This window comes from Bradyrhizobium sp. Ken64, from assembly GCF_055807555.1.
Window position 1 is genome coordinate 1 of record NZ_JBVVPA010000035.1, and the last position, 42,803, is coordinate 42,803.

Here is a 42,803-nt window from a genome sequence, read left to right on the forward strand (position 1 = left end):
TTGTTCACCCCGCGCCAAACGGCGTAACATCCGCCGAGACTCTAATCGCCAATGGATGAAAGTTCAGCGGCAGGTCATGCGCGACAAACGAGATCCCGTGGTCGGTGGACCAGGCGCAGGTGACCGCGCTCGTATGGGGTTGGCCCTCGTCCAACGGTTGCCTTATCGCGACACGCGCCGAGTACGTCAGAAGCTTTATGCTGCGCGTGGTGGCCGCGTAACATTCGCCGGCCGATCTCTGTCACATCGTGTAGATAGAATTCGGGAAGTCCTCGAAAAGGCGCGGATCTCCATAGGTGCCGCTCCATAAGCGGATCGTGCTCTCGATGAGATCGGGAGCGCCATGGTCTAGTGGCCGGGGATACAGGCGGACGAGGAATGAAATCGGGATTCGAATCGAAGCGGCATGCTCCCACGTGTTCATTTTCTTGAAGAAGCGTTCTAGGCGTTCGTCGGCGACCGTTGCCCGCGTCCCCTCGTTATACGCCAGATAGATGATGCCGAATTCTCCGGGCGTGATCTGATTGGTGGCGTCGCCAAATAGGTCGGTCGGACTCCACGCCCGCTTTTGCACTGCCTTTCGCGTTGTATTGCGCCACACGAGGCCGATGGGATGGCTCACACGATCAATGTCAAATCCGCCTCCGCCATTCACGCGGCAAATGAGGCCATCCCATTCCGGCAGGTCGGTGTTCCAATCGAATACGGCCCGCAGCATGTGCGGGCTGTAAATCCGTGTCGGCGGCAGGTCGATACGCTTCGGCAGTGAAACAAAAGCAACCCGGCCCCATGCATACTCCGTATGTCGCTCGGGATGGGCCGCTAGACGCTGACTTATCAGGCGGGCCACGATTTCCCAAGCCGGCATAAGATTGGCCTCGACCGACAGGAGGAGTTCAAAGCGGCCGGTTAAGCCCTTGGCCTTGGCTTCGACCTCAAGCGCAAGAAATAATTCCCTCATCAGCCGTTCTTCGGCGATCTCATAATCCGATAGCGAACGCTTGCGTTTGCATTCGATCTGCAAAGGATAGGGGTCGTGGCATCGGATGTCTGGACTCTTCTCGCCGCCCTCGTTGATGAACTCGACGCGCCGTCCTTTTTCGACACAACGCGCCGCGACGAGCAACTCGAATATCGTCGCGTCTACACTTAATCCTCCCTGTTCCCAAAGGCGGCTGACTCGCGTGCCCGGCGACCCGCCGACTTGCCTCAAATTGTCGTACTGAACGCCGAACTGCGCCAACTGCGGAACGAGCATGGCGCCGGCAAACTGGTCATAAGCCGGGTTATTCTCCAGATAGTTCGTTCCAACGCGAATCATCTGGCGGAGCCGGTGAAGACCTGAAAGCTCGCTTTCCGGACGCAGCCCTCTGACAAGGGACAGGCATTCCCGCCCGCTCGCAAGGCCGCCGAGCCCGCAAGACAGGTCTGATTGCTCATCCAGCCAGCCCTTGGGAACGATACGATTCACAGTGTCGATCGCGTCGGAGAGATAGTCGTCGACATCCCCTGTCGTTGGGATGTTCTCTCGGACCAGACTCTCCCGCGATCGACGATCGACACCATCATCCGGCAGGTGAGGGCGATCGATGGCCTCCAGCACCTCATCAGGCAGGCCGCTGAGCCGCTTCAACTCGACGTAAAGTCGCGTGTGGTCCTGGCTGAGTTCGTTAGCCATCGTCTCATGTAGTCGCGGCGGCTCTTCACCAAGGCCGGCAACAGCGTGTCTAGCTCAAGGCCGATGCGCTTGATCTCCGATGCAACCCGCTCAAACTCGCTTGATCCCGCGTCGGTCATCAGGAAAATCCACCGAAAAGCAACATTGTCGTTTTCATCGTTCATTCCGCCGAAATAAACGCTCGTGATAATAATGCGGTCTAGTAAATAAAGACTGGTTGTAGTCTTGCGCCACGCACGCTCGTGGTCAAAGCAAGTGTTTGCGTACAGCACCACCATTCGAGCGCAGGTGACCGGGCTCATATGAGGTTGGCCCTCTTCGATGGGCTGCCATATCTCGACACGCGCCGAGTACGTCAGAAGCTTTCGGTTGCGCGTGCTGGCCGCGTGACATTCGCCAATCAATCTCTCATCGGCGTTGGCCAGAGCGTTTCAGTCCGGCATGGTTTCCGGCGTGAAGGGCACGTCGAACCCTACGGCGCCGCCTTCGCGGCGGTAAATTTGGAGCCCGCCATCGGCGACAAGCTCGTCCGCAAGGTCGCCGAGCGCCTCGAAGCATTTGGTGTCGGTCCACTTGCCGTAGTCGTCGGCTATGCATTTGCAGCACGTGGCGAGCCGGTCAAAGTAGGGCGCGAACCAATGACCGTCGAGCGCCGCTTTGGTTGCCGGCAAAGCGTCGGGCGACAGGCCGCGTCCCGCCATGTTGCCAAGATGGTACGCGGCTGATTTGAGCAACTCGCCATATGCGCCGTACACTTCACTCAGGATCCGCCCGTGATCCGCATGCAGGCGGTAGGCCTTGACCAGATTATTTGCCTTTGGGCGCGTCTCTTTCAGAAAGACAAGGAATCCTTGCTCGTACCAATCCGTCGGGTCATGGCCAAAAGGCGCGCTGATTTGGGTCGCGGCATACTCATCCCAGCAGGCCAGGATAACCTGCCACCTCATGCTATCGTGCGGATTGTCGTAGGCCTTGCGGAGAAGAACGCCGGGGAACGCCGTGTCGAACCGCCGGGTAATCTCGACATGGGCGCACTCGTGGGCGAGCGTGTGCACGGCGACCGCGAATTGCTCGCCCTCAGGGTTCTCAAGTTCGAGGACAGATCCGGCGCTGAAGAGGATATGGCTTTTCAGTACGCCATCGCGCAGGACCGAAGGCGTCATCGCGACGCCAAGGACAAACTCTTCCGACGGCGTCAGCCGGAACGATGTCGCGTAACCCCGGTCGAGATCGAGCAACGCCTGGTTATAGTCATACGCTACGGTGACGCCGTCGAGGCCGGACAGGTCGATCTGACGGCTCAGCTCCTGGGTGTAGCCGAAAATGAGATTGGCAAACTCCCGCGCATGCTCCTCGGTGTCGAAGCCCCGGATGCTTACGGGAAAGCTTCCTGGCGCCGTCACCGGCTTTTCTTCCTGTTCCATGATCCTCCGGGCGTCGCAATCAGCAGACCATTATAACTTATTGGCAAAGACACTCATCATGACACGCGTGGCGGCTGCCATCCCAGGACGGGGCCGACGTGAACAGGAATGCCGTAGGCGTATGATTCCTGCTGGTATGGCGGCCCGCGATAGAGGATCGCTTCGCATTTTTCGGCGAGCATCCGATAGAGGCTGTTGTCGGTCCCGCAACTGAATAACAACGCCACCCCGAAACGCGCTTCTCCGTGAGAAGCGACAACGGTCATATAAAGAGCTTTCTCATCGGGTTCGCTGACTTCGACGCTCCATCCGGCGTCGCGCAACGGCCGGACAAGATCCCGCATGCAATCTTCCGACAGTATGGCTTTACGAAGTGTCACCCCATTGTCCGTGGGCATCTCCGGAACGAGCCGGCCATGCTTCTGGTAACGATCCTGTTCGAGCAGCTTCAGTTTCATCTGCGCGTCGGCCTGGAACAGCGCTTGCTGCCAGAGGAGAGTACTGTCTTCATTCATCTCGGGGAGCATGAACGATACGTTATGGCTTTCATCGTACCAGGATTCGATCGCGGCCAGCGTCGTCAGCGCAACGATCAAGCGGTTGAAGTTGGTCGGCTTCTGCCAGGAGGACGCCGTTCCATGCGCAAACATATGCCGGTTCAGCCAGGTGAGCCCCTGATAATCCTCGGTGTTGCAGAAGAAGTAATTTCTCAGCCAGCGGCGGAACGTCTCGAAGGCGAAGACACGCTCGTCCTGCGCAAAAAGATAGCCCGTCGCTTTATATTCGTCCGGCACCCACATTCGTTCATAATGAAGTTTGGCGGCGGTTCGAACGGCCCGGTTAATCGCGTGGTCAATCTTGTCGGGCGTGGTGGCACCGGGCGCCATATCCGACACAATTCGGGTGAGGCTTCCCTCGATCGCCGGAATGAGCGCGGCGATGCTGGACGCCCGGTAGCCGCTGTAGACGCCAAGATAGGCCTCGCGCGCCAAAGGAACGATCTCCTTTAGGCTCCGGGCCTGCGGCATGATCTGGGCGATGCACACTGCCTGAAAGGCAAGCGTATAAAGTGTCGACGTATGATAATCGAAAAGCTCGATCGCCCGTTCTTTCGTGCAGTGTTTGACGGCAGCCACCATTTCGCTGATCTTGCCCCTCGGCAGCCACAGAGGCGCGAACCACTCCATCTTCTCCCACAGCAGTGCTTCGTCATCCCGCGCTTTTCGTCTGACGTTCAATAATGCATCCCCTTCGGAAGGGATTCTTGGGAAGCACGCTTTCTGACCGCCGGCTTCCAGCACAATGCCCGGCGTCGGATTGAAAGCGCCAACATCACGCGCGGTCGCGGCGGGATCGGCCAGCCCCTTGTCGCGGGCCCATCCCGCGATGAGTTCAGGCGTCAGCCCCTCGAGCGACGGCTCGTTTTGCGCTCGCCACCAGATGCCTTTGAAGATGTTCTCAAGATCGAGGGAAGACATTGGGCCAATCGAAACGGGTGGGGTACGGGTCTGGTCGGTGCCTTTTGCGACAGATTCGCTTGTCCGAACAATGTACCATTCTTCGGACATCGGGAGTCCGCCCTTAAGGTGCCTTTACCGTTCGCTATGGGCGCCATCTTTGAAGCCCAGGAACAGATCCAGCTTGTCGAGATCGTGGATGCTGGAGACATGATGCAGGAAGGCGATGTTGGCATCTTCCGAAGCAGCAAGGAGATCGCGAAGCAGCTCCGAATTCTGAAGGGCGGTGCCGGTCAGATTCGCGCGATCCGCGGCCACCTCGTCCTGCGGTGTTTCGGTGAAATAGCTATGCATCTTGCCTAACACCCCAACGACGATGTCAGCGAGCTGGATGCCGGGCTCCGCCTTGGAGTCCGCAAAGCGAAAATGCGTGACCGGTACGCCGACGCTGGTAAGGGGAGTCTTCAGAAAGTGGTCCTGAATTGACTCCTCCATATCCAGGACATGTGTGGAATGTTTGAATATGGCAATGCGGGCTAAATAGAAGGTGCTGAAGTCGTCAATCAGCATATTGGGCGGATAGCCTTCAATGAAGTCGAGGGAGGCGAGACCTCGTCCGGCCTTGAGCACTTGTTTCAGCATGAATGAATTCCGGGCCGGCAGCACGGCGCTATAATGCTCCAGCAAGGCGATGAGGTCATTCAGGAACGGCTTACGACTTTCGGGAGCTAGGCCAGGATAGCCGTAGCGATAAAGTAACCCGATCGTGGCCGGTAGATTACTCCTCAGCACGGCAGCCAGATCGCTTTTCAGCAGTGCGTGTTGCTGGAACAATATGGGATCGCGGAGCTCGGGTAGAATTGAATCGATGATGTCAACAATCGACCAATAGAGCGGGTCAAGTTCATGATAGTGAACCATCAACCCGTTGTCGGTGATCCAGCGCAGGAACGTGGTCAGCTTGGATGAACGCAATAGCTCCAGAAAGTCGCCTTTCGCGACATGCTCAAGTTTGATTTCGGGGGCTGTCTTTTGAATACGCATGGCCGCCCGCAAAGGCTGAATGTCTAAGGGGCGTGGCACACCATCATGCACCACGCCGCCCAGGATGAAGACCTTCAGCTCGGCGACATTCAAGCCATGAGCGCCAACATGCAGCTTGCGGGTATTGTTGGTCTCATCGTGATAAAATGTGTAGCTGTTGTTGGCTTTGGTTAGCCCGTTCAGACGTATCTGAGGCTCCCGTAGCTCATCGATATCAACCAAATAGACCCCCCGAGTGTCAGTCACTCCCTAGTACGTTGAACGAACTGGAATTAGGCCAGGCCCGGTCATCGAGCGCTATATTCAGGAGGTGGTGAGCGGCGAAGAAATGACGATAATCCGACGTCGCGCTACCCCGCACGGTTATCCCGACAAAGCCCGCAAAGTAACCCCCGGTGATTTTCCGACATAAAAGATCGGTCCTCCGCTGAGACCATCGGCGCCAAAGGGCTTGTCACGTTGCATTTTGATCCGGTGCAAATGCGGCGAACTGGTCCCGCCATCGTAGATGCCCGGAACCTCCAACGAATTCGCCTGGATGCGCGACACTTCGTAGTCAACGACCTGACGCTCCGACGGATAGCCAAAGATCATAAAGGGAAGTTTGATGCTGCCCGTGGGCCAGATACGTTCCTCGTCAAGCGGAAAGAACTCGCTTGTCAGGTTCGGCACGGGATAGTTCTCAGGAAAGTATTCAAACACGACGAAATCAGCGCTATCTTCGTCCTGGTCGCCATCAGCGACTTGAGGCCACCGCATCGTCGAGGCGGAGATGATCTGCTTCTCAAATGAGATACGGATCGCGATTTGATCCGGCGTGCAGTCGCCAATCTGGTGGCGGCAGCAGAAGAGGAAATGGCGGCCAGCGATCCTCACCGCTGTACCGCTGCCCCGGAAACTGTACTGCTCGTCGCCCGTGACCGCGAAAATGTGCTTGCAGAATTTGTGGAGCGCGTGTTCGAGCATCATCGAGTCGTGCCATAGCGCTCCGACCTGGACGCTCAGCGCGCTGGTCAATCCGAGAAGTTTGCGAACGACTGCTATGACCTTCCTGGTGGCCAGTGACGGCAATGTCGGCTGCACCGGCAAGCCTCAATACGTCAAATTGAGATGGTCCGCGAGGGTTTTCACGACGCAATCAGTTCTACGGCGCAACGCACGTTAATCGTCAGCACCCGCTTCCTCCATCCCCACCACACCGACCCGCCTTTTTCTTCGGCCATTTGGCACCGTTGGCCGGCTGCATGGCTGCAAGTGCTTTGCACTCTTCCTCTTCGTTCCAGTCGCAGGCGATGCACCCGCCGTCTCCGGTGCAGGGCCTCCGTCAGAAGGCCACGATTGGCGCGGTCGAAACGATGGAGGAAACAATGCGAGTACTGACACTGAACGAACTGATGCGCCTGACGCGAACCGAGCTCTGCGGTCTCGCGGCGCAGATCACCGCGGCTCTGCCGACCTTCCGCGAAGGATCGCCTCAACGCTCGGCGGCTTACATCAACCTGCGCAATATCCGTGCTGTCCACGTGACTTCTCGCCATAGTCAACGGGGATCTTGGCGATAAAACACCAGCATTCGAGTTCACCGTCGGAGTCGATACCGACCAGCGTTTGAGAAATCCGGATGTCAATGCTACCGTAAAGGGGCGGCTGGTTGGGATTTGCGTTTTATGCACCAAGTCGAGTATTTGGCCCGATGGGGCGACAACGGTGTCTTCAATTATTGCATTGACCGGTAGTGCGCGACCTTTCGGTCAGGGAGTTATCAAATTGAAACGAACTATGGCGGCGTTGGTATTCGGTAATTCCGCATACCCGGACGATGACGACCTCGATAACCCCGTCAACGACGCAACCGATCTGGGCGCAAAGCTCAAGAGCTTCGGCTTTAACGTCATCGTGGCCAAGGATCGAAATGTTAAACAGATGGATAAGGACCTCAAGGCATTCGGAAAGCTACTTGAGACACACGAAGTCGGGCTCTTCTTTTTTGCCGGGCACGGGATGCAGATCGAGGGGCGGAATTTTCTGATAGCGCTCGATACCGACATGGAATCTGGAACAGACGCTAAGCACAGTTCGCTTTCGCTGGATAAGGTCGTCGATGTCATGGCCAACTCGAAGGCTAGCACCAAGATTATCATTCTCGATGCTTGTCGCACGAACCCGTGGGAACGAGCGTGGCATCGTGGGCCGGGATTTCGAGGACTGGCGGCGGTCTATGCACCCAAGGGCACGATCATCGGATTTGCGACCTCGCCAGGAGAGGTTGCCTACGATGGAAAAGGGAGGAACGGCACCTACACGGCGGCGCTGTTGCAGCACATCGAAACCCCGGACTGCTCGATTGAAACCATGTTCAAGCGCGTCCGAAACACGGTCGCCGCCGACAGCAAGGGCAAGCAGACGAGTTGGGAGCATACGTCCCTCTCGGGTGAGTTTTATTTCAACCTAAGCCTCGGAAATATGATCGACGAGTATGACGGCACAGCGCTTGCCGATAAGCTATTTCTGCTCGATCCCGCAAAGAAGTCTCACAAGATCATCGGGGGCCTTAAAACGCATAATTGGTATAGCCAAAATCCGGCGTTGGATTTACTCGATGCTGCCGCAGCAAACCGCATGCCGAAAGACAATCTGTTCGTCATTGGCCGAAACATTTATCAGGCGGCGGAAGGCAATGCGGGCACCGCCATCGGTTTCGTAACCAACTTCTTGGCAAAGACTGGTGGCTTTGGTGCTGACAAGCGGAAGGCGCTTTTGGATGGAATGCTGTTCGAAGTCTTCTTTGACGCGAATGGCGAATTGCGAGAATTTATCAAGGACCGGCACTTCAACGAGCTGTTCGAGCTACAACGCCATCAGGAACTAAAAAGCAGTTTTGATTTCATCGCCGAAGCCCTTACGGCGGCTCGCGGTGATTATTTTACGGTGCCCGGCAAGAATCATGAGCTGGCTGTGACCGTTGCGACTACAAAGAAAAAGGGCAGTGTGTTTGTTGACGCAATTTATGTCGACGGGGTCAATGTCCTTAGAGACGAAGAAGATCCATGGATCGATGCTGAAGGTAAACTGGTCCATTCCACGGTGACTCGCGGTAAACTCGAACGTCAATTGTCGGAGCAGATGGTTGTTCCATCTCGCTTGCTGAAGATCACTTACACGCCCAGCGAATTGAAGGAGGAAGACGAATTGCGGATTCCGAGGGGCTGGACCACTCGAAAAGAGTGAACCGCTCATGAGTTAGTCCGAGCTGCTCGTATAACCACAACCCGCCTGAGCTCAGAATAGTGCGCCATCGTGCAACTAAATAATGGAATCGCTCTGCCGCCATGATGACCGAGCGCTTGCGTGGGGTTAGTTAACTGATCCTCAATCTTGGTTAACGGCTCCTCAGCCACCGAGCATCCCGGCAGCAATCGCGTCCATGGCTTTCTTCTGGTAGTCCGACTTGAACACAGGTGACCATGGATAGCTTATCCACGGTCTGAAAGAACCTCTTCAAGCCGTGCGACGAGGATGGTGCGTTTGTTCGCTGAGAGCTTGTCGAGATTTTGCTGCCGCCAGCGCACCGCAGGAAGTTCGGCCGCATTGGGCACACCCAACAAATCCCAGTCGGGCTCGCCGCGCTCGAACGAGATAAGAAATTTGCGATGATCGGCCGGCATGTCGCCCACGATGGACTTTATCAACGTAGCTCTAGCGGCGAGCAGGTCGGCAAGCTCCACGGGATCGCGTGTCATTCCTGAGAAGCCATGCTTGAACGCCGACTCAATATTCTTGAGGGTCGGCGCCAGCACCTCCGACATCGGGCGGTCGTGGCTGAGCAGATAAACAATAAAGGCCTTACGCAACGTGTCGCTGATACCTTCGTTTGCGATCAGGTCACGCACGTCAAAGAGATCACGGGGATGCTGGCGGTCTAGGGCAGCGACGATCTTCCCGGCGTAGAGGTCTTCGAAGGATACGGTCCGTGCCTCCGCAAAGCCGAATTCTTCTTCGACCACGGGCTTTACGGACACAAGCTTGGGTTCGAAGACGCAACCGCGTAGAACGGGTGTTACCTCAATCTTGATCTGGACGCCTTGGGAGCGAATAGTCAGTTTGACGACGGCGCTTTCGATCTTGGCCTCGATGATTTGCGCGTCGGGAATGAGGGCTTTGATCTTACCGGCGATCCGCTTCATTGCGGCATCGATAGCGAGGAGAGATTCTGGGCGCGGTGCTACCGGCAAGTAGGTGAGATCAATATCGACGGAGAGGCGCGGAAGGTCGCGAATAAACAGATTGATCGCCGTCCCCCCCTTGAGGGCAAAACATGCCTCCTCGGTGACCAGAGGAAGAACGCGGATGAGCAGGGCGACTTGCCGTTGGTAGATGTCAGCGAACGCCATTCAGATCCTCAGGAACCGTTATGTGGTAGGTGGGGTCGAGGACACCGCCTTTGACGAGCATACGCTTGCCGCTGCCCAGATCGACTGTTTCCTTGTCGAGTCGCTTGCGCCAGGGGTGCTGGTGTCGGTCGGCAAAATAGAAGAACAGGCGCTTCACTTTAACGCTGGAGCAATCCTTCAAGAGCTTTTGCAAACGAACGGGGCGCAAATTGGCGAGGCCGCCGAACAGGGCATCGACCTGCTCGAACGTCTCGTGATTGGGTAATTCATCGAGCAACTCGAATAATGCCCGCTCAGGCGTTGACAGCGTCAAGGGCCAATCCCACTGACCCCAGTTCAACGTGGTTATGTCGCCACCATGCAAGCCCGACACATCACGCGCCTCACCGGTATCGACATTCCATTTGAGACTGCCGAGGCCTTTGGTGACGGGGGCGTTTTTGAAGAGCCGTCGGTCGTTGTGGTAGATGAACTTGACCTGCAAAGGCAGCTTTTGGACCCATGGTGGTGGCGCTTTAGGACCGTAGAGATGAACCGTCGTGGTCGATTGCGCGAGGTAGTGGGCGTATCCCTGCAATTCGAGTGCGGTGCGTCCACCGACGACCAGCGGCGAGTAATTGAGGATCGTTTGAAGCGATATGACGACCTGCTGCCAGCTCAAAACTCCACGAGGCCGACGAAACACACTGCGCGCGGGCTGTTCGAGCCAGCCGGATTTTACGTACCGGTGCTGGAGTTGGGTTGAGTAGCCCTGAGCCTTTAGCCACGCGGCATCGACCAGCATTCCTTCGGGAAGTTTGCCGGCGAGCTGGTTTATAAGTCCGCCACTTACTCTACTCATAATTGATAGTATAGCATATATTCAAACCAATAGCCAGTTTAAAAATATCGTCATAGATCAATCTTCTATTGATAAATTACCATAAAAACAAACTCTTAGCGCTCCTGCCCGTCGCGGCGATGCCGACCCTGCGATTTCAGGTCACTTCCAATCATTCCAAAGTTTCACGGTGGCTTTCAGAAACTCCTCGAAATGCGCAGGCGGCCACATCACCGGAGATCCATCGCGCAGCAAGAAAAACATCCCGTTCGCACAAACGAGATCGTCCCGGGTGGCGGTCCATAGCCAGTTGATGCAGTTCGAGACGCTGTCGGCATAGCTCTTGCCAAACCTGTCGTTCGGCACATTGTAGAGCATGCCTTCAAGATAATAGGACGGAGCCAGCCCATCCTTGATCATCTTGTCTTGTATCATACGGTTGCGCATGTTCTTGAAGATGCGAACCGTGGGCTTGAACCACTGGTTGGTGTCCTGATGTTTGATCGTGCAATTGGCCGAGTGTTGCTTGGGAAAATTCTCGATCTGCGTTCCGTCCGGAGTGAAGAAGCAGATGCCCTCGGCGTAGTTTTCATTCGCGAAGCTTTCGAACTTGTAGTACCGACGAAAATACGCACATACGACAACGTCAGCATCTCTCCGGCTGCCATTTGCTTTGACCAACACAGCCTTCTTTCCGGACGTATCCACGTCCGGATCGAATTTCTTTTTGAGCACGGCAATCACGTCCCGACGAAAATCCTGGAAGCTGTAGTCCGTATTGCTCCGCGCGGAATTGAACGCGGCCTGTTCCGGCACGCTGAGACGTGAAAGGTCATAGTAATAGATTGAACCGACCTTCATGACGACGTCGACATCGCTATCCGCATAGACGTTGGTATCATTGCCATACGATCCCTGCAAAAACGACGTACAGTTCCGCCCCGCATACGCCGCATCGGTTGCTTCGAGTGCGCCCTTGATTGTGGCGTAGGTATTTTTGGATTGTGTCTGCGATCCGGGCTTGGACCACGTGTCGAGCTGTGTTTCGGGGATCGCCATCAATGAACTCCGAGATATTCTTTTAGTGTCGCTTCGTGCTTCGCAAAGGACTCGCTGCCACGCTGGTGGAGAATATTGAGCTTGGTCATATTGTGTTCGAACAGGTCGGTCGCCATTTCCGGCTGTTCGAACGTGTCGCTGATGCGAACGGTTGGAATGTTACGGAACAAGATGTGTCGAAGCTGGTCCATCGACTGCGTGTTGATTTCCAGTGTCTTCTGAAGAAGCTGCACGCTCATCAGCTTTTGCGCCCACCTTGTGGTGCTGAACCACGACGGCTTGGGCGACGGGTACACGCCCACCCCTACACTCACGACCCGGATGTGCTCCGGCGGAAGTTTGAGCGCCATGATCGCGTCGGCGATAGCGTAAAGCGTCGGGTTGTTTGCGCAGTAGCCACCGTCAATCAGCTCGACGATGTCCCCGTGCTCAGTCTTTACGGTCTTGCGATCAAAGAAGGGGAAAGCAGAACACGACGCTTGTACGGCGTCGGAGACGGTCACACCGAAGCCGGGGAAAAATGTGCCCATTCGGCCATGGGCCTGCTCGATACTTGTCTTGAAAATCATTGGCCGCTCAATCACCCACTTTGTGGTGACGATTCTGACGGCAGTTTTCATTTTGTCGAACTTGTCGTCTCCGAAGACTGTATCGGCTAATTTCGCGAGTGCCCGCGATTTTTCATGTCGACCATTCTTCGACATTACTGTCGGGACGTGCTCTTCATAGAGAGCACTGATTTCCTTGACCGTCTTGCCCAGTCCGAGCAGCGCCGCAATGATTGCGCCAGTACTGGTCCCGAAAATCAGATCAAATCGGTCGTGAAGAGGGCACCCAATCAGACCCTCGATCTCGCGCAACACACCGAGCGTGTAAAAGCCTTTGGCGCCCCCACCGTCCAGGCTCAGAATGCGGCACGGTCTGTCCGCTGAAAAATCAACCATAAGCCCCCCGTTTAGCGCTTCGTTCTACCCCTGTTGATCCATGTAGGTGCGCGGCACTTTGAATACAACCTGACCTGCACCTGGCTTGCACGGCAGGAGGACTCATGAGAGAGCCAATCTCTTGCTTTCGACGAAACCCAAACCCGCGGCGTCCGACGGCGTATAGTCGCCGTTCCGGGTGGCAAATCGCTTGTTTGGATTTCCGAGACTCACTCTGAAATCGTGGTATGCGGGACCGTCGTGGAGGAGCCGGACTGCCTCTGCGATCACGAGGCTGGCGGCGGTTGTGCCAACGAAGGGAACGGCGACCGACTTGTCGGCAAGGCTACGTCGGCCGCAAACGTCACGACCCAATTTCTGATAGCCGGGATTTTCCCGAGCAACACGTTCTTGTTCGGCAGCAATCTTGTCGGCTTCCCCCATACTCAAGTCGGGCCATAGATCTTCTACCTTGCGTGGGTTCGGGAGGGTGTGGAAGCTGATAGTATCGAAGTTGGCGGCCGTGCCGCCCAAACCGCTCTCGATCGTGCGGGCGAATCCGGCGTTGAGCATGTCGCGCCGCGCGGGATTACTATCGAAGCCGCAGAGCGCAAGTACGGGCTCACCATCCTGGCGCCGAAACGTCGCATCGAAGCGCCTTTCAATCATTCGCGTCTGGTGGAATCCGTGACGACCGAGCCACACATCGCAGGCGTGGGCCTTAAAGCGATTGATAAACTCTGTCGCGAACAGAAGGCCGGTTTCGACGTTGTCCTTTACGACCTTGTCGAAGTCGAACAAAGCAAACTCTGCATCTTCGGGCCTGTGATATGGCAGGGTCGCGAGTGCCCATAAATAGGCGTTACCGAGATGACCCAGCCCTAGGACCCAAAAGCTCTGCGGCAGATACGCAACCGGAATCCCCAGCGCCTCAGGCTGGCCGATGTCCAGATCGGGCCGCCAGAGCGACATGCCTATCGGACGACGGGTTGCCTCAAGGCTGATTTCGGCGAAAGCGGCGAACAGCTCGGACAGCGCCAGTGAGGCCGCCAGGATGCCGACGATCGGAAAATATTCGCGTTCCGGCAGCCGTGCCACGGTATGAGCTGGCCCTACTTTCGCGATCCATCCGTCGAACGTGACGCGCAGCGCCCCTTTCGTCACAGGGACGTCGCCGAAAATCAGTGTGCGCGAGGAAGGAGCGGTACCGTCGACCTCATTGTGCCTCTCGAGGATTTGGGCGAGCGCCTGACCGAGGGTAAGACCGAGCCATGGCCAGATGAGAAGGGGCGCGCCGGCGAGCCTTGACGACATAACGGGACGCACTGCGCCTGGAAAGCATCGGCTGGCGATGGAGGCCGCCGTCAAAACGGCAAGCTGAAGCGTGTATGACCCAGCGACATCTTCACCGCAGCAGAGCGCTACCGCGTGGGCCTGCCGTCGTGCAAGAATGGTGTCGGCCTCCGCCTGATCCTGATCAATGAGTAGCTTTGAGATCCTCGAGATTTCGCTATCGAAGGCGCCCATGCTTGTTCACCAGAGTGACAGTTTGACACGCCGGTTTCGTGCCGATGCCGGATGGGTGCGCCATTGAAAGCCACCCAAATATTCATAGACGCCAGTGGCCTTTAACGACCACCACGGCGTGTCGGCGTAGCGAGGAACGATCATCGCGGTGTGGCCAACGACGGGCAGCGTGGGATGACGGACATCGATGGAGCTCTGGCGCACATCGCTCGAAGGATGCGTATGGACGTCAATGAGCAATCTCACCTTGTGTTCGCGACAATGTTTCCAGAGCGCTGCGCATCCAGACGCATGAAAGGCGATCGCGCCGAACTGGTAAGCGTCTGGATCGACATCGTCATAGCAAAGATAGGACGTGACGCGAGGGTAAGGGTTGTCGAGCGCCCCAAGCAGAAACACGCCGCTTTCGCGCACTCCGGCACCGCGCTTGCGCAAGTCGCGGACTGCGTTGGCCCACAGCCGAACCGGCAGTTTAATACTGTTGATATCGGCGTCAATTACCAACGTAGTCTCCACTAGTCAGCAACGACTGAAACTCTTCAAGGTAATCAACGATCGTGTGCGAACCCGTCCAGACCGGCGGGAGCGGTTCGGTCTTCCACTGCGGATGGTCTGACAGCGGCGAGCGGTCATAGGGATGGTAGAGGGCCTTTCCGGCAAAGGTGAAGCCATCCGTCCTGAACACGATGCCGAATCTACTGTTGGGCTTGCCCTTCGGCCAGCTTTTTAGATCGAGCGTTTGCCTGGTTGCCGGGTCCCACAAGGGACCGGTCGGCGGTTGCGTGCCGTAACCGCTCAGGTTTAGCGCAACATGATAGCGATCGGGCGCGCCGTCCCGCGGCGCCGCCGCCATCCAGAACACAACACTGGGCCAGACCATTCCTGAGGGCAGGCCGTCGCCAACAACTTGTCCCCAGAGTCCTTTGGCGACACCGTCACGGTACTCCGGCAGGAGCAGATGGGATTCGAATAGGCGTTGATCGGGCGGCATCATGACGTCAACCCTTCGGCGTCACTTCCTTGACCAGATCGAAGCAAACCGAGCAGGTATCACCGTGAGCAACATCGCCAAGATGCTCGGTCGAACGCGGCTGCGTGGTGGTACCCGAGATTTGCAGCACGTACTCACCGGCAACGGCGGGGTCCAAGTTGAATTTCTTCCGCGCCCAATCGGTGACGGTACCGACCGTGGTGTTGGGTTTGAACTTGTGATCGTTGGTATCAGCGCTGAAGTTCACCGCCACCAGGATTCGCTTGCACTTGTGCACATGGACGTGGCGATGGGAGCCCAGGTCAAGAACGTCGAGCTTCAAGTCGATGTCGACCGTGGCGTGCTCGTGGACCCCCTCCTCGAGGTCGACGATCTCGGTCAGCGTTTCACCAACAAAAATATGGTAACCGTGACCATCGGGCAGCTGCAGGTCAGTGCGTTCCAACGCCTGGCGCAACGTGTCTTCGGCTTCCGCCAGCACGACCTGAGGCTTGCGGCCCGACACATGGACGAAGAGTTCGATTTCCTGGCGCGCCTGAGGCAGAATAGCTTCGATGGTGCTCAGGGCGCCCGCTTCATTGGGCGGCTGATCCTGGTTTTCGTGGGACATTTGAATTTTCCTTTCGTTACGCGTTATCTGATGGGCAACGCGCGAAATATCACGCGCCGCTTGCATGATATAACACGCGCTGCCTGATGCTGTCAAATTATAGTTGGCGGCGCCTGATTTTTCAGGCAAGATGAGCGAAATCAATCACCTACCAAGAGGGAAACGTGAGTCTGCCCAAAGAGCTTCGCGATATTCGGAAGCTGCGTGGCTACAGCCTGCGAGATGTGGAGGATGCCACCGGGATTTCGAATGCCTATCTGTCGCAGTTGGAGCGTGGCGATGCGCTGAAGCCATCGCCCGACAAATTGCAGTTACTCGCCCAGTTCTACAAGGTGCCGTATACGGATTTGATGCGTGCCGCGGGCTATCTGCATAAGAACGAAAAGACAGACGGCACAGGTAAAGACACGAGCGCGGTTCAAGCTGCGCTGATGAGCGCAAATCTTACGCCCGAGGAAGAAGACGCCGTTGTAAAATACATTCAGTTCCTCCGGTTCGATAAGAAGAAGTGAGGATCAATTATGGCCTTGCCCAAGCAGAAGATAGAGGTAAGGCCAGAATCCGAGACGAGGATTTCGGATCTTGTCCGGAAACTCATTCGCGAAGCCGATGCCGAAGGCATTCTCCCGACACCGATCGACCATTTATTCAAAATCGCCAAAGTTACCAACGTTGAGCAATTGCCGGACGAGACGTTCTTGCAAACGCTCTCGGATCAAGCCAAGGGCTTTTTCAAGAGCGCGATGCAAAAGCTTCGCGGAATTGCGGACCTCCGGACCAAGACGACTTATATTCCACCTGATTCAAAGAACGGCCGGGAGCTTTTCGTGAAGGCACATGAGCTAGGGCATCAAGTCATGCCCTGGCATGCGATTGACCCGGCCTATCTGGACGACACGGAGTCTTTGTCGCCGAACGCAAAGGCGACCTTTGAGCAAGAGGCTAACTTCTTCGGCGCGGAAACTATCTTTCAAGGACAGCGCTTTCGTACGCGAGCGCGGGATTTTCACCCAAGTTTCGACGCGGTGTTTACCCTTGCCGATCAGCATGGGGCCTCAAAGCAATCGACTGCCTGGCGATTTGTCGAAGAACAAGACGAAGCGTTGGCGCTGCTCCAGTATTATCCGAGTTCAGCGATCGATGAACACGGCAACCGCGTATTGACGATATGGCGTTCGGTTGGGTCACCGGCATTTAACCAGCGCTATCCGGACATTGACCCTCCGCAGGCTCTTCGGACCGGCCATCCATGGGTGGCGGCAAGAGACCTCAACAGGATATGCAACGGCGCCGACGGCCTTCCCGTAAACGGTGCCGACGTCGTGTTCGAGTGGCATTCATGGTGGAACACTCACGCCTTGCTCGTCCTCGTCCGGCGTAAACCAATGCTGAGTTTGGTCGGCGCACTTCTGAAGAAGTAAACAGATGCAATGGCGCGCTTCGCTTAATGGTGAGGAATACTAATGCTATTCAGTAGCCGGCAACGGCCCGCCTTGAAGGGCCATGATATTCGGTATATCTGACGCTGATGAGATAATAAGACCATGCTGCGTCCAGACGCGGCTCTGGTGCTCTGGATACCTACGGCGAACGCGCGGGCGTCAAGGTAGACGAAATTCTTAATGAGAGATTTCTGAGACCGCTCCGGTCGAATTCGACAATCAATGCCGCTTAGCGCGACATCGCAAATGTCCCCAAATTAGCAGCTCAACGAAGCCGCTCGCGTTCCGAATTTTTGTGCCGTTTTGTGCCAGTTTTGTGCCGTGGAATTTTTGGTAGAGCTTGGGAATCCGAGCCGGAATTCCTCTAACCCATTGCGAAACAATGGTTTCTTTTTGGATAGCCTGATAGCGTCTCGTAAGGAATGAAAAAGCCCGCCAGAGGCGGGCTAATTCTTTGATATTGCTATCAAATCTTGGTTGCGGGGATAGGATTTGAACCTATGACCTTCAGGTTATGAGGCCGAAGGGCGTAGTGATTTCCATAAGTGCTCCCGGCCGCGTCCCAAGGCAATCAAACCCATTCGTCCCATTTGTACGCCAGAGCTACCCGACAGCCATACTCGCGCGCTCGATTTCTTTCTTGCTGCGGTATCCTACGATTTGGTTGCCTCAGACCGATCATAGTTCGGGGTGGAGGCATGGGTGGCGAGGATGAAAAGACCCAGACCGAGGCATCAGGGTCGCCTGATAGTACCGAAATGCCGGCCGCCACGAAGCGCCATCGCAAGAACCGTCGCATGCCGCCGCCCGCGACGTTCGATATCGATACGCTGCCGGCCAGCTCTAATTTGACGGCATTAGAGGCAGCTGCGGTCATCCGGCGCACGCCCGGAGCGCTGGAGCAGTGGCGGCGCGATCCGAACCACTCGCTGAAATGGCGCTATGTTGATGGCCGCCCCCTCTATCGTGTCGATGCGGTGCGTGACTATCTGGCCAAGTGCGATAAGACCACTAAGAGGCCTCAGCCGCATAATGCTCACGGAGACGGCCGAGGAGCTCGGCCTTGATCGGGTCAAGCGGATTCGTCCGCTGAAGGCGCACGATTTTGCCGACCCGTTTCGCGCCGACCAATTCCGCAATGTAGTCGTGGGCCGCTTCGAACGCCATCTTGCGGATGATCCACTGTTCGTCGTGATTGTAGACCTGATCAATTCCACCCGGCTTTTGCCCAACACACAGCCGCTGGATTTCGTTGTCGTAGCCGCAGCGCGACATGATCGTGCGCAAGCTGCGCCTTAAGTCATGCATGGTGAACTTGGCGACGCTCGCTTCCTTGACCAAGCGGTTGACCATTTTGGTGAAGCCGGACATCTGGCCGCCGGTCTTTGGTGATGGGAAGACATAGTCGGAGGTTGCCCGCTGAAAATGTTTCGCGGCCGTGAGCACCTCGTCAACTAGGTGAGTGCGCGGCACATCGTGGTGCAACCCCATCTTGGTCCACGCCGCATCGAAGGTGATCCGACCGTCCATGATGTGCTTTTGCCACTCGATCATGGTAGGCTCGCTGCGGCGCGGGCCGCCGAGCAGACACATGCGTGCCAGGAGACCGAAAGCCCCGAGCTTGCCGGATGCATCCCAGACCTTGATGATTTCCTCATCGGTCAGCGCGCGACCCTTCGTTCGGCGTCCGACCCTTTGCGCGCGCGTTTCCTTGGGCGCGCGATAGCCGGCGAGTACGTTGTGTTCGACATAGCCCTCGCCGACGCACCATTCGAGGAAGGTATGCACGTGCTTGCGCAAGTCCCTAGCTGCACCGCGCTTGCCGGTCTTGGCAATCTTGTCGACCGCAGCCATGATCTGCCGTCGCGTTAAGTCCCCCACACCGCTTTCGGCGTGATCCTTGAGCCCGCGCCGCAGCGCCGACATTGCTGGCTTCCAATTGACCACTTGACGTTCGGTCAGGGACGTCTGGTAGGAACCATCTTCAATAATGAGGGTCGCGAGCGTGGTGCGCTGCTTCTCGGCTGCCTGTTGCCGCCTCGCCTCGCGCTTCGCGTCGTTTGGGTCCAAGCCCTTGACGACCTCGCCTGCGGCGATGGTGGCGGCCTTGCGCGCGGCTTTCTCATTATATTTGGGCCACGCGCCGAGGGTCTTGCGCTGGGTACCCCTCACCCCCGGCTTGGTGAAGAGGTAGACCCAGGTCCGGCCGCCGGTGGCGCGCATGCGCAAGGCGAGGCCGGGCAGCTTGTCGTCGTGAAGATAATGCTGCGCCTTACCGGGCGGCAGCGTTGCGTTGCGGATCACCGTATCGGTGAGTGTAAGCTGGTTGGCCGGCTCCGTCATGATTCCTTCCCTCTCTCTGCCCAGCGTGCCCCGCAAGAAGGGCGGTCAGCCCTCGAACAGAACTGGGCCTCAGACCCTCCCTTTTGCCGTGTGCCCGCGCGGGGAGGATCCACAGACCCAAAACAAAACCGGGTCTCAGACCTCCCCCCGTTTTTGTGCCCCGAGGGAAAATCCACGGCGGGCACAACGGGGGCATACAAACTGTAGTAAGGTCACCTATGGGCTCATATGGCCGAATAGGGCTGCAACCCACATTAAATAAAGGGGGTTTTTACATTTCAACTATGGCCGGATTTGGTTGGGTCGGATCTACGGATTGTGGTTCACACGGGAGAGGTCCAAGGTTCGATCCCTTGTGCGCCCACCATCCACCTTCCTGAACCCTGCTGATCGCAGACCCATCGTCGACGCACGGTCGCGTGTGGGGACCGTCTCGATCAAAAATGTCGAAAACAACTCCATGCACAGTAGCCGACGCGTGCGAAATCAAGGGGTTACGCTTTCCCGAATGTTTTGATTCTTTGGGTGCGGCCCACATGACGTGATCAATCGCAGCGATTTAAGGCTGACCGCCCTTGCCTGAAGGGCGGCCGACTTGTCTAACTTTTGTCGTACCAAGGAGACCGCATGGCTTTGGACAAGCTGACGACGACCGTCACGACCAAGGGTCAGGTCGTCCTGCCGAAGGCGATCCGTGATGAGCGCTGCTGGCGGGCGGGTACGCAGCTCACGATCGAGAACACGCCGGAGGGAGTGCTTCTCAAACCGGCCTCGCTTTTCGCGCCGGCCAAGACCACGGATGTCTTCGCGTCGCTGCCCTATCGGGGCAAGCCAAAAAGCGTGGAAGAGATGGAGGCGGGTATCGCTGCAGAGGCGCGAAGACGTCATGCTCGCGATTGATATCAATCTTGCATGGATTTTGCCGATTTGCTCCACCTTGGGCGGGCTGCTTCCTGCGATGCCTTACTGACCTTCAATCAGCGATTCGTCAGATCGGCGAAGGCGATGGGCTTGGCGAAAGTCCGTTTGCCGTAGCCGCGCTCGCGCTGCGCGAACGCCTCACCGCGCGATGCGCCCCCTGCGAGTAACTACTCTTTTTCCGAATTCACTTGCGCCGTCGGGCAAAACACTGGCATGATGGCATCGTCGCGGGGGCTGAAGTCTGATGGCGGATCAAGCCGCCCGCGCCGGCCGCCAGGCCGCGTAGAGACCGACCAAGGTCCCGATGGCGAGCAGCGCTGCGGCCAGGAGCAGCTGCAATTCGCCATCGTCTGTCGTGCCTACGGACGACACGAGTCTGCTCACGACGACGAACAGCACGCCCACGGAGGCTGCTGCACCCACGGCGAGATAGGCGAGTTCGCGCGTCAGGTTGCGGCCGAGAAGTCCGAGTGCCGTGAAATACATCGCGCAGGCGTTGGGATGAATGAACAGGGCAATGCGCGCGTAAGGACCGTAGGCGTCGAGGAGGGACTCACAGCGGTTCAGGGCCGCCTTTGAGGCAACCCGCTGCAACAGCGGTCTGAAAAAACGAGCCTGTCCGTAGCTCAGAACGGCGCCCAGGATGATGGCCAGCCACGCCACGATGAAAACGGAGACGTCCGCAGGCTTCGGATTGAGCGCCACGGACATCAGGATGAGGGCGGTTCCGGGAAAATAGCCAAAATACGGGAAGACCGACTCCAGCAGCACGCAGACGAATATGAAGACCAAAAACCACGACGAACCGGTCGCATCCTGGACGATGGCGTTCAAGTCGAAGAGGTTTGTCCTGTACAGGACGAGGTACATGCACATGGCCAATCCGGCCAGCGCGTAGAACGGCAATGCTCCCGACAGAAACCGCCTCATCCAGCTATCGCGCCTTGTTGCGCGGACACAGCGGAAACCATCAATAAACGTCCCCTACCCGATCGACAAAATCTCGATCTCCCGCGCGCCCGACCCCACGACATCCCCGACCGCCTTCCCCATCAACGACTTCGCCACCGGAGCCACGAACGAGATCGAGCCGGCCTTGGGGTCGGCTTCGTCCTCGCCGACGATGCGATAGGTTTGCACGCGGCCATCGGCGCGGCTGAAGGTCACCGTGCTGCCGAAGGCGACGATATCGGCCGAGGCCGGGGCGGCAATGACCTGCGCCGTGCGCAGCCGTTCGGTGAGATAGCGGGCGTCACGCAACGGCACCGCCGATTGCCGGCGCTTTTCGTTGACGTCCTCGATGGCCTGCGCGGCTTCATAGGCTGCGCGTGCGTCTTGGAGCTGCACCTGCAACGCCTGCAAGCCTGCTTCCGTCACGAGGTTTGGATGCGGCGAGATCGGCCGATCCGGCAACAGCGTCTCGGCGGCGGTTTCCGCGCTCTCTTCTTTGGTAAAGGCAACGCTCAAGTCGAAAATCCTGTCGAACTGTTCGGGCTCACGGCCCGCGCCTGCGCGCCGCGAGGAAACGCGGCGGGCCGAAGCTGGCGATCATCCCGGATCATATCTCAAGTTCGACGAAACGGCGCAGCTTGAAGACGATATCCGGCATGGCCTGGCGGAACCGCGTGGCATCCCGGAACGTGGTCGAGAACGGCGCGAAGGTGATCATCGCGTTCCAGTGCCTGTAACCATAGACCGTCACGGAGGCGCCGGCCGCCGGAAAATCCTCCAGCTTGCGCAGCTCACCCAGGACGAGATCGGCGATCGCCTCGGCAGGCAGCAACTGCTTGCCATCAGGTGTGGTGGCGATCTTCGCCGGCGGCTCGGCCGGCTTCGCGGCAGCCGGCGTCGCATCGGGCGCGTTCTCGGAATTATTTTCGGGCTTGTTCTCTGGATTGGCGGGCGATGTATCGGGGGCGGGCTCGACCAGCTCAAATCCGTTCGTCGGCGCGGTCGGCGGCGGAACCTCGATGAGCGGCGGCGGCGCAACACTTTCTGAATTGCGCTTGTTGCCTCCCAGGATGCTGCTGATCATGGCCACAAGGCCAGCATCCCTCACGTCGTCACTCATTACTTCCCCCAGGCTTCGGCCTACTCTAGCACCGCTCGCGCGGACCGCCAGCCGTTACGTCTTCAGATGCCGCTTGGCCACGGCCGTCCCCGTGGGCACCCAAGGTATCGCATATGGCTCATTGGCGGGCCTGAGCGCGCGCCTCCTCCTTCGAGACGACCGCTCCGCGGTCTCCTCAGGATGAGGCTAGGCAGCACCGGTTCTGTCGAAATTGCCGCCGCGAACTTTGCCCTCATCCTGAGGAGCCCGCCAAAGCGCGCGTCTCGAAGGATGGGCTACAGGGAAGCTGCCTCTCACATGCGATAGGCTTGCCATGCAGCGGCGGCGCGACGCCCGATCACGCCGCGCCGCCGTGCGATCCGTCACTGCTTATCGAACGGAATGTATTGCTGGTACTGCTTCGGCACCGAGCTGCGGTAGCGCGCGGGCACCGTGCCGCTGTCGACCGAGTGATCGATCTCCTGCTGCCGCGTCATCTTCTTCTTCGCCGGCTTCTTCGACGCACTCTTTTTGGAGTCGGTCGGCTGGCTGGAAGCGTCATTCGTGGCGGCAGGCGCTGTGGTCGTCGCTGCCGGCGCGGCGGTTGTCGCCGCAGGCGCCGCGGTTCCGGCGGCGGCTGGTGCGCCCTGCGCCAGCGCGAGCGGTGTCTGCATGAGAAGCGCCAGCGCTGCTGTCGCAGCCAGCAAGTATGATTTCTGCATTAGAACCTCCAAAATACCTGATCCGAACAAGGCAAGCGTAGTTCTCCGGGATCGACGCGTGCAAGTCCGTTCACGATAGGCTCGAACCCCATCGTGAACTGTGGCCGAGATCACATTGCCGGCGGCAGGCTGCGACACGATGTGCCTTGTCGCGAACGCAAGGCATATTGCCAGTTCGCCAGCTACCAGCAGTGCCTTGCCACCGCGTCCGGCACGTCGTCCCATTGTGGCATCAGCCCGCGCTACGCGTTCTCGCAGCAGCGCGACTACTGACGATTCGCGGCGTGCGCGCATGCCGCGCACGCCGTCACAATTTTTTACGTGAAGACGATCCGCTTCGCCGACGCTCCGGCGAATTGATACTGCCCGAAGCCGCCTGCGTCCGTCGATGACGAGAATGTTATCCGTCATCGTCACGGAGAAATTCACGATGCGCCGCCGTGGCTTGCGGGCCAAGCACACCTTCCGAAAATTTCGATGACGGGCAATTGTGATCCATCTCGCTCGTGGCAGGCGTGATCGCGCCTAGGCTGCAAATCCCAGCGCGAGAAACTTGAGCCCGAACTGTTTCATCCGACTTTTCAGGAAGGTGTTTCAATGAGCAGCCGCCACGCAATTGTTCCGCGCGGTCTGAACGCAACGCGTTCGCCGCTTTCGCAAGGCCGCTTCGGCCGCATGTTCCGCAAGCTCGCACCGGCCAAATTCGGCCCGAACGATTCCAACACGATCGCAAACCTGTCGGCGCTCGCCGACAAGATGATCGCCGGCTTCGACGGGCCGAAGGACGGGCCGGACGCGGAAGAGAGCGGCATTCCTTCGCTCTACACTTATTTCGGCCAGTTCGTCGACCACGACATCACCTTCGATCCGGTCAGCTCGCTGACCAAGCAGCAGGATCCCGACGGCCTCGTCGATTTCCGCACGCCTTCGCTCGACATGGACAATGTCTACGGCCGCGGCCCGAACGACCAGCCCTACATGTATGACGGCAATAAGTTCCGGCTCGGCGAGAAGGTCACCGGCGCGGGCGTGCCCGATGCGGTCGACCTGCCGCGCTTCAAGGGCCGCGCGCTGATCGGCGATCCCCGCAACGACGAGAACAGCATCGTCTCGCACTTTCAGGCCCTGATGCTGCGCTTTCACAACCGCATGGTCGACGACAATGACAGCCTGTCGTTCGAAGACGTGCAGCAGCGCGTTCGATTCCACTATCAGTACGTCGTGCTGAACGACTTCCTGCCGCGCATCGTCCACGCCAGCGTGCTGGACGAGCTGAAGACCGCAGGTCAATATGACCGCAGCAAGCTCGCTTACTACCATTGGAAGACCTATCCGTTCATGCCGGTCGAATTCTCGGTCGCGGCCTACCGGCTCGGGCATTCCATGATCCGCCCCGGCTACCGGCTGAACGACGCGGCCAACATGCTGTTGCAGATCTTCCCCGATCCCAACAATCCCGACCACAACGCACTGACCGGCTTCCGCGCGATGGGACCCGGACGCGCCATGGACTGGGGCCGCTTCATCGATCTCGACACGCGTCCCTACGGCGTCGAGGACGACGACACCAATCCCGACAACAAGAGGCGGTTGCAGTTCGCCTATCGCATCGATGCCTCGCTGGTGGACCCGCTGCGCAAGCTGCCGCCGGAAGTCGCCTCCAATCCGGCGTCGCTGGCGCTACGCAATCTCGAGCGCAGCTGGCGGCTCGGACTGCCGTCGGGCCAGGCCGTCGCCCGGGCGATGAACCTGACGCCGCTGACCGACGACGAGATCATCATCGGCAAGGCCGTCGACGAGCCGGGACCGGGCGATCCGCAAGTCAAGATCGCGAGCATCGCGAATGGCGTGTTCGCCGACAACTGCCCGCTGTGGGCCTATATCCTGGCCGAGGCGCGGCAAAACGCGACGGACATGCCAATCCCGGCTACCGGTGGGCCCGCCACGGTCAAGACACCGCAACTCGGACCGGTCGGCGGCCGCATCGTCGCCGAGGTCTTCCTCGGCATGATGTTCGGAGATAATTCCTCCGTGCTGTCGCTCGACCCGCAATGGACGCCGGTGACCGGCTCCGGCTTCGCGCTGAAGGACCTCGTCGCCTACGCGCTCGGCCAGGGCGACCCGCTGCATTGAGCGGGTCACGGACGATGATGCAAGGCCGCTCGTCGTGCGAGCGGCCTTGTGGCCCCATCGCCTCGACGGGCGGGCGGACGGGTCCTGGCAGGCGTGCTTCCCTAACGCGAATCCGTCCGCTTCCTGTTGACTCGCATCGCAAATGGAGAAATCCTTCAACAAGACAATTGCCATTGCCAATCTCAGCAGTACGAATTTCGGCGCCCTCGGTTTTATCGGCGCCATCCGACCAAATTTATTCTGAACAGAAAATGGAGGGGCTGATGCGCGCGCTCGCCTTGAGAACCGTCTCTCTTCTCGCCCTCGCTGCCCTGGGTTCGATTTCCGGCACGCCTGCCGCACGCGCGGAGGACGGGACCGACGAGCAATTTGGCAAGGTGCACTTCCAGACCACCTGCAATGAGGTGGCGCAGCGCCGCTTTGATCGCGGCATGCGCTATCAGCATTCATTCTGGTACCGGCCCGCAAAGGAAATTTTCGAGGAGACGCTGCAGGCCGATCCGGATTGCGCGATCGCCTATTGGGGCATTGCGCTGAGCCTGCTGTACAATCCGCATTTTCCCGCGCCGAAGGAAAACCTCGCCGGAGGCCTCGCCGCGCTGCAGAAGGCCAAGGCACTCGGCGCCAAGAGCGAACGCGAACGCGACTATATCGACGCGCTGCTGGCCTTCTATTCGGGCGACGAGAAGACGACGTTTGGCCAGCGGGCGCAGGCCTATCTCAAGGCAACCGAAGCCGTCGCCGCGCGCTATCCCGATGATGACGAGGCGCAGATCGCCTACGCCATCACGCTGAATGTCACGGCGTCACCAAACGACAAGACCTATGCCAACCAGCTCAAGGGCGCTGCTATCCTGGAGCCGATCTTCAAGCGCCAGCCGCGGCATCCCGGCGTCGCGCATTACCTGATCCACCTCTATGACTATCCGGCGATCGCAGAGCAGGGACTCGACGCTGCCAAGCGCTACTCCGAGATCGCGCCGGCGGCACCGCACGCCTTGCATATGCCGTCGCACATCTTCACGCGCGTCGGCTACTGGAACGAATCCATCGACGCCAATAGCCGTTCCGCCAAGGCTGCCAAGGAGGGCAAGGACCCCAGCGAGCAGCTGCATGCCGACGACTATATGGTCTACGCCCTGCTCCAGCTTGCGCAGGACAGCCGCGCCAGCGACGTCATCGCGGATATGGTTGCGACCACGGGCTATGCGCCGGCTGTCCGCGCCGGTCCCTACGCGATAGCGGCCAGCCAGGCGCGCTATATGGTCGAGCGCGGTGATTGGAAAGGTGCTGCCGCGTTGAAGGTCGAGCCGAGCCGGTTTGCCTATGTCGATGCGATCACCTATTTCGCCCGCGCCCTTGGCGCCGCGCGCTCCGGCAATGCAGACGCAGCAACGGCGGACATCGCCAAGTTGGCGGAGTTGCGGGACAAGCTGCAGCAGGACAAGGACGCCTATTGGACCGAAATCGTGGACATCCAGCGGCAGGTCGCCACAGCCTGGCAGCTCAACGCCCGGGGGAAACAGGTGGAGGCGCTGGAAGCGATGCGCCTTGCCGCCGATGCCGAAGACAAGACCGAAAAATCCATCGTGACGCCGGGTCCGCTTGCCCCCGCACGCGAGCTTTACGGGACCATGCTGCTCGAACGCGGCATGGCGACCGAGGCATTGACCGCGTTTGAAAGCACCATGCGCAAGGAGCCGAACCGCTTTGGCGCGACCATCGGCGCCGCCCACGCGGCCGAGAAAGCGGGGGATGCTGTGAAGGCCCGCCAGTACTACGCAAAAATCGTCGAAACGGCGAGAAATGGCGACTCGTCGCGGGAAGACCTTGCAGCCGCACGAAAGTTGATGGCTCAGAATTAGCAAAAGTGCCGCGGCAGCATCCATGCGCCTGACAGGCAAATTTGTTGCAATCGGCGCAGTCGCTGCACTGCTCTGCGCAGCCGCTGCGGTCTGGATATTGCGATCCGGTGAACCGGCACGCGCAACAGCGGCATCCGGGGAGGTCCGACCCGTGTGGACGGAAATTGATTGGCCTTTCGGAGCGGATCCGTGGGGGAAAGGCAAGGCGTTCCGCTGCAAGGCCGCGGATTGCGGTGGCGAAGTCCAGCTCTACGTTCGCGCCAAGCTCGGCTTTTGCAATTGCGCCACCGGCGTTGCCGACGACGGCGACCTCGAGCAGATGGGCGATCTGCCGCTGATTGGCAAGGCAACGCCGATGGGGGCGGGCCGAGAGATCGTCGTCGGTCCGATGCGCGGTCGCAGCCGGGCATATCGCGTCGAGGGGAACCCGAAGGCAGCGCTCTCACTCGCCTTCAATCAACGCTGCGACATGGTGGCCGCGACGGCTTTGCTCGCACCGGGCGCGACAGCGTCACTGGAGCCGGCGGTGCTGTCGTTCCTCAATAGCGACAGCATGTTGAAATGGGCCGAGATCGCGCTTGGGTTATGACTCAAAGCAATAGCTGAATTGAAGGCGACAATCTCGGCACACGCCTTACCGCGCCGTCCCCAGGCCGATCTCCGCGAGCCGCGTGGCGAACCAGCGCGACAGCGGCTGATCGAGGACGCCGCTGACATAGACCTCCGAGATCGTCACATGGTCCTTGTCCAGCACCAGCAGCACGCCGATCCAGAAGGCGAACCAGACGTGCGCATCGGTCAGCGCCATCAGCTTGTACTGGTCGTGGTCGAGCGCGGTGTGATTGCTCGCCTTGCGGATCTCCACGGTGAGCAAATTGTTCGGGATCTCGCGCTGATGCACCACGACGTCCGGGTAGATCGACTTGCCCAGATGATCGTCGGTCGAGATGATGGTGCCGTGCGGCAGATGCAGCGTACGCTCGCCGAGCCGGTCGTAGTTGCAATCGACCGACCAGCCGGAGAACTGCGTCTCCAGATGCACGGCGAAGCGGTGCGTGATGGCACGCTCGCCGATGTCCTTCTCGAACAGGAATGCTTCATGCGCGTAGAAGTCCCGGAGCGCCGCGATCACCTTGTTCAGCTCGGTCTGCATCTTGCCTCCGGGCCCAATCGTAGCCCGGATGGAGCGCAGCGCAATCCGGGTTCTCGCAAAACGCACGGCGTCCCGGATTACGCTGCGCTCCATCCGGGCTACATGAGGCCGGAATTCGCGGCGCAATCGACCAGAGTTACATCTGGACTTCGATCAGCCGCGGCCCGGGCTCGGCGACGGCTTCGGCCAGCGCCTTGTTGAACTCGTCCGCGTTGGTGACGGCGCGGCCGGGCACGCCCATGCCCTTGGCCAGCGCCACGAAATCCAGCGTCGGCCGGTCGAGACGAAGCATGTCGGTGGCGCGCTGGCCGGGTTCGCCGGCACCAACATTGTCGAACTCGCCGCGCAGGATCTGGTAGATGCGATTGGCGAACACGATGGTGACGATGTTGAGGTTTTCTCTTGCCTGCGTCCACAGCGACTGGATCGTGTACATCGCGCTGCCGTCGCCGACCATGCAGATCACCTTGCGGTCCGGGCAGGCGATCGCGGCACCGATCGAGAGCGGCGTCGAGAAGCCGATCGAGCCGCCCATGTTCTGGAGCCAGTCGTGCGGAGCAGCCGCCGCCGTCGGCGGGAAGAAGGCGCGGCCGGTGGTGAGGGATTCGTCGACCAGAATCGCATTCTCCGGAATCGCATAGGCGATCGACTGGGCGATCGAGGCGTGGGTCAGTGCGCCGGTCGGCTTGAGCAGCTCGGCCGAGGCCTGCGGCTTGACGTCCTTCGCGCTGGCCTTCACCGCGCCGGCGAGCGCTTCCAGTGCCGCGACCGAATTCTCGCCCCAGGAGGTCATGCGATGCACGTCGCAGCCCTCGGGCTTGAGGATGCTCGGCTTGTTCGGATAGGCGAAGAAGGCCACGGGATCGTCGGACTCGACCAGCACGATATGGCGGAACCTCGCCAGCATCTGCAGCGCGTTGTCGATCACGTAATGGATGCGGTCGATCGAGAAGCGGCCGCGGCCGCGCGCCATCCTGGGACGGAAGGTCGGGCCCATCACGGTGCAGCCGGTCTTGGCGGCGATGCGCTCGGCCAGCGCCAGGCCCTGCTCGCTCAGCGCACTGCCGGTCATCAGCAGCAGCGTGCCCTCGCCGTCGCCGTGCAGGATCTTTGCGGCCTGCTCGACGGCCTGCGGCGAATAGCTCGCGCGCTGCTGCTCGGCCGGAACCTCGGCGATGCCGTCCGCTTCGTTCCAGGCGGTGTCGGCGGGCAGGATCAGGGTCGCGATCTGCGGCGGCGCGCTCTTGGCGGCGGCGATCGCCGCGGCACCGTCGGCGGCGACCGATTTGGAGTCCGGCGAGGTCCGGACCCAGGAGGACATCGGCCGGGCCAGGCCCTCGATGTCGGAGGTCAGCGGCGCGTTGTAGCCGATGTGGTAGACGGCGTGCTGGCCGACGATGTTGACGATGCCGGAATTCGCCTTCTTGGCGTTGTGCAGATTGGCAAGGCCGTTGGCGAGGCCGGGACCGAGATGCAGCAGCGTCGAGGCCGGCGTGCCCTTCATGCGGAAATAGCCGTCGGCGGCGCCCGTCACCACGCCTTCGAACAGGCCGAGCACGCAACGCATGCCGGGCACGCGGTCGAGCGCTGCGACAAAATGCATCTCAGAGGTGCCGGGGTTGGAGAAGCAGACGTCGACCCCGCCCTTGACCATCGTCCGCACCAGACTTTCCGCACCGTTCATCCGTCAGCTCCCGCAACCATGATCGTAGATCCACGGCCGATCAAACATTGTTCGCCGTCTTCGTCAAAGCATTCGGCGGCATTGCTGCCCTGCCCGGCCCCGCGGCTGCGGACCTCGCCGTTCAATTTGACGGTCACGGTTTACGGATTCGCTAACGGCGACGCCATCGGGTTGCGCACGTTCACGGCGCCGGGGCTTGCGAAATCCCGGCGAATATGGCCTCTGATGGGTGTGTTGAATCGATTTTCCCCGGGGGTAGAGCATGTTCCGGTTTTTTGCCGCGTCGGTCGCCGCAATGGCGCTTTTGGTCACCGGCGCGAGCGGCGTGTCCGCGGCAGGGATGGTAGACTTCACGGGTACCAGTTCCGGCGGATTTCTCGGCGGTGGCGCGAGCCCGATCCCGCGCTCGACCGTGATGTATCCGACCAATTACGCGCCGGGCACGGTCGTGGTGAACACCACCGAGCGCCGGCTCTATCTGGTGCTGGGAGGCGGCCAGGCCCTGCGCTACGGCATCGGCGTCGGCCGTGACGGCTTCCGCTGGGGCGGCGTGCACAGGATCACCGCGAAGAAGGAGTGGCCGGACTGGACGCCGCCGTCGCAGATGATCGCGCGCCGGCCGGACCTGCCGCGCCACATGAAGGGCGGCATCGAGAATCCGCTCGGTGCGCGCGCGATGTATCTGGGCTCGACGCTCTACCGCATCCACGGCTCCAACGAGCCGGAGACGATCGGCCAGGCGGTATCCTCGGGCTGCTTCCGCATGACCAACGACGACGTCACCGACCTCTACGGCCGCGTCGGGGTTGGCACCACCGTGGTTGTGCTGAACAATTAGCAGGAACCGCCGGGCGCGTGGATATGCGGTCTTGTGTGCGCGAGGCGAATACGGCAGCGTCGCCCGGCAATGAGCGCAATGGCCCCGCCTTCGTCCGGCTTTCGCATCGCCCTGCTGGCGCTCGCCACCGTCGCGTTTGCCCCTGACACCGCTACCATCGCCGTCGCGGGCGAATTGGCCGCGATCGCCTCGCGCCAGCGCGCCGAGAAGAAGAGCTTTACCGACGGCGAGATCGTCGATGGCTTTCTGAAGACGGCATTCGGCGCCGAATACCACCTTGCCGGCCGTGTCGACCGCATCCGCAAGTTCGACGGACCGGTGCGCGTGTTTGCCGAGAGCGACCGCGCCGACCGCAAGGCGCAGCTCGCAAAGGTCGTGGCCGACATCGGCAAGCGCGTGCAGCATCTCGACATCGCCATGATCGACAGCAGCGAGGCCGCCAATGTGCGGGTGAAGCTCGTGCGCGACCGCGATCTGTTCCGCACCATCTCGAGCTTCTACGGTGCGGAGAAGGCCCGCGAGATCCGCACCTCGCTCGATCCGCAATGCCTGTCCGGCTTCCGCAAGAACGACAATTTCGAGATCGAGCATTCCGACGTCATCCTCACCGTGGACAACGGCGATTTCACCTTCCTCGACTGCGCCTATGAGGAGCTGCTGCAATCGCTCGGCCCGATCAACGACACCGCGAGCGTGCCCTGGACCATGTTCAACGACAACGTCTCGATGGGCTATTTCGACGTCTACGACCAGTACATCCTCAACCTGCTCTACGATCCCCGCATCAAGGCGGGCATGACCGTGGCTGAGGTCAAGGCCGCGCTGCCCGACGTGCTCACCGATGTCAGGACGTGGGTGAAGCGCGTGAATGATTTGAAGGAGTAATCAGTTTCATCTCTACCCGTCATTGCGAGCGCAGCGAAGCAATCCAGACTGTCTCCGCGGAAAGATTCTGGATTGCTTCGCTGCGCTCGCAATGACTGATGAAGCGTATCGTCCCTACTGCACGAGATCGGCAACGATGGTCGCGGCCTTGAGGCCGGTGCCGGTGAGGACCGCGACCGTGGTCTCGTTCGCCCTGATGGCACCGGTGGCGGACAGTTTGTCCAGCGCGGCGGCCGCACTGGCGCTGGTCGGCTCGGCGAACAGGCCCTGCCGCGCAAGACGCCGCAGCGCCGCGACGATCTCGTCCTCGGTGAGCGCGACAGTGCCGCCACCGCTCTCGCGCAACGCGCCGATGATCTCGCGCAGGCGCAGCGGATGCTTGATCGCGGTGCCTTCGGCGATGGTCTTGCTGACCTCGCGGGCGACAGGCGTATCGACGCCCGTCTTGAAGCTTGCATCGATCGGCGAGCAATTGAGTGGCTGCGCCGCGAACAGGCGCGGCAGCCTGGTGATCTGGCCGGCTTTCAACAGCTCACGGAAGCCGAAGGCGCAACCGAGCAGAGAGCTGCCGGCACCGACGGGAACGATGACGTTGTCGGGGGCGCGAAAGCCGAGATCTTCCCATATCTCATAGGCGAGCGACTTGGTGCCTTCGAGGAAGAACGGTTGCCAATTGTGGCTGGCGTAGAAGGTCTGGCTGGACTGCCGGATGGCCTCGGCCTCCGATTCCTCGCGCGGGCCCTCGACGAGCTGCACTGCCGCGCCATAGGCGCGGACCTGCGCGATCTTGGCCGGCGACGTCGACGCCGGCGTGAGAATCTTCACGCGCATGCCGCCGGCGGCACCTAACCCCGCCATCGACGAGCCGCCATTGCCGGACGAGTCCTCCAGAATGGCCTCGACGCCGATCTGCCGAAGGAAGGACAGCATCACGGCGGAGCCCCGGTCCTTGAAGCTGCCGGTCGGGTTGAACCATTCGAGCTTGAAGCACGGGCGCAGCTCGCCCCAGGCCTGCTGCACCAGCGGCGTGCAGCCTTCGCCGAGCGTGATCGGAGTCTTGATCTCGACCGGCAACGCCGCCCGGTAGCGCCAGAGCGAGCGCGCCCGGCCGTCGATGTCCTCGCGCGACATCCCGGCCCCCGGCGTCACCAGCAGCGGCGTGCGTTCGTCCGAGCACCAGCGCGGCTGGTCCAGCGGATAGAGCTTTCCGTTGCGGGGATCGATGTAGGCGGCGGCGGGCATGGCAGTCTCCAAGGAAGACGATGAGGCTGGCGATAGGGCAAAGGCGATCTGTACGTTGGGTTTGATGACACGTTTTGTCCGGAAACTCGACGGCAGGCGCGCAAGCCGTGCACCGCCTCTTGAAAACGTGAAAACCATAATTACTTCATCAGCTTACGGCGACGGGAGCGAGCTCCGCCAGTGCGGTGGCGTGGCACTCGGGCAAGTGCTGCCGGGTCGCCGGACGACGGGAATTTGGCCGCGAACCGGCCTGCCCGCGCAGCACGATTAACTTGTCTGTCGCGACTGCCCGCTACAATATGTTGGATTGAGCTCGCGCCGCCGATGTTCCGCATCGGCTGCGCGACGAGCCAAGGCCCGTCCGAGCGGCGGGCCGTTGGCTTTTTGGGAGTTTGGTCATGAGCCGCGCGAACCGTACCGACCACATCCGCCTGACCTCCCATCCGGAGCCGGGCAGGACAGCCGCCTTCCCGATCCACTGGGGCGCCGCCGACGCACGCGCCCGCGGGCCGATCATCGGCACGGTGTCGCGCGCCGGGGATCGCAACGTGATCGGCAGCCATGGCGGCTCCTATGCGATGTACCGCGCGCTCGCGGTGTCCGCCGGCGCACTCGATCCGATCCGGCGTCCCGACCTCACCAATACCTTTCCGGCCGCCACCATCGGGCCGTTTCCGCAATGGAGCGATCCCGCCAAGATCGTCGCGCTCGATCCCTGGGGGCATCTCGTCGCCGAGAATTTCGGCAAGGACATCGCTGAGGGCATCGACATCAGGCCGAGCATCGCGGTGACGCGTGCGCGGCTGGACCTGCCGGAGATCCGCGAGGCGCTCGCCGCCAAGCGCCTGCGCGCCGACGGCGACGTCGTGCACGCCAATGGCAGCGTGTCGGTGGTGAAGATCGCGATCGATCCGGTCTGGTATCTGCCGGGTCTTGCGGAGCGCTTTGCCACCAACGAGACCGAGCTGCGGCGCACGCTGTTCGAGCAGACCGCCGGCATGTTCCCTGAGCTCGTGACCCGGCCGGACATGAAGGTGTTTCTGCCACCGATCGGCGGCACCACCGTCTACATGTTCGGCGATGTGACAAAACTGCCGGACCATCGCACCAAGATCACCTGCCGCGTGCATGACGAGTGCAACGGCTCCGACGTGTTCGGCTCCGACATCTGCACCTGCCGGCCCTACCTCATTCACGGCATCGAGGAATCCGCGCGCGGCGCCCAGGAGGGCGGGCTCGGGCTCGTGATCTACAACCGCAAGGAAGGCCGCGCGCTCGGCGAGGTCACGAAATTCCTGGTCTACAATGCGCGCAAGCGCCAGGAGGACGGCGACGCCGCCGCCGCCTATTTCGAGCGCACCGAATGCGTCGCCGGCGTCCAGGACGCGCGTTTCCAGCAATTGATGCCGGATACGATCCACTGGCTCGGCCTGAAGCGCATCGACCGCTTCCTGTCGATGAGCGACATGAAGCACGACGCGCTGACCTCTCAGGGCATCGACATCGTCGAGCGCGTGCCGATCCCGCCCGAGCTCATTCCCGCCGACGCCTATGTCGAGATCGCCGCGAAGAAGGCCGCCGGCTATTACTCCACCGACATCGCGCCGGAGAAGGACGTCGACGGCGTGGTCGGGCGTTCGCTGGAAAAATACTGATCGATTGATGGCAGACGCTTCGGAATTGCAGGCCCGTTCGCTGCTCAGCGCAGCAGCGGTTCGCGCGCGTGCCGGCGAGATGCTCGAGATCGGCCTGAACGGAGGGCTGACGCACTTCACGATCGATCTCGATCGCATGGACGGCGTTGCCGACGCCGTGTTGGCTGTCACGCGAAAAGCCTATCCCACGCTGGAGATTCCGTTCCATGCGCGCTGGCGGCATTTCGTGCTCGGCGGCGTCGGCCGTTGGGCGCGGCTTGCGGATTCGGCGTCATGGGCCGATCGCGCGGCGCGGGCGCGCGCGGAGTTCGACCTTGCCATCGTCAGCGTGCTGCTCGATGCCGGCGCGGGTGCGGCGTGGCGATACCGCGACGCTGTGACGGGACAAAGCATCGGCCGATCCGAAGGACTGGCGATTGCAAGTCTCGACATGTTCGCGAGCGGTCTTTTTGCCCACGATGCCCGCGCGCCTTTCAGGGCCGACGCCGACGTGCTCGCGCAACTGCCGCTCGCCGCGCTCACTCCGGCCTTTCAGGTGAGCGATGCCAATCCGCTGCTCGGGCTCGAGGGGCGGACCGATCTGCTGCGGCGTCTGGGCAACCTGGTGGCGGAGCGCGCGGACGTGTTCGGCTCGCACGACACGCCGCGGCCGGGCGGGCTGTTCGATCACATCGCGGCGCAGGCGAAGGGCGGCGCGGTTCCCGCGCCCGCGATCCTATCCGCGGTGCTGAACCAGCTCGGACCGATCTGGCCGTCGCGGCTCGAGCTTGCCGGGATTCCGCTCGGCGATTGCTGGCGCCATCCGGCGATCAAGGCCAGCGATGCGACCGCAGGTCTCGTGCCCCTGCACAAGCTGTCGCAATGGTTGAGCTATTCGCTGATCGAGCCGCTGCAGCGCGCCGGATTTGACGTCACCGACATCGACGGCCTGACCGGGCTTGCCGAATATCGCAATGGCGGCCTGTTCGTCGATCACGAGGTGTTGCGCCTGCGCGACGCCGCTGACGCCGAACATGCGCATGCGGTGGACTCCCTGCTCGTCGTCGAGTGGCGCGCGCTGACGGTGGCGCTGCTGGACCGGCTCGCCGAACTGGTTCGCGCAAAACTCGGCCGCACCCCTGAAACATTGCCGCTCGCCAGCATTCTGGAAGGCGGCACCTGGGCCGCGGGCCGCGCGATCGCCTTCGCGCGCCGGCCCGACGGTTCGCCGCCGCTCAAGGTGATCAGCGACGGCACGGTGTTTTGAACCCTCTCCCCTTGTGGGAGAGGGTGGCTCGCCGCGACAGCGGCGAGACGGGTGAGGGGTTGCTTCCGCGAGAGCATCTCTCACAGGAGTTCGCGGAAAGTACCCCTCATCCGGCGCTTCGCGCCACCTTCTCCCACAAGGGGAGAAGGAAGAAAGGCACCCCGTCATGCAAGGCGTTACGATCGTCGATCATCCGCTGGTGCAGCACAAGCTGACCCTGGTGCGGGACAAATCGATCTCGACCAAATCGTTTCGGGAGCTGATCAAGGAGATCGGCATGCTGCTGTGCTACGAGGTGACGCGCGACCTGCCGCTCGCCGATACCGTCATCGAAACGCCGCTGGCGACGATGCATTCGGCCAAGATCGCGGGCAAGAAGCTGGTGTTCGTGCCGATGCTGCGCGCCGGCACGACCTTCGTCGACGGCATGATGGATTTGGTGCCGACCGCGCGCGTCGCCCATATCGGACTCTATCGTGAGCCGCACAGTTTTGCGGCGGTCGAGTACTTCTTCAAATCGCCGTCCGATCTCAGCGAGCGCCTGGCGATCGTGGTGACGCCGGTGGTAGCGACCGCCAACACGGCTGTGGCCGCAATCGACCGGCTGAAGGAGCGCGGCGCCAAGGATATTCGCCTCGCCTGCCTGATCGCCGCCCCCGAAGGGCTCGAGCGGCTGCGCGGACTGCATCCTGACGTCCCGATCTGGACGGCCGCGGTGGACGAAGGTCTCGACGAGAACGGCTTTATCCTGCCGGGCCTCGGGGACGCCGGCGACCGCGCCTACGGGACGAGATAGGCGCCGGCCCGCAAACCGCGTCACGTTAGGAACAGCTTCGTCCGCGCAAGGTTCTTCCTGCTCTACGATGGAGAGCACGATGACCTATCAGGATGACCGCAGGGCAGACAGAGCACGCCGCAACAGCCCGGTGGGCTGGGCGATCGGCGCGATCTTCGTGATCGCCGTGGTCGCGGCCGTCTTCTTCTACAATGGACGCGACGTCGGTCCGCAGACCACGACCTCCAGCCCGAACAACGCGCCGAGCGTCACCACCGGATCGAACCCGCCTGCTGCGCCCGCGAAATGATGCGCCGAGGGCGGCGCGTTATACCTTGCCGCTGCCGCAGATCCCCTTCAGTGACCGCCACTCCGCATCGGTCAGCAGCGGCGCGCCGCTGGCGGGGCGGTCTTCTTTCGTCATGCGTGCGAGGCGGTCCTCGGTCAGCGGATGGCTCGCCAGGATCGACGTGAGGCCGCCGCCCTCCTTGCCGGTGATGCGGAACATCAATTCGGCCGCGGGCTTCGGCGAACGGCCGAGCTTGTGCATGATCTCGATGGCAAACGTATCCGCAGCGGTCTCGGCCTCGCGCGAATAGGAGGCCTCGACCACGCTACGCGAGGCGAAGATCACGGCGCTCGAGCCGGTGACGTCGCCGAACAACAAGCCGATCAGGAACGAGGTGCCGCCGTTGTAGATCAGGCCGCGCATGTTGTCGTAATGCTTGAGATGACCGAGCTCGTGGGCGAGGATGCCGGCGAGCTCGTCCGGGCTTTCGGCCTTGTCGAGCAGGCCCTTCAGCACGAAGACCTTGCCGCCGGGCAGCGCGAACGCGTTCGGCACCGGGGTCGGCAGCACGCCCGCGGTCATGGAATCGTCGTCGAGGCCGGCGGCATCGCGCAGCCGATTGACGAGCTTGATGAACGCCGCCTTCCCCGCCGCGTCCTCGCACGCGTTGCGGCCGAAGATCGTCTTCACCTGAACCTCCGACGCATCGCCGATGCGCCGCTCGATCGGTTTCGGCACCAGCGGCGCGAGGCGGTCGGCAGCGAGCGGCACGCCGAACAGCACGACGCAGACGATGGAGACGGCGGCAGCCATCGACCAGCCGACGATCTTTGCGACGCCGCGGCGCGAGGTCTGGTGGTCGTCGAGCCGCATGCAGCGCGCGGTCACGTCGGAGGCGAGCCGCGCGTCGCGGATTTCCAGCCGGGCCAGCGGCGGCGCGGAAGCGCAGGCGAGCCGCAAAATTCCGGGCGGGCTGTCAGCGCGGCGGATGTCGGCATAGGCCCAGCGAACGGGCGTCGCACCCTCTTCGAGGATATCGAGCGCGTCAATGAGCGTCAGTGCCACCTGCCGCCTGCGGCTCGACACGCCGTCGAAGAAGATCGTCGGCTTCGCGGACTGAGCCGGGGCCTCGGTGGACAACTCACTCACAGCTCAGAATCCCGCGACATCGAGCCCATCGGCAAAGCCTTCGCCCAGAGCGCTGGCAAGTTCGGCGCTGCCGCGCACATCCGCGGCGGCGGCGATGTTGTGCACATCGACCGTTTCCAGCACCTTGGCCCAGAGATCGCGCTGGAGATAGACCCGCATGACGATGTTGAGGGCGAGAGCGAGTGCGAAGTAGCCGATCACCATCATCACCAGTGTCGGGATGCTCTTGGCGGCATTGCCGGGCCCCAACGCCTGCTCGACCGAAAGACCGCTCAGCTTGACGACGAGCATGGTGGCTCCGCCGACATAGGCGGCGAAGATCACCGAGAGCAGCATCCACCAGCCGATCACCTTCCAGTACAGGCCGTAGAATGCGTTGTGCGGCAGTTGCGAGGACACGCTGACATCGCCGATGCGGATACCGTCGAGCCACCAGCGCCACTCGCGCGCCTTGAACTCGGCATAGAAGAACGGCGCGAGCGGAAAGATCACCATCGCTATCGGGCTCAACAGCCACAGCCACCAGCCGCGCTTGAAGAACGTCCAGCCGTCGGCTTCGAAATCGCCGCGCAAATCGCCGTAATGGGTGTGCCGCATCTTGTAGCGTTCGAGCGAGGCCTCGCGCCACGGCAATGCGAGCCCAAGCGTCAGAAACACCAGCAAGCCCCACAGCATGGCGCGGAACGAATAGGCCCAGCCCGATCCGTCCATCCAGAACCGCACGCCGCGCCAGACCGTGCGCGTCAGGCGATAGCGCCGCGCGCGAAAGATCGCGAACTGGCCGAAGGCGTAGAAGCTGATGAACAGCGGCGTCGAGGCAAAGCCCTGCCAGCGCTCGAACTCGATTCCGACAAGGAAGTAAGCGAGGTAGATCGGCACCAGGATCGCGAGCGCGAACAGGAAGCCGACCAGAAGCTCCTTGGCCCGGCCGGTATATTCGGCGGCGTCGCCATCGACCGCGGTGTTCGCCCACAGATGACGGCGGATGTCGGTGACGAGCCAGAACCGGTAGAAGCCGAAGGTGACGAGCTCCAGCAGGGCACCCTTGGTGACCAATTTGCGAAACTCGGTGCGGTTGCCGGTGAAATCGACCCGCGTGGGCGGCAGCGGCGGGGGTAAAGGTTCGGAGCCGATGGGGGCCCATTGCATGTCGTTCACGGCGGCAACCTCGGGGTGCGGACCTGGTTCGATCAAACTATAGATCAGAGATTAGTCGATCCCCAAGATGGGCGGGTTCGATTTGGCTCGATTCCAGTCGCTTTCTGGCACGATTCCACGGCCGAGGGCGTGCGCGAGATCACGTTGTTAAATCAATAGCCTCGTAGCCCGGATGGAGCGGAGCGCAATCCGGGACGGCGGCAGTGGCGGCCTGAATCCCGGATTTCGCTTCGCTCCATCCGGGCTACTACACACCCACGTGGCAAAAACTCGCCCTTGCTCCGGCGCAGACAACCGGCTGTAATTGCAAATCAAATGCCGCAGCGCAGAATTCAACGAGAACGCGCGGTTGACGTCAGGGAGAGCGGTCATGCATGGGACCATCGAAAACGCGGCGAAGCTCGACGCGTTACGCGCACGCGCTACGTCACTGCCGCTGGAGCAGTTCGATCCGGGCGACCCCGAGCTGTTCAGGACCGATACGTTCTGGCCCTATTTCGATCGCCTGCGCCGCGAAGATCCCGTGCACTATTGCAAGGACTCGATGTTCGGGCCGTATTGGTCGGTGACGCGCTACAACGACATCATGGAGATCGAGACCAATCATTCGGTGTTCTCCTCGGCCTCCTCGCTCGGCGGCATCACCATCCGCGACATCGATCCGGATCTGCGCCGCGAGAGCTTCATCTCGATGGACCCGCCGCGCCACGCGGCGCAGCGCAAGACCGTGGCGCCGATGTTCACACCGACGCATCTGGACAATCTCGCGCTGAGCATCCGCCAGCGCTCGGCCGAGTGCCTGGACAATCTGCCGCGCGGCGAGGTGTTCGACTGGGTCGACCATGTCTCGATCGAGCTCACCACGCAGATGCTCGCGGTGCTGTTCGATTTTCCCTGGGAGGATCGCCGCAAGCTGACGCGCTGGTCGGACATCGCGACCACCATTCCCGGACCCGATGGCCTCGTCGCCACCGAAGACGAGCGTCAGGCCGAGCTGACGGAATGCGCCGGCTATTTCGCGCGGCTGTGGAAGGAACGCATCGCGCAGCCGCCGAAGAGCGACCTGTTGTCGATGATGGCGCATGGCGCCGCGACGCGCGACATGGACGCGAAGAACTTCCTCGGCAATCTCATCCTTCTGATCGTCGGCGGCAACGACACCACCCGCAACACCATGTCGGGCTCGCTCCACGCGCTGAGCCAGCATCCGGAGCAATATCGCAAGCTGCGCGAAAATCCCGCGCTGCTCGACAGCTTCGTGCCGGAAGTGATCCGCTGGCAGACGCCGCTGGCCCATATGCGCCGCACCGCGCTTGCCGACTTCGAGTTCCGCGGCAAGCAGATCAAGAAAGGTGACAAGGTCGTGATGTGGTACGTCTCGGGCAACCGCGACGCCGACGCGATCGAAAAGCCCTACGAATTCATCATTGACCGCGCCCGCCCGCGCACGCATCTCTCGTTCGGCTTCGGCATCCACCGCTGCGTCGGCTTGCGGCTTGCCGAACTCCAGCTCAAGATTATCTGGGAAGAGATCCTCAAGCGATTCGACCATATCGAGGTGGTCGGCGAACCCAAGCGGGTCTATTCGAGTTTCGTGAAGGGTCTCGAAACCTTGCCGGTGAAGATTGCGGCGTGACGTGCGGCATGCGCCGGTGCTTGTCTCCCTCGCCCCGCTTGCGGGGAGAGGGTGGGGTGAGGGGGAGTCTCCGCGAGGACGGTGACAGCCGGATCGTGGAGAGTCCCCCTCACCCGGATCGCATCTAACGATGCGATCCGACCTCTCCCCGCAAGCGGGGCGAGGTGAACTGCGTCCCGGCGTCCGATTCAAACACTGGAGCAACCACCATGAACATTCAAGCGCCGGTTCAAGTGGACAAGGCCGAACGCATGCGTCGGGCCCGCGAGGAGGCCTATGCGACGCCGCTGGCGCAATTCCACCCCGGCGCGCCCAGGCTGTTCCAGGACGATACCCTGTGGCCGTGGTTCGAGCGGCTGCGCAAGGAAGAGCCGGTGCATTACTGCACCAATGCACCGATCGAGCCGTATTGGTCGGTGGTGAAATACAACGACATCATGCATGTCGACACCAATCACGGCCTGTTCTCCTCCGATTCAACGCTCGGCGGCATCGGGATCCGCGACGTGCCGGAAGGCTACGACTGGCCGAGCTTCATCGCCATGGACCAGCCGCGTCATTCGTCGCAGCGCAAGACGGTGTCGCCGATGTTCACGCCGACGCATCTGGACGAATTGGCGAAACTGATCCGCCAGCGCTCGCAGACCGTGCTCGACAATCTGCCGCGCAACGAGACCTTCAATTTTGTCGAGCGCGTCTCGATCGAATTGACGACGCAGATGCTGGCCACCCTGTTCGACTTCCCCTGGGAAGAACGGCGCAAGCTGACGCGCTGGTCCGATGTCGCGACCGCGCTGCCCAAGAGCGGCATCGTGGCCTCGGCCGAGGAGCGCCGTCGCGAGATGGACGAATGCTACGCCTACATGTCCAAGCTGTGGAATGAGCGCGTCAACTCCGCGCCGCGCAACGATCTGCTGTCGCTGATGGCGCACAACGACGCCACGCGATTCATGGACCCCGACAATCTCATGGGCAACATCATCCTGCTCATCGTCGGCGGCAACGACACCACGCGCAACACCATGACCGGCTCGGTGCTGGCATTGAACGAGAACCCGGAGCAGTACGACAGGCTGCGCGCCAACCCGGAACTGATCGATTCCATGGTGCCCGAGGTGATCCGCTGGCAGACCCCGCTCGCGCATATGCGCCGCACTGCGCTGCAGGACACCGAAGTTGGCGGCAAGCACATCAAGAAGGGCGACCGCGTCGTGATGTGGTACGTCTCCGGCAACCGCGACGAGGAGATGTTCGAGAGGCCGAACGAGTTCGTCATCGATCGCCCGCGGCCGCGCACCCACCTCTCCTTCGGCTTCGGCATCCACCGTTGCGTCGGCATGCGCCTCGCCGAGCTCCAGCTCAAGATCGTCTGGGAGGAGATGCTGAAGCGCTTCGACCGCATCGAGGTGGTCGGCGAGCCCAAGCGGATCTATTCGAGCTTCATCAAGGGCTATGAGTCACTGCCGGTGAGGATTCCGGGGTAGACTTCACTGTCCGTCATTGCGGCGCGTTCAACTCTATCCCCTCACCCTGAGAGGGTGAGAATCTTTCGTCTAAACGGGCATTTGCCATAGCCGCTTTGCTATGATTCGATGACGGGGCGAAGCAGGGGCTGGTGATGGCTGACGATCAATTGTTTGAGGATTTGCCCGAGCAGGATAAGCCACTACCCAAGGGACGCGGCGCGGTGCGG

40 protein-coding genes and 1 pseudogene are annotated in these 42,803 nt (G+C 60.9%); 17 read left to right on the top strand and 24 right to left on the bottom strand.

Annotated features, from left to right (window positions below):
- Positions 1-241: 241 nt before the first annotated feature.
- From AC0L2F_RS32920 to AC0L2F_RS32945, 6 genes are all read right to left on the bottom strand, one after another.
- Positions 242-1,678, bottom strand: a complete 1,437-nt coding sequence (locus AC0L2F_RS32920) for a hypothetical protein (RefSeq protein WP_473251216.1) — start codon at positions 1,676-1,678, stop codon at positions 242-244.
- The gene (locus AC0L2F_RS32925) at positions 1,630-1,980 is read right to left on the bottom strand and encodes a hypothetical protein (RefSeq protein ID WP_473251217.1); all 351 of its coding nucleotides are present in this window, start codon (positions 1,978-1,980) and stop codon (positions 1,630-1,632) included. Before AC0L2F_RS32925 ends, AC0L2F_RS32920 begins: the two co-directional genes overlap by 49 nt.
- Positions 1,981-2,109: 129 nt before the next feature.
- Positions 2,110-3,102 carry a hypothetical protein gene (locus AC0L2F_RS32930; RefSeq protein WP_473251218.1) on the bottom strand — a complete coding sequence of 331 codons (993 nt, stop codon included), beginning with the start codon at positions 3,100-3,102 and terminating at the stop codon, positions 2,110-2,112.
- A 56-nt stretch (positions 3,103-3,158) separates the two neighbouring features.
- Positions 3,159-4,580 (bottom strand): hypothetical protein, encoded by a 1,422-nt coding sequence (locus AC0L2F_RS32935; RefSeq protein WP_473251219.1) that lies wholly within the window; start codon positions 4,578-4,580, stop codon positions 3,159-3,161.
- Between the two features lie 114 nt (positions 4,581-4,694).
- Entirely contained in the window at positions 4,695-5,825 is a 1,131-nt protein-coding gene (locus AC0L2F_RS32940) for a DUF3800 domain-containing protein (RefSeq protein ID WP_473251220.1), read from the bottom strand.
- Between the two features lie 141 nt (positions 5,826-5,966).
- Complete coding sequence (locus tag AC0L2F_RS32945) at positions 5,967-6,686, bottom strand: hypothetical protein (RefSeq protein WP_473251221.1); 720 nt, start codon at positions 6,684-6,686, stop codon at positions 5,967-5,969.
- 161 nt (positions 6,687-6,847) lie between these two features.
- Between AC0L2F_RS32945 and AC0L2F_RS32950 the strand changes: the two genes are divergently transcribed.
- Together AC0L2F_RS32950 and AC0L2F_RS32955 are read left to right on the top strand one after the other, a co-directional pair.
- Complete coding sequence (locus AC0L2F_RS32950; RefSeq protein WP_473251222.1) at positions 6,848-7,165, top strand: hypothetical protein; 318 nt, start codon at positions 6,848-6,850, stop codon at positions 7,163-7,165.
- Positions 7,166-7,310: 145 nt separating this feature from the next.
- Entirely contained in the window at positions 7,311-8,831 is a 1,521-nt protein-coding gene (locus AC0L2F_RS32955) for a caspase family protein (protein ID WP_473251223.1), read from the top strand.
- Positions 8,832-9,076: 245 nt separating this feature from the next.
- Here AC0L2F_RS32955 and AC0L2F_RS32960 read toward each other — a convergent pair whose 3' ends face one another.
- The 8 genes from AC0L2F_RS32960 to AC0L2F_RS32995 all read right to left on the bottom strand — a co-directional run bounded on the left by AC0L2F_RS32960 (position 9,077) and on the right by AC0L2F_RS32995 (position 16,068).
- Complete coding sequence (locus AC0L2F_RS32960; protein ID WP_473251224.1) at positions 9,077-9,994, bottom strand: nucleotidyl transferase AbiEii/AbiGii toxin family protein; 918 nt, start codon at positions 9,992-9,994, stop codon at positions 9,077-9,079.
- Positions 9,981-10,835 carry a type IV toxin-antitoxin system AbiEi family antitoxin domain-containing protein gene (locus AC0L2F_RS32965; RefSeq protein ID WP_473251225.1) on the bottom strand — a complete coding sequence of 285 codons (855 nt, stop codon included), beginning with the start codon at positions 10,833-10,835 and terminating at the stop codon, positions 9,981-9,983. The genes AC0L2F_RS32960 and AC0L2F_RS32965 overlap by 14 nt, the downstream gene beginning before the upstream one ends.
- Before the next feature lie 141 nt (positions 10,836-10,976).
- Positions 10,977-11,873 carry a nucleotidyltransferase domain-containing protein gene (locus AC0L2F_RS32970; protein WP_473251226.1) on the bottom strand — a complete coding sequence of 299 codons (897 nt, stop codon included), beginning with the start codon at positions 11,871-11,873 and terminating at the stop codon, positions 10,977-10,979.
- Entirely contained in the window at positions 11,873-12,817 is a 945-nt protein-coding gene (locus AC0L2F_RS32975) for a patatin-like phospholipase family protein (RefSeq protein ID WP_473251227.1), read from the bottom strand. Before AC0L2F_RS32975 ends, AC0L2F_RS32970 begins: the two co-directional genes overlap by 1 nt.
- 102 nt (positions 12,818-12,919) lie before the next feature.
- Positions 12,920-14,323, bottom strand: a complete 1,404-nt coding sequence (locus tag AC0L2F_RS32980; protein ID WP_473251228.1) for a hypothetical protein — start codon at positions 14,321-14,323, stop codon at positions 12,920-12,922.
- A 6-nt stretch (positions 14,324-14,329) separates the two neighbouring features.
- Positions 14,330-14,827 carry a hypothetical protein gene (locus tag AC0L2F_RS32985; protein ID WP_473251229.1) on the bottom strand — a complete coding sequence of 166 codons (498 nt, stop codon included), beginning with the start codon at positions 14,825-14,827 and terminating at the stop codon, positions 14,330-14,332.
- Positions 14,817-15,317 carry a DUF7665 family protein gene (locus AC0L2F_RS32990; protein ID WP_473251230.1) on the bottom strand — a complete coding sequence of 167 codons (501 nt, stop codon included), beginning with the start codon at positions 15,315-15,317 and terminating at the stop codon, positions 14,817-14,819. The genes AC0L2F_RS32985 and AC0L2F_RS32990 overlap by 11 nt, the downstream gene beginning before the upstream one ends.
- Positions 15,318-15,321: 4 nt before the next feature.
- Positions 15,322-16,068, bottom strand: a complete 747-nt coding sequence (locus AC0L2F_RS32995) for a hypothetical protein (RefSeq protein WP_473251231.1) — start codon at positions 16,066-16,068, stop codon at positions 15,322-15,324.
- Positions 16,069-16,088: 20 nt separating this feature from the next.
- Here AC0L2F_RS32995 and AC0L2F_RS33000 point away from each other — a divergent pair, with 20 nt between their 5' ends.
- Complete coding sequence (locus AC0L2F_RS33000; protein ID WP_473251232.1) at positions 16,089-16,436, top strand: helix-turn-helix domain-containing protein; 348 nt, start codon at positions 16,089-16,091, stop codon at positions 16,434-16,436.
- Positions 16,437-16,445: 9 nt separating this feature from the next.
- The gene (locus AC0L2F_RS33005) at positions 16,446-17,345 is read left to right on the top strand and encodes an ImmA/IrrE family metallo-endopeptidase (protein WP_473251233.1); all 900 of its coding nucleotides are present in this window, start codon (positions 16,446-16,448) and stop codon (positions 17,343-17,345) included.
- A gap of 1,032 nt (positions 17,346-18,377) precedes the next feature.
- On the opposite strand, the gene AC0L2F_RS33010 is transcribed toward AC0L2F_RS33005, so the two are convergent.
- The gene (locus tag AC0L2F_RS33010; protein WP_473251234.1) at positions 18,378-19,709 is read right to left on the bottom strand and encodes a tyrosine-type recombinase/integrase; all 1,332 of its coding nucleotides are present in this window, start codon (positions 19,707-19,709) and stop codon (positions 18,378-18,380) included.
- A gap of 627 nt (positions 19,710-20,336) precedes the next feature.
- Here AC0L2F_RS33010 and AC0L2F_RS33015 point away from each other — a divergent pair.
- Positions 20,337-20,609 (top strand): AbrB/MazE/SpoVT family DNA-binding domain-containing protein, encoded by a 273-nt coding sequence (locus AC0L2F_RS33015; RefSeq protein ID WP_473251235.1) that lies wholly within the window; start codon positions 20,337-20,339, stop codon positions 20,607-20,609.
- Positions 20,610-20,882: 273 nt separating this feature from the next.
- Here AC0L2F_RS33015 and AC0L2F_RS33020 read toward each other — a convergent pair whose 3' ends face one another.
- From AC0L2F_RS33020 to AC0L2F_RS33035, 4 genes are all read right to left on the bottom strand, one after another.
- A complete protein-coding gene (locus AC0L2F_RS33020) occupies positions 20,883-21,560 on the bottom strand; it encodes a hypothetical protein (RefSeq protein ID WP_473251236.1) in 678 nt (225 codons plus the stop codon).
- Positions 21,561-21,614: 54 nt separating this feature from the next.
- Positions 21,615-22,097: a transcription elongation factor GreA gene (gene greA / locus AC0L2F_RS33025; protein WP_473251237.1), complete on the bottom strand. Its 483-nt coding sequence runs from the start codon at positions 22,095-22,097 to the stop codon at positions 21,615-21,617.
- Positions 22,098-22,188: 91 nt separating this feature from the next.
- Complete coding sequence (locus tag AC0L2F_RS33030; protein ID WP_063993802.1) at positions 22,189-22,701, bottom strand: hypothetical protein; 513 nt, start codon at positions 22,699-22,701, stop codon at positions 22,189-22,191.
- Positions 22,702-23,063: 362 nt separating this feature from the next.
- Complete coding sequence (locus AC0L2F_RS33035) at positions 23,064-23,402, bottom strand: hypothetical protein (protein WP_063993803.1); 339 nt, start codon at positions 23,400-23,402, stop codon at positions 23,064-23,066.
- Positions 23,403-23,570: 168 nt separating this feature from the next.
- On the opposite strand from AC0L2F_RS33035, the pseudogene AC0L2F_RS33040 reads away from it, so the two are divergent.
- The 4 genes and pseudogenes from AC0L2F_RS33040 to AC0L2F_RS33055 all read left to right on the top strand — a co-directional run.
- A pseudogene (locus AC0L2F_RS33040) lies at positions 23,571-23,675 on the top strand (DUF3551 domain-containing protein); the annotation flags it as partial.
- 324 nt (positions 23,676-23,999) lie between these two features.
- Entirely contained in the window at positions 24,000-25,535 is a 1,536-nt protein-coding gene (locus tag AC0L2F_RS33045; RefSeq protein ID WP_473251238.1) for a peroxidase family protein, read from the top strand.
- Positions 25,536-25,798: 263 nt separating this feature from the next.
- Positions 25,799-27,400, top strand: a complete 1,602-nt coding sequence (locus AC0L2F_RS33050) for a tetratricopeptide repeat protein (RefSeq protein ID WP_473251239.1) — start codon at positions 25,799-25,801, stop codon at positions 27,398-27,400.
- A 151-nt stretch (positions 27,401-27,551) separates the two neighbouring features.
- A complete protein-coding gene (locus AC0L2F_RS33055; RefSeq protein ID WP_473251240.1) occupies positions 27,552-27,989 on the top strand; it encodes a hypothetical protein in 438 nt (145 codons plus the stop codon).
- 45 nt (positions 27,990-28,034) lie between these two features.
- Here the strand turns inward: AC0L2F_RS33055 and AC0L2F_RS33060 are convergent, their stop codons facing one another.
- Positions 28,035-28,553 (bottom strand): hypothetical protein, encoded by a 519-nt coding sequence (locus AC0L2F_RS33060; RefSeq protein ID WP_473251241.1) that lies wholly within the window; start codon positions 28,551-28,553, stop codon positions 28,035-28,037.
- A gap of 136 nt (positions 28,554-28,689) precedes the next feature.
- A complete protein-coding gene (locus AC0L2F_RS33065) occupies positions 28,690-30,237 on the bottom strand; it encodes an acetolactate synthase large subunit (RefSeq protein ID WP_473251242.1) in 1,548 nt (515 codons plus the stop codon).
- A 262-nt stretch (positions 30,238-30,499) separates the two neighbouring features.
- Here AC0L2F_RS33065 and AC0L2F_RS33070 point away from each other — a divergent pair, with 262 nt between their 5' ends.
- Positions 30,500-31,075, top strand: coding sequence for a L,D-transpeptidase (locus AC0L2F_RS33070; RefSeq protein WP_007614485.1), 576 nt, complete (start codon positions 30,500-30,502; stop codon positions 31,073-31,075).
- A 69-nt stretch (positions 31,076-31,144) separates the two neighbouring features.
- The gene (locus AC0L2F_RS33075) at positions 31,145-31,960 is read left to right on the top strand and encodes a DUF2927 domain-containing protein (RefSeq protein WP_473251243.1); all 816 of its coding nucleotides are present in this window, start codon (positions 31,145-31,147) and stop codon (positions 31,958-31,960) included.
- A gap of 114 nt (positions 31,961-32,074) precedes the next feature.
- On the opposite strand, the gene AC0L2F_RS33080 is transcribed toward AC0L2F_RS33075, so the two are convergent.
- Positions 32,075-33,202 carry a threonine synthase gene (locus tag AC0L2F_RS33080; protein ID WP_473251244.1) on the bottom strand — a complete coding sequence of 376 codons (1,128 nt, stop codon included), beginning with the start codon at positions 33,200-33,202 and terminating at the stop codon, positions 32,075-32,077.
- A gap of 398 nt (positions 33,203-33,600) precedes the next feature.
- Here AC0L2F_RS33080 and AC0L2F_RS33085 point away from each other — a divergent pair, with 398 nt between their 5' ends.
- The 4 genes from AC0L2F_RS33085 to AC0L2F_RS33100 all read left to right on the top strand — a co-directional run bounded on the left by AC0L2F_RS33085 (position 33,601) and on the right by AC0L2F_RS33100 (position 37,188).
- Complete coding sequence (locus AC0L2F_RS33085; protein ID WP_007614497.1) at positions 33,601-34,857, top strand: GTP cyclohydrolase II; 1,257 nt, start codon at positions 33,601-33,603, stop codon at positions 34,855-34,857.
- A 7-nt stretch (positions 34,858-34,864) separates the two neighbouring features.
- Positions 34,865-36,103, top strand: a complete 1,239-nt coding sequence (locus AC0L2F_RS33090) for a URC4/urg3 family protein (RefSeq protein WP_473251245.1) — start codon at positions 34,865-34,867, stop codon at positions 36,101-36,103.
- Positions 36,104-36,269: 166 nt separating this feature from the next.
- The gene (gene upp, locus AC0L2F_RS33095; RefSeq protein WP_007614501.1) at positions 36,270-36,899 is read left to right on the top strand and encodes a uracil phosphoribosyltransferase; all 630 of its coding nucleotides are present in this window, start codon (positions 36,270-36,272) and stop codon (positions 36,897-36,899) included.
- Between the two features lie 79 nt (positions 36,900-36,978).
- Positions 36,979-37,188, top strand: coding sequence for a hypothetical protein (locus tag AC0L2F_RS33100; RefSeq protein ID WP_007614503.1), 210 nt, complete (start codon positions 36,979-36,981; stop codon positions 37,186-37,188).
- Positions 37,189-37,206: 18 nt separating this feature from the next.
- Here the strand turns inward: AC0L2F_RS33100 and AC0L2F_RS33105 are convergent, their stop codons facing one another.
- The gene (locus AC0L2F_RS33105; RefSeq protein ID WP_473251246.1) at positions 37,207-38,316 is read right to left on the bottom strand and encodes a M48 family metallopeptidase; all 1,110 of its coding nucleotides are present in this window, start codon (positions 38,314-38,316) and stop codon (positions 37,207-37,209) included.
- Between the two features lie 3 nt (positions 38,317-38,319).
- A complete protein-coding gene (locus AC0L2F_RS33110; protein ID WP_371449409.1) occupies positions 38,320-39,465 on the bottom strand; it encodes a YjgN family protein in 1,146 nt (381 codons plus the stop codon).
- Between the two features lie 379 nt (positions 39,466-39,844).
- Here AC0L2F_RS33110 and AC0L2F_RS33115 point away from each other — a divergent pair, with 379 nt between their 5' ends.
- Both AC0L2F_RS33115 and AC0L2F_RS33120 read left to right on the top strand, forming a co-directional pair.
- Positions 39,845-41,110 carry a cytochrome P450 gene (locus AC0L2F_RS33115; RefSeq protein ID WP_007614506.1) on the top strand — a complete coding sequence of 422 codons (1,266 nt, stop codon included), beginning with the start codon at positions 39,845-39,847 and terminating at the stop codon, positions 41,108-41,110.
- A gap of 209 nt (positions 41,111-41,319) precedes the next feature.
- Positions 41,320-42,594, top strand: a complete 1,275-nt coding sequence (locus AC0L2F_RS33120) for a cytochrome P450 (RefSeq protein WP_473251247.1) — start codon at positions 41,320-41,322, stop codon at positions 42,592-42,594.
- Positions 42,595-42,803: the final 209 nt, after the last annotated feature.

Excerpts from the sequence above, each read along its gene's own strand:
- AC0L2F_RS33050 (WP_473251239.1), top strand. The coding sequence starts at position 25,799 with ATGCGCGCGCTCGCCTTGAGAACCGTCTCTCTTCTCGCCCTCGCTGCC.
- AC0L2F_RS33120 (WP_473251247.1), top strand. The coding sequence starts at position 41,320 with ATGAACATTCAAGCGCCGGTTCAAGTGGACAAGGCCGAACGCATGCGT.
- AC0L2F_RS32990 (WP_473251230.1), bottom strand. The coding sequence starts at position 15,317 with ATGATGCCGCCCGATCAACGCCTATTCGAATCCCATCTGCTCCTGCCG.
- AC0L2F_RS32925 (WP_473251217.1), bottom strand. The coding sequence starts at position 1,980 with ATGAGCCCGGTCACCTGCGCTCGAATGGTGGTGCTGTACGCAAACACT.
- AC0L2F_RS33070 (WP_007614485.1), top strand. The coding sequence starts at position 30,500 with ATGTTCCGGTTTTTTGCCGCGTCGGTCGCCGCAATGGCGCTTTTGGTC.
- AC0L2F_RS32950 (WP_473251222.1), top strand. The coding sequence starts at position 6,848 with ATGGCTGCAAGTGCTTTGCACTCTTCCTCTTCGTTCCAGTCGCAGGCG.
- AC0L2F_RS32935 (WP_473251219.1), bottom strand. The coding sequence starts at position 4,580 with ATGTCTTCCCTCGATCTTGAGAACATCTTCAAAGGCATCTGGTGGCGA.
- AC0L2F_RS32965 (WP_473251225.1), bottom strand. The coding sequence starts at position 10,835 with ATGAGTAGAGTAAGTGGCGGACTTATAAACCAGCTCGCCGGCAAACTT.
- AC0L2F_RS33020 (WP_473251236.1), bottom strand. The coding sequence starts at position 21,560 with ATGAGGCGGTTTCTGTCGGGAGCATTGCCGTTCTACGCGCTGGCCGGA.
- AC0L2F_RS33090 (WP_473251245.1), top strand. The coding sequence starts at position 34,865 with ATGGCAGACGCTTCGGAATTGCAGGCCCGTTCGCTGCTCAGCGCAGCA.
- AC0L2F_RS33085 (WP_007614497.1), top strand. The coding sequence starts at position 33,601 with ATGAGCCGCGCGAACCGTACCGACCACATCCGCCTGACCTCCCATCCG.
- AC0L2F_RS32970 (WP_473251226.1), bottom strand. The coding sequence starts at position 11,873 with ATGGCGATCCCCGAAACACAGCTCGACACGTGGTCCAAGCCCGGATCG.
- AC0L2F_RS33010 (WP_473251234.1), bottom strand. The coding sequence starts at position 19,709 with ATGACGGAGCCGGCCAACCAGCTTACACTCACCGATACGGTGATCCGC.
- AC0L2F_RS33080 (WP_473251244.1), bottom strand. The coding sequence starts at position 33,202 with ATGCCCGCCGCCGCCTACATCGATCCCCGCAACGGAAAGCTCTATCCG.
- AC0L2F_RS32930 (WP_473251218.1), bottom strand. The coding sequence starts at position 3,102 with ATGGAACAGGAAGAAAAGCCGGTGACGGCGCCAGGAAGCTTTCCCGTA.
- AC0L2F_RS33065 (WP_473251242.1), bottom strand. The coding sequence starts at position 30,237 with ATGAACGGTGCGGAAAGTCTGGTGCGGACGATGGTCAAGGGCGGGGTC.
- upp (WP_007614501.1), top strand. The coding sequence starts at position 36,270 with ATGCAAGGCGTTACGATCGTCGATCATCCGCTGGTGCAGCACAAGCTG.
- AC0L2F_RS33100 (WP_007614503.1), top strand. The coding sequence starts at position 36,979 with ATGACCTATCAGGATGACCGCAGGGCAGACAGAGCACGCCGCAACAGC.
- AC0L2F_RS33030 (WP_063993802.1), bottom strand. The coding sequence starts at position 22,701 with ATGAGTGACGACGTGAGGGATGCTGGCCTTGTGGCCATGATCAGCAGC.
- AC0L2F_RS32920 (WP_473251216.1), bottom strand. The coding sequence starts at position 1,678 with ATGGCTAACGAACTCAGCCAGGACCACACGCGACTTTACGTCGAGTTG.
- AC0L2F_RS32975 (WP_473251227.1), bottom strand. The coding sequence starts at position 12,817 with ATGGTTGATTTTTCAGCGGACAGACCGTGCCGCATTCTGAGCCTGGAC.
- AC0L2F_RS33110 (WP_371449409.1), bottom strand. The coding sequence starts at position 39,465 with ATGCAATGGGCCCCCATCGGCTCCGAACCTTTACCCCCGCCGCTGCCG.
- AC0L2F_RS33035 (WP_063993803.1), bottom strand. The coding sequence starts at position 23,402 with ATGCAGAAATCATACTTGCTGGCTGCGACAGCAGCGCTGGCGCTTCTC.
- AC0L2F_RS33045 (WP_473251238.1), top strand. The coding sequence starts at position 24,000 with ATGAGCAGCCGCCACGCAATTGTTCCGCGCGGTCTGAACGCAACGCGT.
- AC0L2F_RS32960 (WP_473251224.1), bottom strand. The coding sequence starts at position 9,994 with ATGGCGTTCGCTGACATCTACCAACGGCAAGTCGCCCTGCTCATCCGC.
- AC0L2F_RS33060 (WP_473251241.1), bottom strand. The coding sequence starts at position 28,553 with ATGCAGACCGAGCTGAACAAGGTGATCGCGGCGCTCCGGGACTTCTAC.
- AC0L2F_RS32980 (WP_473251228.1), bottom strand. The coding sequence starts at position 14,323 with ATGGGCGCCTTCGATAGCGAAATCTCGAGGATCTCAAAGCTACTCATT.
- AC0L2F_RS33115 (WP_007614506.1), top strand. The coding sequence starts at position 39,845 with ATGCATGGGACCATCGAAAACGCGGCGAAGCTCGACGCGTTACGCGCA.
- AC0L2F_RS33005 (WP_473251233.1), top strand. The coding sequence starts at position 16,446 with ATGGCCTTGCCCAAGCAGAAGATAGAGGTAAGGCCAGAATCCGAGACG.
- AC0L2F_RS33075 (WP_473251243.1), top strand. The coding sequence starts at position 31,145 with ATGAGCGCAATGGCCCCGCCTTCGTCCGGCTTTCGCATCGCCCTGCTG.
- AC0L2F_RS33015 (WP_473251235.1), top strand. The coding sequence starts at position 20,337 with ATGGCTTTGGACAAGCTGACGACGACCGTCACGACCAAGGGTCAGGTC.